48 protein-coding genes and 1 other RNA gene are annotated in these 47,087 nt (G+C 65.9%); 18 read left to right on the top strand and 31 right to left on the bottom strand.

Annotated elements, in window-relative coordinates; all coding sequences use genetic code 11:
• Positions 1 to 384: 384 nt before the first annotated feature.
• From H9654_RS13790 to hrcA, 6 genes are all read right to left on the bottom strand, one after another.
• A complete protein-coding gene (locus tag H9654_RS13790; RefSeq protein ID WP_191771290.1) occupies positions 385 to 1,500 on the bottom strand; it encodes a prephenate dehydrogenase in 1,116 nt (371 codons plus the stop codon).
• The gene (gene pdxY, locus H9654_RS13785; RefSeq protein WP_191771289.1) at positions 1,497 to 2,405 is read right to left on the bottom strand and encodes a pyridoxal kinase; all 909 of its coding nucleotides are present in this window, start codon (positions 2,403 to 2,405) and stop codon (positions 1,497 to 1,499) included. The genes H9654_RS13790 and pdxY overlap by 4 nt, the downstream gene beginning before the upstream one ends.
• A gap of 87 nt (positions 2,406 to 2,492) precedes the next feature.
• Positions 2,493 to 3,620 carry a molecular chaperone DnaJ gene (gene dnaJ / locus H9654_RS13780; RefSeq protein WP_191771288.1) on the bottom strand — a complete coding sequence of 376 codons (1,128 nt, stop codon included), beginning with the start codon at positions 3,618 to 3,620 and terminating at the stop codon, positions 2,493 to 2,495.
• 155 nt (positions 3,621 to 3,775) lie between these two features.
• On the bottom strand, positions 3,776 to 5,698 hold the full coding sequence (gene dnaK / locus H9654_RS13775) for a molecular chaperone DnaK (protein ID WP_042612302.1): 1,923 nt from the start codon (positions 5,696 to 5,698) through the stop codon (positions 3,776 to 3,778).
• 168 nt (positions 5,699 to 5,866) lie between these two features.
• Positions 5,867 to 6,376, bottom strand: coding sequence for a nucleotide exchange factor GrpE (grpE, locus tag H9654_RS13770; RefSeq protein WP_101099729.1), 510 nt, complete (start codon positions 6,374 to 6,376; stop codon positions 5,867 to 5,869).
• A 63-nt stretch (positions 6,377 to 6,439) separates the two neighbouring features.
• A complete protein-coding gene (hrcA, locus tag H9654_RS13765) occupies positions 6,440 to 7,504 on the bottom strand; it encodes a heat-inducible transcriptional repressor HrcA (RefSeq protein ID WP_191771287.1) in 1,065 nt (354 codons plus the stop codon).
• A gap of 115 nt (positions 7,505 to 7,619) precedes the next feature.
• Between hrcA and recN the strand changes: the two genes are divergently transcribed.
• Positions 7,620 to 9,281 carry a DNA repair protein RecN gene (gene recN, locus H9654_RS13760; protein WP_191771286.1) on the top strand — a complete coding sequence of 554 codons (1,662 nt, stop codon included), beginning with the start codon at positions 7,620 to 7,622 and terminating at the stop codon, positions 9,279 to 9,281.
• 240 nt (positions 9,282 to 9,521) lie between these two features.
• Here recN and fur read toward each other — a convergent pair whose 3' ends face one another.
• Positions 9,522 to 9,938, bottom strand: coding sequence for a ferric iron uptake transcriptional regulator (fur, locus tag H9654_RS13755; RefSeq protein WP_042612306.1), 417 nt, complete (start codon positions 9,936 to 9,938; stop codon positions 9,522 to 9,524).
• A 103-nt stretch (positions 9,939 to 10,041) separates the two neighbouring features.
• Between fur and H9654_RS13750 the strand changes: the two genes are divergently transcribed.
• Positions 10,042 to 10,437, top strand: coding sequence for an outer membrane protein assembly factor BamE (locus tag H9654_RS13750; RefSeq protein ID WP_042612307.1), 396 nt, complete (start codon positions 10,042 to 10,044; stop codon positions 10,435 to 10,437).
• Positions 10,438 to 10,565: 128 nt separating this feature from the next.
• Here the strand turns inward: H9654_RS13750 and H9654_RS13745 are convergent, their stop codons facing one another.
• Together H9654_RS13745 and H9654_RS13740 are read right to left on the bottom strand one after the other, a co-directional pair.
• Entirely contained in the window at positions 10,566 to 10,829 is a 264-nt protein-coding gene (locus H9654_RS13745; protein ID WP_101099725.1) for an RnfH family protein, read from the bottom strand.
• Positions 10,830 to 10,833: 4 nt separating this feature from the next.
• On the bottom strand, positions 10,834 to 11,262 hold the full coding sequence (locus tag H9654_RS13740; protein ID WP_191771285.1) for a type II toxin-antitoxin system RatA family toxin: 429 nt from the start codon (positions 11,260 to 11,262) through the stop codon (positions 10,834 to 10,836).
• A 57-nt stretch (positions 11,263 to 11,319) separates the two neighbouring features.
• Between H9654_RS13740 and smpB the strand changes: the two genes are divergently transcribed.
• Complete coding sequence (gene smpB, locus H9654_RS13735) at positions 11,320 to 11,823, top strand: SsrA-binding protein SmpB (RefSeq protein ID WP_042612310.1); 504 nt, start codon at positions 11,320 to 11,322, stop codon at positions 11,821 to 11,823.
• Positions 11,824 to 12,028: 205 nt separating this feature from the next.
• On the opposite strand, the gene H9654_RS13730 is transcribed toward smpB, so the two are convergent.
• On the bottom strand, positions 12,029 to 12,550 hold the full coding sequence (locus H9654_RS13730) for a hypothetical protein (RefSeq protein WP_191771297.1): 522 nt from the start codon (positions 12,548 to 12,550) through the stop codon (positions 12,029 to 12,031).
• A 267-nt stretch (positions 12,551 to 12,817) separates the two neighbouring features.
• Here H9654_RS13730 and ssrA point away from each other — a divergent pair.
• Positions 12,818 to 13,210, top strand: a transfer-messenger RNA (tmRNA) gene (ssrA, locus tag H9654_RS13725).
• A gap of 78 nt (positions 13,211 to 13,288) precedes the next feature.
• Here the strand turns inward: ssrA and H9654_RS13720 are convergent.
• Together H9654_RS13720 and H9654_RS17905 are read right to left on the bottom strand one after the other, a co-directional pair.
• Positions 13,289 to 13,462 (bottom strand): hypothetical protein, encoded by a 174-nt coding sequence (locus tag H9654_RS13720; protein WP_157825016.1) that lies wholly within the window; start codon positions 13,460 to 13,462, stop codon positions 13,289 to 13,291.
• Positions 13,462 to 13,593, bottom strand: a complete 132-nt coding sequence (locus H9654_RS17905; protein ID WP_263615087.1) for a hypothetical protein — start codon at positions 13,591 to 13,593, stop codon at positions 13,462 to 13,464. The genes H9654_RS13720 and H9654_RS17905 overlap by 1 nt, the downstream gene beginning before the upstream one ends.
• 307 nt (positions 13,594 to 13,900) lie before the next feature.
• On the opposite strand from H9654_RS17905, the gene H9654_RS13715 reads away from it, so the two are divergent.
• Positions 13,901 to 14,353: a response regulator gene (locus H9654_RS13715; RefSeq protein ID WP_191771284.1), complete on the top strand. Its 453-nt coding sequence runs from the start codon at positions 13,901 to 13,903 to the stop codon at positions 14,351 to 14,353.
• A gap of 173 nt (positions 14,354 to 14,526) precedes the next feature.
• The gene (locus H9654_RS13710; protein ID WP_191771283.1) at positions 14,527 to 14,910 is read left to right on the top strand and encodes a VOC family protein; all 384 of its coding nucleotides are present in this window, start codon (positions 14,527 to 14,529) and stop codon (positions 14,908 to 14,910) included.
• Positions 14,911 to 14,980: 70 nt separating this feature from the next.
• Here H9654_RS13710 and H9654_RS13705 read toward each other — a convergent pair whose 3' ends face one another.
• Positions 14,981 to 15,154, bottom strand: a complete 174-nt coding sequence (locus H9654_RS13705) for a DUF1328 domain-containing protein (protein ID WP_042612362.1) — start codon at positions 15,152 to 15,154, stop codon at positions 14,981 to 14,983.
• A 365-nt stretch (positions 15,155 to 15,519) separates the two neighbouring features.
• On the opposite strand from H9654_RS13705, the gene H9654_RS13700 reads away from it, so the two are divergent.
• The 10 genes from H9654_RS13700 to H9654_RS13655 all read left to right on the top strand — a co-directional run bounded on the left by H9654_RS13700 (position 15,520) and on the right by H9654_RS13655 (position 23,841).
• Entirely contained in the window at positions 15,520 to 16,371 is an 852-nt protein-coding gene (locus H9654_RS13700) for a ferredoxin--NADP reductase (RefSeq protein ID WP_191771282.1), read from the top strand.
• A 61-nt stretch (positions 16,372 to 16,432) separates the two neighbouring features.
• Complete coding sequence (locus H9654_RS13695; RefSeq protein WP_191771281.1) at positions 16,433 to 17,701, top strand: beta-ketoacyl-[acyl-carrier-protein] synthase family protein; 1,269 nt, start codon at positions 16,433 to 16,435, stop codon at positions 17,699 to 17,701.
• 2 nt (positions 17,702 to 17,703) lie between these two features.
• Positions 17,704 to 18,534, top strand: a complete 831-nt coding sequence (locus H9654_RS13690) for a MaoC family dehydratase (RefSeq protein ID WP_191771280.1) — start codon at positions 17,704 to 17,706, stop codon at positions 18,532 to 18,534.
• The gene (locus H9654_RS13685) at positions 18,521 to 18,787 is read left to right on the top strand and encodes an acyl carrier protein (protein WP_101098427.1); all 267 of its coding nucleotides are present in this window, start codon (positions 18,521 to 18,523) and stop codon (positions 18,785 to 18,787) included. Before H9654_RS13690 ends, H9654_RS13685 begins: the two co-directional genes overlap by 14 nt.
• Positions 18,788 to 18,833: 46 nt before the next feature.
• A complete protein-coding gene (locus H9654_RS13680) occupies positions 18,834 to 19,724 on the top strand; it encodes a diiron oxygenase (protein WP_191771279.1) in 891 nt (296 codons plus the stop codon).
• Complete coding sequence (locus tag H9654_RS13675) at positions 19,724 to 21,259, top strand: phytoene desaturase family protein (protein WP_191771278.1); 1,536 nt, start codon at positions 19,724 to 19,726, stop codon at positions 21,257 to 21,259. The genes H9654_RS13680 and H9654_RS13675 overlap by 1 nt, the downstream gene beginning before the upstream one ends.
• 59 nt (positions 21,260 to 21,318) lie before the next feature.
• Positions 21,319 to 22,074 (top strand): 3-oxoacyl-ACP reductase FabG, encoded by a 756-nt coding sequence (gene fabG / locus H9654_RS13670; protein WP_191771277.1) that lies wholly within the window; start codon positions 21,319 to 21,321, stop codon positions 22,072 to 22,074.
• Positions 22,075 to 22,108: 34 nt separating this feature from the next.
• Entirely contained in the window at positions 22,109 to 22,450 is a 342-nt protein-coding gene (gene fdxA / locus H9654_RS13665; protein ID WP_191771276.1) for a ferredoxin FdxA, read from the top strand.
• 10 nt (positions 22,451 to 22,460) lie between these two features.
• On the top strand, positions 22,461 to 22,898 hold the full coding sequence (locus H9654_RS13660; protein ID WP_225212062.1) for a hypothetical protein: 438 nt from the start codon (positions 22,461 to 22,463) through the stop codon (positions 22,896 to 22,898).
• A gap of 91 nt (positions 22,899 to 22,989) precedes the next feature.
• On the top strand, positions 22,990 to 23,841 hold the full coding sequence (locus H9654_RS13655; protein WP_191771275.1) for an endonuclease/exonuclease/phosphatase family protein: 852 nt from the start codon (positions 22,990 to 22,992) through the stop codon (positions 23,839 to 23,841).
• A gap of 153 nt (positions 23,842 to 23,994) precedes the next feature.
• On the opposite strand, the gene H9654_RS13650 is transcribed toward H9654_RS13655, so the two are convergent.
• The 6 genes from H9654_RS13650 to H9654_RS13625 form a co-directional block, all read right to left on the bottom strand.
• A complete protein-coding gene (locus H9654_RS13650) occupies positions 23,995 to 25,413 on the bottom strand; it encodes an efflux transporter outer membrane subunit (protein ID WP_191771274.1) in 1,419 nt (472 codons plus the stop codon).
• Positions 25,407 to 26,144: an SDR family oxidoreductase gene (locus tag H9654_RS13645; protein ID WP_191771273.1), complete on the bottom strand. Its 738-nt coding sequence runs from the start codon at positions 26,142 to 26,144 to the stop codon at positions 25,407 to 25,409. Before H9654_RS13645 ends, H9654_RS13650 begins: the two co-directional genes overlap by 7 nt.
• A gap of 69 nt (positions 26,145 to 26,213) precedes the next feature.
• Positions 26,214 to 29,384, bottom strand: a complete 3,171-nt coding sequence (locus tag H9654_RS13640; protein ID WP_191771272.1) for an efflux RND transporter permease subunit — start codon at positions 29,382 to 29,384, stop codon at positions 26,214 to 26,216.
• A 98-nt stretch (positions 29,385 to 29,482) separates the two neighbouring features.
• Positions 29,483 to 30,730, bottom strand: a complete 1,248-nt coding sequence (locus tag H9654_RS13635) for an efflux RND transporter periplasmic adaptor subunit (protein WP_191771295.1) — start codon at positions 30,728 to 30,730, stop codon at positions 29,483 to 29,485.
• Positions 30,731 to 30,842: 112 nt separating this feature from the next.
• Positions 30,843 to 31,613 (bottom strand): SDR family NAD(P)-dependent oxidoreductase, encoded by a 771-nt coding sequence (locus tag H9654_RS13630; protein ID WP_191771271.1) that lies wholly within the window; start codon positions 31,611 to 31,613, stop codon positions 30,843 to 30,845.
• Complete coding sequence (locus H9654_RS13625) at positions 31,610 to 31,837, bottom strand: hypothetical protein (protein ID WP_042612373.1); 228 nt, start codon at positions 31,835 to 31,837, stop codon at positions 31,610 to 31,612. Before H9654_RS13625 ends, H9654_RS13630 begins: the two co-directional genes overlap by 4 nt.
• Positions 31,838 to 31,983: 146 nt before the next feature.
• Between H9654_RS13625 and H9654_RS13620 the strand changes: the two genes are divergently transcribed.
• Positions 31,984 to 33,003: a LysR family transcriptional regulator gene (locus tag H9654_RS13620; protein ID WP_101098414.1), complete on the top strand. Its 1,020-nt coding sequence runs from the start codon at positions 31,984 to 31,986 to the stop codon at positions 33,001 to 33,003.
• A gap of 181 nt (positions 33,004 to 33,184) precedes the next feature.
• On the opposite strand, the gene H9654_RS13615 is transcribed toward H9654_RS13620, so the two are convergent.
• From H9654_RS13615 to H9654_RS13590, 6 genes are all read right to left on the bottom strand, one after another.
• Positions 33,185 to 33,880 (bottom strand): YiaD family glycine zipper/OmpA-like lipoprotein, encoded by a 696-nt coding sequence (locus H9654_RS13615; protein ID WP_042612375.1) that lies wholly within the window; start codon positions 33,878 to 33,880, stop codon positions 33,185 to 33,187.
• A 136-nt stretch (positions 33,881 to 34,016) separates the two neighbouring features.
• Complete coding sequence (locus H9654_RS13610; protein ID WP_191771270.1) at positions 34,017 to 35,432, bottom strand: cryptochrome/photolyase family protein; 1,416 nt, start codon at positions 35,430 to 35,432, stop codon at positions 34,017 to 34,019.
• A 33-nt stretch (positions 35,433 to 35,465) separates the two neighbouring features.
• Positions 35,466 to 36,125: an inorganic diphosphatase gene (locus H9654_RS13605; protein WP_191771269.1), complete on the bottom strand. Its 660-nt coding sequence runs from the start codon at positions 36,123 to 36,125 to the stop codon at positions 35,466 to 35,468.
• A complete protein-coding gene (locus tag H9654_RS13600; RefSeq protein ID WP_406833479.1) occupies positions 36,122 to 37,504 on the bottom strand; it encodes a purple acid phosphatase family protein in 1,383 nt (460 codons plus the stop codon). Before H9654_RS13600 ends, H9654_RS13605 begins: the two co-directional genes overlap by 4 nt.
• Positions 37,498 to 38,619, bottom strand: a complete 1,122-nt coding sequence (locus H9654_RS13595) for an NHL repeat-containing protein (RefSeq protein WP_191771268.1) — start codon at positions 38,617 to 38,619, stop codon at positions 37,498 to 37,500. The genes H9654_RS13600 and H9654_RS13595 overlap by 7 nt, the downstream gene beginning before the upstream one ends.
• Positions 38,619 to 41,177 carry a TonB-dependent receptor gene (locus H9654_RS13590; RefSeq protein WP_191771267.1) on the bottom strand — a complete coding sequence of 853 codons (2,559 nt, stop codon included), beginning with the start codon at positions 41,175 to 41,177 and terminating at the stop codon, positions 38,619 to 38,621. The genes H9654_RS13595 and H9654_RS13590 overlap by 1 nt, the downstream gene beginning before the upstream one ends.
• Before the next feature lie 168 nt (positions 41,178 to 41,345).
• On the opposite strand from H9654_RS13590, the gene upp reads away from it, so the two are divergent.
• Positions 41,346 to 41,981 (top strand): uracil phosphoribosyltransferase, encoded by a 636-nt coding sequence (gene upp, locus H9654_RS13585; RefSeq protein WP_191771266.1) that lies wholly within the window; start codon positions 41,346 to 41,348, stop codon positions 41,979 to 41,981.
• An 82-nt stretch (positions 41,982 to 42,063) separates the two neighbouring features.
• Here the strand turns inward: upp and H9654_RS13580 are convergent, their stop codons facing one another.
• The 6 genes from H9654_RS13580 to rsmD form a co-directional block, all read right to left on the bottom strand.
• Positions 42,064 to 42,951, bottom strand: coding sequence for an MBL fold metallo-hydrolase (locus H9654_RS13580; protein WP_191771265.1), 888 nt, complete (start codon positions 42,949 to 42,951; stop codon positions 42,064 to 42,066).
• 80 nt (positions 42,952 to 43,031) lie between these two features.
• Entirely contained in the window at positions 43,032 to 44,753 is a 1,722-nt protein-coding gene (gene ggt, locus H9654_RS13575) for a gamma-glutamyltransferase (protein ID WP_191771264.1), read from the bottom strand.
• Positions 44,750 to 45,031 (bottom strand): YfhL family 4Fe-4S dicluster ferredoxin, encoded by a 282-nt coding sequence (locus H9654_RS13570; protein ID WP_042612382.1) that lies wholly within the window; start codon positions 45,029 to 45,031, stop codon positions 44,750 to 44,752. Before H9654_RS13570 ends, ggt begins: the two co-directional genes overlap by 4 nt.
• 156 nt (positions 45,032 to 45,187) lie before the next feature.
• Positions 45,188 to 45,682, bottom strand: a complete 495-nt coding sequence (locus H9654_RS13565; RefSeq protein ID WP_191771263.1) for a hypothetical protein — start codon at positions 45,680 to 45,682, stop codon at positions 45,188 to 45,190.
• 82 nt (positions 45,683 to 45,764) lie between these two features.
• The gene (gene coaD / locus H9654_RS13560; RefSeq protein WP_042612384.1) at positions 45,765 to 46,274 is read right to left on the bottom strand and encodes a pantetheine-phosphate adenylyltransferase; all 510 of its coding nucleotides are present in this window, start codon (positions 46,272 to 46,274) and stop codon (positions 45,765 to 45,767) included.
• Between the two features lie 16 nt (positions 46,275 to 46,290).
• Positions 46,291 to 46,878 carry a 16S rRNA (guanine(966)-N(2))-methyltransferase RsmD gene (rsmD, locus tag H9654_RS13555; RefSeq protein ID WP_191771262.1) on the bottom strand — a complete coding sequence of 196 codons (588 nt, stop codon included), beginning with the start codon at positions 46,876 to 46,878 and terminating at the stop codon, positions 46,291 to 46,293.
• Positions 46,879 to 47,087: the final 209 nt, after the last annotated feature.

Genomic DNA, 47,087 nt, shown 5'->3' with positions numbered 1-47,087 from the left:
ATCCATGGCGCTCAACGCCCCCACCCAGCCCCACCGCCCGGCCCTTCGACAGGTTCCGGTGGCTGCACGCCGCGTAATGAAAAAAAAGGAAAAGCGGTAGCGCCGAAGGCGGCGGCAGGGGCCGCTGCCAACGTCGCCTGCGACGGCCCGCAGGGTGCCGGTCAGGACGACCGGCATACCCATGGTCGGCGAGCGCAGCGGGCCGTTGGCGGGAACATTCCGCCGACCATGGGTCGGCGCTACCAATGCCCGCCTGTCAGAAAACCTCGACACCTGGTGGCGTAATTTTCGCCACCCATCTTGACAGCGTTTGGCCGCAAGGGCTGCGGCCTGTTATCCACATGTTTGTGTGAGAACCATCCACACCGCCTGTGGATGAAACCGTCAGCGTGTCAGTACCCGACCGATCCCGCTGTCGTCCACTTCGGCCGCCGCTGCGGCGATCGCCATGTCGCTGCTGCCGGGCACGAAACCGATTCGGAAATGGACTTCGCCACCGGGCGTGCGCGAAGAATGGATCGAGGCCAGGCTGACCTGGTGCTGCTCGAACACGTGCAGCAACGCGCGCAGCGATCCGGCACGATCTTCGGGCAGATGCACCGACAACGACTGGCGTTCGGTCAGGTCGGCCAGCAGGTAACCCACGCGCTCAAAGGTGTAGTTGCCATCGGCAAGCACCTGTTCGCCGAACGCATCACGATTGGCCTGCAACATCTGCTGGCGAAACCCCGCGCGTGCCGCGTCGTCGCCCTGCTGCACCTGCACCTGCAACTGCTGCAGCTGGCCGATCAAGCGCTCCAGCATCGGCGCCACGTGCGGATTGCCGAACTGGATATCCTCGTAGATCGCCGGGTTCAACGACAGGATCCGCGAGATGATCGCCGTATCCAGCTCGAAGGACGCCGAGCGATACGGCAGCAGCGCGGAAAGGTCGCCAAGTTCGGCCGCATAGCCGCGCAGCACCCCGGCCTGCGCCAGGTGCCCCGCATGCACCATCGCCTGCACCAGCGCCATCACCTTGTCGTGGTGGGCCGGCGTGGCACGCACGCACTCGGCCTGCAGGGCCGCGCACAGTTCATTGAGCCACGGCTGCCAGCGCTGCACGCGGGCTTCGCAGACCACCATCACCCTGCCCTTCAATGTCGGCGATTTGGGCGGCGCGGTCATCGGATGCAGGCCCACGACGTCCGCCTGCGAAGCCAGCATCGCCTGCACCGGGGCCTCTTTCACCGAGGTGACGTCCAGCCACAATCGACCCGCCTCGCGACCCGCCGATGCCTGCACGTACTCGGCAATCAGCGCGGGCGTATGCCGGATCGGCGCCGAGAACAACAGCACGTCGGCCTGTTCCAGCAACTGCCCTGGCGTGTGCGAGGCGGCGTCGGCAGGATCATGGCCGATCACCTGCAGCTGCATGTGTTCTTCGAAGAACCGGGTCAGCCAGCGGCCGTAGGCGCCCGCACTGCCGACGATACCGATCACCTGCGGCGACGCGCTCATTCCAGCTGCTCCACGGCGAACCGGTGCGGCTGCGCCAGCGCAGCGGGTGCGGCGGCATGCACGTCGAACTCTTCGTGGCCGTTGGCCAGCGTCGCTTCCAGTGCCGCATGGGTGCCCGACACGGCGCGGCCTATCGCCTGCTGCATGTCCTCGCCGCGCAGCAGGAACGCCACGATCAAGGCCATCAGCACATCGCCAGTGCCGGCCACGTCCACCGGCAACAGCGGCGAGGTCCAGCGCCAGATGCCGGATGCGCTCACCGCCAGCGTCACCAGTTCGCCCCCGTCCCCGGAAACACTGTGCGCCAACACCCACGTCGGCCCACGGCCCAGCAGCACGCGGGCGGCAGCAATGGCGTCGTCCTGCGCCAGCGCGGGCATGCCGGTCAGGCGGCCCAGTTCGAACGCATTGGGCGTGACCAGCCAGGCGTGCGGCAGCAGGCGCTCGGCAAACACTTTTTCCAGGCCGGGTTCGACGTAGGGACCGGTGTGGGTATCGCCGATCACCGGATCCAGGCAGTAACGCAGTTGCGGGCACGGCGGCAGGGTCTGATCCAGCCAGTCCGCGAACGCCGCGCCGTTGTCGACGCTGCCGAAGTAGCCGGACACCAGCATCCGCGCCCGCTGCGGCAGGCCGCGTTCGCTGGCACCGCGCAGCAGGTCGGCAAACCAGTCCGCCGGCAGCACGCGCCCGCGGGTGGTGTCATAGAACGGGGCGTTGCTCAGCAGCGTGGTCGGCACTTCTGCCACGCGCAGGCCCAGTGCGCGCAGCGGAGGTGCTGCGGCGCTGTTGCCGGCGTGGCCGTAGACAAGCTGGGACTGGACCGAAATGACATCGACCGGCGAGGGGCCGTCCGGGCGCTGGCGACGGCCGTGGACCAGGTGGTTTTCGAGGGATTCGCTCATCCCTTCATTTTACGCCCGTGACGACCAACGGTCGTCACCCACCGGAAGCGCAAGGGCAGGACGGCCAACGGCCGTCACTACCGGGCGTCAGGACGTCATCCGGTCCCAGAAACCCTTGACGCCATCGATGAACGTCGCCGACTTCGGCGAGTGCTTGCGGGCGTCTTCGCCGACAAAAGTGGCTTCGAACTGTTCCATCAGCTTGCGCTGGTCCGGCGTCAGGTTGACCGGGGTTTCCACCACCACGCGGCAGTACAGGTCGCCTTCGCTGCGGCTGCGCACCGAACGCACGCCCTTGCCGCGCAGGCGGAACAGCTTGCCGGTCTGGGTTTCGGCGGGAATGCGGATCTCCGCCTCACCGCCCAGCGTGGCCACGCGGATGCTGTCGCCCAGCGAGGCCTGCGAAATACGGATCGGCACTTCGCAGTGCAGGTCATCGCCATCGCGCTGGAAGATGGCGTGCTCGCGCACCCGCACTTCCACGTAAAGATCGCCCGGCTGGGTGCCGGCTGGACCGGCTTCGCCTTCACCGGCCAGGCGGATGCGGTCGCCGGTATCCACGCCGGCAGGCACCTTGACCGAGAGCACCTTGTCTTCTTCCACGCGGCCATTGCCGTGGCAGGTCTTGCACGGCTGGGCGATGGTCTGCCCGCGCCCGTTGCAGTGGTGGCACGCCTGCTGCATCGCGAAGATGCCGCGCTGGATGCGCACCTGGCCACGGCCATGGCAGACGCTGCAGGTTTCCACCTTGCCGTCTTCCGAACCGCTGCCATCGCAGTCGCCGCACTCGGCCAGGGTCGGGATCTCGATGCGGCGCTCGATGCCCCGCACCGCTTCTTCCAGGTCCAGCTCCATCACGTAACCGATGTCGGCCCCGCGACGTGCCTGGCGTGGGCCACCGCCACCTCCGAAAATATTGCCGAAGATGTCGCCGAAAATGTCATTCATGTCCGGACCACCCGGACCACCGCCGCCACCGCCCATGCCGTGTTCGAACGCAGCATGCCCGTGGGCGTCGTACATCCGGCGCTTGTTGTCGTCGGACAGGGTTTCGTAGGCTTCCTTGCACTCCTTGAACGCCGCTTCGGCGGCCGCATCACCCGGGTTGCGATCGGGATGGTGCTTCATCGCACAGCGGCGGTAGGCCTTCTTCAGCTCTTCATCAGTGGCAGTGCGGGCAACGCCCAGGACTTCGTAATAATCGCGCTTGCTCATGGAGTGGATCGCTTTCCGGTACGTCGGGATTCGTCAAAGCAGAAAAGCGGACAAGGTCCGCTCCTGCGTCGGGCGCCCCGACTCGCCTTGCGGCGGCCAGGACCCTGATGCGACGACGGGACGCTGCGCAAGGCAACGTCCCGCGTCGGTCTGGATCAGGACTTCTTGTCGTCCTTTACTTCGGTGAACTCGGCATCGACGACGTCGTCGTGCTTGGCACCGGCGCCGGCGTCGGCCCCCGGGGCGCCGCCCTGGTCACCGGCCGAAGCGGCAGCGAACAGTGCCTGACCGGCTTCTTCCAGTGCCTTCGAGCGCGACTCGATCTGCGCCTTGTCATCACCCTTCATCGCCGTTTCCAGGTCCGCCAGTGCGGCCTCGACCTTGCCGATCACATCGCCACCGACCTTGCTGCCGTGTTCGGTGATCGCCGAACGGGTGCCGTGGATCAGCGCGTCGGCCTGGTTGCGGGCCTGCACCAGCTCCTGGAACTTCTTGTCTTCTTCGCGGTTGGCTTCGGCATCGGCCACCATCCGCGCGATCTCGTCCTCGGACAGGCCCGAACCGGCCTTGATCTCGACCTTCTGTTCCTTGTTGGTCTTCTTGTCCTTGGCCGACACGTGCAGGATGCCGTTGGCGTCGATGTCGAAGGACACTTCCACCTGCGGCAGGCCGCGCGGTGCCGGCTCGATGCCGGACAGGTCGAACTTGGCCAGCGACTTGTTGAAGCGGGCCTGCTCGCGCTCACCCTGCAGCACATGCACCGTCACCGCCGACTGGTTGTCCTCGGCGGTGGAGAACACCTGCGAGGCCTTGGTCGGGATGGTGGTGTTCTTTTCGATGATCTTGGTGAACACACCGCCCATGGTTTCGATACCCAGCGACAGCGGGGTCACGTCCAGCAGCAGCACGTCCTTGACGTCACCGCCGAGCACGCCGCCCTGGATCGCCGCACCCAGTGCCACGGCTTCGTCCGGGTTGACGTCCTTGCGCGGTTCCTTGCCGAAGAACTCGGTCACCGCCTGCTGCACCTTCGGCATGCGGGTCTGGCCACCGACCAGGATGACCTCGCTGATGTCGCTCGAACGCAGGCCGGCGTCATTCAACGCAACGCGGCACGGCTCGATCGACTTGCGGATCAGCTCGTCCACCAGCGACTCCAGCTTGGCGCGGGTCAGCTTGATGTTCAGGTGCTTCGGGCCGGACGCATCGGCGGTCACGTACGGCAGATTGACTTCGGTCTGCTGGGCGCTGGACAGCTCGATCTTGGCGCGCTCGGCAGCGTCCTTCAGGCGCTGCAGGGCCAGCGGATCCTTGCGCAGGTCGATGCCCTGGTCCTTGTTGAACTCTTCGACCAGGTATTCGATGACGCGGTTGTCGAAATCTTCGCCGCCCAGGAAGGTATCACCGTTGGTGGCCAGCACTTCGAACTGCTTTTCACCGTCGACGTTGGCGATCTCGATCACCGACACGTCGAAGGTGCCGCCGCCCAGATCGTAGACCACGATTTTGCGGTCCTTGTTGTCACCCTTGTCCAGGCCATAGGCCAGCGCGGCCGCGGTCGGCTCGTTGATGATGCGCTTGACGTCCAGGCCGGCGATGCGACCTGCGTCCTTGGTGGCCTGGCGCTGGCTGTCGTTGAAGTACGCCGGCACGGTGATGACCGCTTCGGTGACCTTCTCACCGAGATAATCCTCGGCGGTCTTCTTCATCTTCTCCAGCACCTTGGCGGAGATTTCCTGCGGCGCCATCTTGCGCGCATCGCTGGTGGACACCCAGGCATCGCCATTGTCGTGGGCCAGGATGCCGTACGGAACGTGGGCGATGTCCTTCTGCACTTCGGCGTCGGTGAACTTGCGGCCGATCAGGCGCTTCACCGCGTAGAAAGTGTTCTTCGGATTGGTGACCGCCTGGCGCTTGGCCGAGGCACCCACCAGGACTTCGCCGTCCTTGGTGTAGGCCACGATCGACGGGGTGGTGCGATCGCCTTCCGAGTTTTCGATGACGCGGGCCTTGCCGCCGTCCATGATCGCCACGCACGAGTTGGTGGTGCCGAGGTCGATACCAATGATCTTGCCCATGGGGGACTCCTGAAGATTATTCGGTTAATCCGGCCGCAGCCGGTGTATGAATGGGATGTGGGGGAGGCTCGTGGAACATTCAAGCCATCCCGGGACGCTGTATTCCACGATTCAGGATCCTGGCAGCGCCGGGCCATGCCCGGCGGTACCGGCTTTCCCGATCCGTGGTCAGTCGCGCGCGACCACCACCAGCGCCGGGCGCAGCAGGCGGTCGTTGAGCAGGTAACCCTTCTGGAACACCTGAACCACGCTGCCCGGGGCGGCGCCGTTGGCGTCGACCTGGCTGATCGCCTGGTGGTGTTCGGGGTTGAAGGGCTGTCCGGTCGGGTCCAGCAGCGCCAGTCCGTTGTCCGCGGCCACCTTCAACAGCTGCCTGTAGGTCATTTCAAGGCCGTCGCGCAGCGGGCTGGCGTCCTCGCCTGCGGCCTTCAGGCCGGCGTCCAGGCTGTCGAACACCGGCAACAGCTCGCCGAGCAGCTTTTCATTGGCGAAACGGCGGGCCTGTTCCACGTCACGGGTCATGCGCTTGCGCTGGTTGTCCAGGTCGGCGCGCTCACGCAGCGCATCGGCCTTGACCTGCTCCAGCTCACCGCGCAGCTGCTCCAGCTGGTCGTGGTGGGCCGTGGCGGCCTCGTCGGCGGCCGGGTTGGATTCGATATCGTGATGATCTTGGTTCATGTGCGTTTCCCTGGCGGTGACTCCCCGCCTCCATCCCACCTAGTGTGGGCGGGAAACTGCGTTTCAAGCGCCGCGGGTCATCGCGTTGCCCGATCCCGGCGAAAAGGCCGCCCCGAGCACCTCGGCGGTGGCCTGTACGAGCGGGATCATCCGGTCGTAGGCCATCCGCTTCGGCCCGATCACCCCCAGCACGCCCAGTACTTGCCCATCGGCGGTATACGGCGCTGTGACCAGCGAGACGCCCTCCAACGGCACCACGCCGGTTTCCTCGCCGATGAAGATGCGCACGCCCGGCGCCTGGATGGTGCGCTCCAGCAGCTGCAGGATCTCGCGCTTGCTCGAAAACAGCTCGAACAGCTCGCGCAGCCGTTCCAGGTCGGACAGGTCCTGCACGCCCATCAGGCGGGTCTGGCCGGCCACCAGCATGTCGTTGGCCGGCGGCTGCAGGGCCTGCTCGGCCAGCTCGATGCTGTGCGCCAGCAGTTGTTCCATCTCGCTGCGGGTATCACGCAGCTCGTGCAGCAGGCGACGGCGGATCTGCGCCACCGGCAGCCCGGCGAAATGGCTGTTCAGGTAGTTGGCGACCTGCTCCAGCTCGCCCGGCTCCCAGGGCCTGCGGGCCTCGATCACCCGGTTCTGCACTTCGCTGTCGGCGAACACCACGATCGCCAGCACGCGATGGGCGTCCAGCGCCACGAAATCGATCTGGCGGAAGGCGAACTGCTCGCGCGTGGGCGCACTGACCACGCCGACGAAACGGCTCATCGCCGACAGCAGCTCGGAGGCACTGCCGAGCAGCGCCTGGGTGCCAGCGCCACTGGCCAGCTCGCTGCGCAGGCGGCTCAGGTCCTGCTCGCCCGGCGGATGCATCTGCACCAGGCTGTCCACGAACACCCGGTAGCCGTGCGCGGTGGGAATGCGCCCGGCCGAGGTATGTGGCGAACTGAGCAACCCCAGGTCTTCCAGGTCGCCCAGGATGTTGCGGATGGTGGCCGCGCTGACATCCAGCCCTGCCGTGCGCGCAAGCGTTGCCGACCCGACCGGCTCGCCATCCTGGATGTGGCGGGCGATCAGGGTACGCAGCAGGTGCCGCGAACGTGGGGCAAGTTGGTCGAAAGACGGCGGCATTGGATCAGCCTGTGAGACTCCCCTCCTAGATAATGCCGGGAAGGACGCTTGGCAAGTCATTGGTGCACGCCACCGTGCGTGCTAGCGTTGCGCGGCTTGAGAGACCTACTGGACCATGCTCAGACACTTATCAATCAAGGATTTCGCCGTTGTCCGCGCCACTGAACTGGAGTTCGGCCCCGGCATGACCGTGGTATCGGGCGAAACCGGCGCGGGCAAATCGCTGATGGTGGACGCGCTGGGCTTCCTGTCCGGCCTGCGCGCCGACAGCGGCGTGGTGCGCCACGGCGCCCCGCGCGCCGAGTTGTCGGCCGAGTTCGCCCTGGAGCAGTTGGCCGGCGCCCGCCGCTGGCTGGCCGACAACGAACTGGACGACGACGAACAATGCCAGCTGCGCCGGGTGATCCGCGCCGACGGTGGCTCGCGGGCCTGGATCAACGGCCGCCCGGTGACCATTTCCCAGCTCACTGAACTGGCCGGCCTGCTGGTGGAAATCCACGGCCAGCACGAACAGCAGGCGCTGCTGACCCGGCCTTCGCAGCTGGCCCTGCTGGATGCCTATGCCAGCAACGCCGAGCAGCGCCGCGCCGTACGCGCGGCTGCGGCCGGCTGGCAGACGCTGGTCGACGAAGCCGCCGCGCTGTCCCAGCAGGGCGATGTCAGCGACCGCATCGGCTTCCTGGAACACCAGCTGCGCGAGCTGGAACGCGAAGATCTGGAACCGGAATCGATCATCGCGCTTGGCGCCAGCCATCGCCGCCAGGCTCACGCCAGCGCCCTGCTGACCACCTGCGATACCACCACCACCCGCATCAACGGGGATGACGACGCCTCCGCGCTGGGGCTGCTGGCGCAGGTGCGCGGCGACCTGGGACGGATGATCGAACACGATGCCCGGCTGGGCGAGGTGGATGCGCTGATCGACAGCGCCAGCATCCAGTTGCAGGAAGCGCTGAGCCTGCTGGACCGCGTGCACGATGACCTGGACGCCGACCCGGAGCAGTTCGAAGACAACGAGCGCCGACTGGGCCGGTTGCATGACCTGGCCCGCAAGCACCGCGTGCCGATGGAAGATCTGGCCGCCCAGCGTGACCGGATGCAGGCCGAAGTCGAGCAGCTGCGGGGGGCTGACGTGCGCCTGCAGAAGCTGGCCGGCGAAATCGAAAAGGCCGCGACCGCCTGGCGCGAACAGGCGGCGGTGCTCAGCGCCGGGCGCCAGCGCGCAGCGGCCGAACTATCCACTACCACCACCGGGCTGATCGCCGAACTGGGCATGGGCGGCGGCCAGTTCCTGATCCAGCTGGAACCGCAGGACCTGGCCAAGCCGGATCCGCAGGGCGCCGAACGGGTGGAGTTCCTGGTGGCCGCCAATGCCGGCCAGCCGCCGCGCCCCCTGCGCAAAGTGGCCTCCGGGGGCGAGCTTTCGCGTATCTCGCTGGCCATCGAAGTGGCCGCGCTGGACCTGGATGCAGTGCCGACCATGGTGTTCGACGAAGTCGATTCGGGCATCGGCGGCGCGGTGGCCGACATTGTCGGGCAGAAGCTGCGCGCGCTTGGAGAGAAGCGCCAGGTGCTGTGCGTCACCCACCTGCCGCAGGTCGCGTCGAAGGGCCACGCGCATTACCGGGTCAGCAAGGCGCCGGTGGAGGGCATGACCCAGAGCGCGGTGGAAAAGCTGGACACCAAGGCGCGCGAAGAAGAACTGGCGCGCATGCTGGGCGGGGTGGAAGTCAGCAAGGAAGCACGCGCGGCGGCCAGGAAGCTGCTGGCGGGCTGACCTGCGGGCGGGCCGCCCGACGGCCGCTGCGCTCGCCCCGCTTCGGTAGCGCCGCGCCATGCTCGGCGGAATGCTGGACGTCCCGGCCCGCGGCGCTCGCCGACCATGGGGCGGCGCTACCGCTCGGTGGATGGCGACCGTTGGTCGTCACGCTCCTGCGCCCGCCGCTGCGGCCGCCCCGGGCCTGAACGAAAAACCCCGGGCGCGCCCGGGGTTTTTCGTCAACGCTCATGCCAGGGTTCAGCGGCGCTTTTTGCGCACATAGAGAACCAGCGAGTGCTCCTCCAGCTCATACCCGTGATCGGCTGCGATCTTGCGCTGCAGCTCTTCGATTTCAGCACTTTCAAACTCGATCACGTTGCCCGAATCCACGTCCACCATGTGGTCGTGGTGGCCGCCGCGGTCCAGCTCATAGACGGCCTGGCCGCCTTCGAAATTGTGCTTCAGCACCAGGCCGGCGGCCTCGAACTGGGTCAGGACACGGTAAACCGTGGCCAGGCCGATCTCATCACCGTGCTCCAGCAACTGGCGGTAGATGTCTTCGGCGGTCATGTGGTGCTGGTGGTTCTGGGCATTGCGCTGTTCCAGCAACGCCAGGATCCGCATCCGCGGATGGGTCACCTTCAGGCCGACTTTGCGCAGGTCGTGGGTTTCCATATGTCTCCGTTCATTGGCGATTTAGCGCCAGCTGCCTCGGATTGGGTCGCGGTGGCACGCCGGGAGTGTATCATCGGATCGATTTCCCCAAACGCGATTCCCGATGCGCAATCTCCTGCTGGTCGCCGCCGTTGCCCTGTCCACCACGGGCTGCGGCATCATCTATAAGCAACCCATCTATCAGGGCAACCTGGTCCGGGAAGATGCCGTGTCCAAGCTGCAGGTCGGGCAGAGCAAGCAGCAGGTCAACGCCCTGCTGGGCACCCCCTCGGTGGCCGACCCGTTCCATGCCCAGCGCTGGGACTACATGGCCAGCCAGCGCATTGATCGCGTGGGCCGTACCGAAACGAAGAACTTCACCGTGTACTTCGAAAACGATGCGGTCACCCGCTGGGAAGGCGATTACTTCCCGGCCCAGGATTCCAAGCTGGCCACCCAGACCGTGCGTCAGTTCGGCCGCAACCTGCCGAAGGAAAAGAAGAAGGGCGGCGGCGGCTGACCCGGTAGTGACGGCCGCTGGCCGTCAAACCGCTCCAGCCTGATTCTGGTGGGTGATGCCCAGCCTGATGGGTGATGCTGAACCCGGTGGGTGACGACCGTTGGTCGTCACAGCCTTGCCGACCCCACCTACCTGGGCTGCGCCTTCGCCCGTCGCCGACGGTTGTCCTTCGGGTCGGCCAGCAGCGGGCGCAGCAGCTCTACCCGGTCGCCGTCCTGCAGCACCTGATCGGCACGCGCCATGACGCCGTGAACCGCCACCGCCGGGCATGCGTGGCCGCCTTCCAGCGCCGCAGCTGCGATGGCTTCGGCCACCGTAGCGCCTTCAGCCAGCTCCAGCGTGCGATCAAGCACCCGCTCCGGCCAGGCCAGCACCACCTGCACCCGGATCACCCGCTCATTCCTGCTCGTCAGCCACGCGCACGAAATCGTTGACCATGCGGTCGGCCAACCCTTGGAACCCCAGCGCCAGCGCCGGCGCCAGCAACCGGGACTTCGGTTCGAATTCAAGTTCCAGGCTGACCTTGCAGGCGTCTTCGGCCAGCGAATGGAAGTCCCAACGCCCATGCAGGCGCTTGAAGGGACCATCGCGCAGCTTCATGTCGATGGATGCAGGTCGTACCAGGGTGTTCTCGGTCATGAACCAGGTCGAGAACGAGCCCAGTCCAAGGTCCAGGCGGGCGACCAGGCGCTGGTCGCCCTCTTCCAGGATCTGCGCGGCCGAACACCAACGGAAGCGACGCGGATAGGCGGCGATATCGTTGACCAGATCAAACATGCGCGCCGCGGAGTGTTCAACCAGGGCGCTTCGACGGATGGTAGGCATTTCAGGTTCGGCTGCAGGTGATCGACCGGGCGGGCCCGAATCGGAGACAATACGGGAATGAGCAAGAACAGCAGCAAGGATAAAGCAAAGAACGCGACGGCCAACAAAACCATCGCGTTGAACAAGCGTGCCCGGCACGAGTACCACATCGAGGAGCGCTTCGAGGCGGGCCTCGCCCTGCAGGGCTGGGAAGTGAAATCGATCCGTGCAGGCCGCGGCAACATCGTGGACGCATATGCCTATGTGAAGCAGGGTGAGATCTTCCTGATCGGCGCGCAGATCACCCCGTTGATCCAGGCGTCCACCCACGTGGTGGCCGAAGACCGCCGCGAGCGCAAGCTGCTGCTGCATCGGAGCGAGATCGACAAGCTGGTCGGCAAGGTGGAGCGCGATGGCTACACCATCGTCCCCACCGCGATGTACTGGAGCAAGAACAAGATCAAGCTGGAAGTGGCGCTGGCAAAGGGCAAGCAGGACCACGACAAGCGTGACGCCGCCAAGGACCGCGAATGGGCGATTGAAAAGTCGCGGGTCATGCGCCGCGGCAACCGAGACGCCTGACCGCCCGTGCTATTGGGGTGGGTGACGACCGTTGGTCGTCACGCTGTTTCTGTCGCCCGTGCCGCTACGCTCGCCGAGCATGGCTCGGCGCTACCACCCGGGTTGGTCCGGTAGTGACTGGTCCGGTAGTGACGGCCGCTGGCCGTCAACGCGTCGCTTCGGTGGGTGACGGACGTTGGTCATCACGCCCTCCCGCCCCTCCCCCTCAGACGTCCACCGCCCCACCCTGCTTGCGCGGCGACAACGCCGCGTGCATCACCGCCAGGTGCATCACCACGGCCAGCTCGTCAGCATGACTGTCATCACCCGCGCGCCAGCGATTGGCCAGCGTCGCCGCTTCGCCCGGCAGCAACGCCAGCAGCCGCGAGTCGTCCATCGCATCGGCCGCCTGCTGGAGACGGCGCGACAACCGACGCGCCTGCAGCACGTGGGTCAGTGCGCTCACCATGGCCAACGCCAGCAGCGCGATCGCCAAGCCATGCTCGAACCATTGGGACAGAACGTCCGGCTCCGGCGCCCACGCCAGCACCGCCAACAACAGCAGGCCCAGCAGCCGCCAATAGCCCAGCGAGGGTCGCTTGCGGCGTGGCCAGTGCACCACCACCGCACTGGCCACCAAGGCCGCAGCCGCCGTCACCGGCAGTTCGATCAGGCACCCGGCCGCCACCAACGCAACCAGCGCCGTCCACACCCACGGCGGCGGCACGGCCCTGCGCAGGTAGCCCATTCCCACCGGGCCGACCAACTGCCGAAGGCTGCGCTTGTTGCTTACGTCCACCTGTAACCTCGCCTGCAGAGCCAGTCCCCATGCTCGCCCGGCGGGCGTCGCAAAGAGGTCGGGAAGACGTTAACAGTTCAAGATGCACGCTTGCTACCGGAAAAACGCGCGTTTGCGTGACTGTTCAGCCGGATTGGCGTAGCATCATTGGCGTTGGGCAGCCCTGCTCCAAGTCATCGGAACCGGGCCAGTACTTGCAGGCACTTGTTTGAAACCGGGGGTGCATTGGTTTCGACGGGGGTTGTGAAGTCGCTTGGCGCATGCCGAGGGGGTAGCTTTCCTCGTAAATCCAGCTGCAAAACTCTAGTTGCCAACGACGACAACTACGCTCCGGTCGCACTCGCAGCCTAAAAGCTGTTGAGTTAGACCTTCTGCCGACTTAGGCGGAGCCTCGAAACTGCTTGTGTCCATGCTCGCAGCGTAGAGTCATTATCATGGAATCGAGCTGGGCGGCTGCCTGTCAGTCCAGCACTAGAACGCAACAGGCTTGTTCCGGGATGTGCTTCGCACACCGTGCTGTTCCGGGACGAGACTCAACGGTGAGCTAAGCATGTAGAGCTGGGGATGGAGTGCCTTCGGACGGCGGTTCAATTCCGCCCACCTCCACCATTGATTGGACCGAGAAGGTCCGCGAGAGCCCGGAAACCCCAGCAATTCAAGGGTTTCCGGGCTTTTTCGTTTATTGCTTCACTCGTCTTCCTGCAGCGAACCACGATGGATGCGCGACAGCCTCCAGCCCGCATGGGAGCGGAAATACCCGGTGTCGCCGGTCAGGGCATAACGGAATGCCGCCCAGGCCGACACCAACGGAGACGCGCGCCATCGGCGGGCTTTTTCATACGCATAACGGACAGCACGCATCAGGCAATCGATCTCCTGATGGCATCGCGCCGCACGCGCAGCTTCTTCCATACCAGGGTGGCCGCCTGCAGCACGACCAGCGTCGAGGCAAAGGCTGCGGCGATGCCGAGCAGCGCAATCATGAGCTCCATGAGTGAGTCCTGTGTGTGGGGGGGGCACGCCTACGCAGGCTTTCGCCTCCGTGCAGAGTCCCCCTGCCGACCCTTCGCGCCCCGTCAATTTGTCGACGCGACGGTTAAACCCGCGTGATTCTGACGCATTTGACTCACCGGGAAGTTCAGGGTGGGAGGCGCATCACAGAACAGCCTGAACGCGCATCCTGAAGCGTTAATATTAACCGTTCATCGGAGTACTGACAGCGAGCCGGCCTCATGCAAATCTATGCGCCCCCCCACGCCAGACCCGTGACGCTGGCGACTCGATCCTGAAGGACGCTGCATGAGAGACCTGCGACCGATACTGCTCGTAGAAGACAGCCTGCAGGACGCAGAGCTGACCATCGCCGCACTGGCACGCTGCCAGTTGCTCAATCCCGTCATCCACGTGCGCGATGGCCAAGATGCGCTGGATTACCTGCGCAGCACCGGACGCTACGCCGGGCAACATCACGGCGGGCCGGTGGTGGTGCTGCTGGACCTGAAGCTGCCGAAGTTGAATGGCCTGGAAGTGCTTGCCGAGATCCGTGGCGATGTGGCGCTACGACATACCCCGGTGGTGATGCTGACCGCCTCCCGCCAGGACCGCGATCTGGTGAAAAGCTACGAGGTGGGCGTGAATGCGTTCGTGGTCAAGCCGCTCGCCTTCGATGAATTCGTATCCGCGGTGCAGGAGCTCGGCATGTTCTGGGGAATGACCAACCAGCCGCCGCCGCCGTTCGTGCCGGCCGCCTGAGGCGGGCCGCCCGCGCAGTCAGGTCCGCAGGTGGCGATAAGCTTTCGCCACCACGCGGCAGACCACATGAAACGGATGAATCTGCAAAACGAGAAGCAGCCAGCGCTGCACCCGTGGCAGCGCCGAAGCCGAGCCACCGCTATGCTCGCTGTCCGATCCCACAGCGATGTCCGATGTTCCACCATCTTTCTCTTGGCGTAGGCGACCTCACCCGCGCCGGCCGCTTCTACGACGCCGCCCTCGGCGCACTGGGTTATCGCCGCGTCTTCGACGGCGAGCAGTCCATCGGGTATGGCCTGGTCGACGACCAGGACCTGTTGCTGCTCAACCTCACTGACGATGCCGCCCTGCCGCGTGACGGCTCCCACATCGCGTTTGCCGCGACATCGCAGGAGGCAGTTGATGCCTTCCATCGTGACGGTGTTACCGCTGGCGGCCAGGACAATGGCGCGCCCGGCCCCCGCCCCGATTACGGCCCCCACTACTACGCGGCCTTCCTCATCGATCCCGACGGGCACCACGTGGAAGCGGTGCTCAACAGGCCCGGCATCGGCTGATCCCCGCCCTATCAAAAAGCCGCATCGTCACCGATGCGGCTTTTTCATTGCACGAACGCCAAAGGACCGATCAGGTCACTTTCTTGGCGATCGTCATGCCGAGCAGGAACAGCACCACGGCGATGATGATGCCCGCCCAGAACAGGAACTTTGCGATGCCGACCGACGCGCCGGCGATGCCGCCGAAGCCGAGGGCACCGGCGATGAGGCCGATGATGGCGAAGATGATGGCCCACTTGATCATGACATTCCTTTCCGACAGGGAGTTACGTGTTGGCCCAAGCGTAGCGGGACACATGTCGTGCGCTGGTGATCCTGTCGATTGCGTCGGGTGAAGAGGCTCGACAGGCATTGCCGACGACGTTGCACGGAAACCACTACCGCCTGCCCCGCACAATGTCGCGTTCGCAACAAACGGGCTCCGGCCATCATAACTTTCCAAACAAAATGCCGATCGCGTTGCGACACTTTATGAAATCAAAAACACAGAGATGACGCCTTTAACATTATGTCTATACGTTGACGATTAACACTGTGACCGACCGCACACCCGCTGCGCTACTCCACAACTAAGGTCGCACTTCCTACATTCACGCGGTCACAGTTTGAATGAATGCCTCCGACGTTGCGCAGCATGCGACCCACGCCCTTCCGGCACTGGAAGATAAGTCGACACCGGCTGCAGGAAAATCAAACAGGGTAGAAAGCGTCCTCGCCGTTCGCCATTGGAATGACAGCCTTTTCAGTTTCACCACGACCCGCTCACCCTCGTTCCGGTTTGAAACTGGCCAGTTCGTGATGGTGGGACTGCAACGGCAAGGGCGCCCGCTGATGCGCGCCTACAGCCTGGCCAGTCCGAGCCATGAAGAGCATCTGGAGTTCTTCAGCATCAAGGTGCCCGGCGGCCCGCTCACCACTGAACTCCAGCATCTGCAGCCTGGCGATGGAGTGCTGGTGGGTAATAAACCGACCGGCACGTTGATTCTTTCCGACCTGCGGCCAGGCCGGGTGCTTTACCTGCTCTGCACTGGCACCGGACTGGCCCCATTCCTTGGCCTGGCAGGCGACCCGGAAACCTACGCCGCATTTGAAAAAGTGGTGCTCGTACACGGCGTGCGAAGAGCGGCCGACCTCGCCTATCGCGAATACATCCAGGAGGAGTTGCCGCGCCATGATTATCTCGGCGAGGCGGTCCGTTCGAAACTGGTGTATTACCCGACTGTCACCCGCGAGCCCTTCCTGCACCAGGGGCGCATTACCGACCTGATCGCCAACAACCGGCTTTGCGATGACATTGGCCTGCCTGCGCTTTCGCCCGGCAGCGACCGGGTAATGATCTGCGGCGGGCCGGCAATGCTGGCAGAAACACGCGCCCTGCTCGATGCCCGTGGCTTCGCCGTTTCGCCAGGACGCGGTCGCCCCGGCGACTACGTCGTGGAACGCGCCTTTGCAGATGCCTGATACCCGATTGCCGCCATCACGCGGCGACCTCCCATGCCCCTTGCTGCAGGAGACCAGCACCATGGATATGCCCGTTACCCCGCCCCCGCGCCGCGTCGCCATCACCGGATACGGCGCCATCAGTTCGATGGGCGCCAACGCCGATGCGATATGGCAAGCGATCATGGCCTACCGCGTGGGCTACAAGCGATACACCCACGATGATCCAGCCATTACTGCGCGCTATTTCGGCTTCATCGATGACTTCGGACGCGAGCAGATGCGGCCGTTCCCGAAGAAGACCTCCAAGATGCTGCCGCTGTTCGCCAAGTACTGCCTGGTCGCGGCCGAGGAGGCGATCGGCATGGCATTCGGCGACACCGGTCTCGACGACATCTGCACGGCGTTCGACCGTGGCGTGATGCTCGGCACCGGCTGGGGAGGCCTGGATACCGCCAACGCCAACAACAATGACTACCGCCAGACCGGCGTGGCGACGTCGTTCGCTACGGTCATGTCGATGTGCAACGCGGCAACCGCCGGTGTCACCATGAACTGGAACTTCCGCGGCGTGCAGAACAGCCCGGTGGCCGCCTGCGCGACGGGCACCATCGCCATCGGCGAAGCCTACGAGGCCATCCGTAGCGGGCGCGCCAAGGTCATGCTGGCCGGCGGCAGCGAGTCGTTGAAAGAACAGTTCAACGTCTGGTCGGTCGATGTGATCCAGGCCCTGAGCAAGGAGCAGGACGACATCCGTCGCGCCTGCTGTCCGTTCAGCCAGGACCGCAGCGGCTTCGTGCTTTCCGAAGGCGCAGCCGTGCTGTGCCTGGAGGACTACGAACTGGCACGGCAGCGTGGCGCCCGCATCCTCGGCGAGATCACCGGCTACGCGAATTTCTCCGACGCCTACGACATGACCGCACCGGCCGAGGACATGCAGGCGCGTGTGCAGGTGATCCGCCAGGTGTGCGTGCAGGCTGGCGTGGCACCCGAAGACATCGGCTACGTGAACCTGCATGGCACCTCCACGCCGCTCAATGATGTCAACGAAACCAAGGCGGTGAAGGAGGCATTGGGCCAGGCCGCGCATGCGATCCCGATGTCCAGCACCAAGTCCTATACCGGCCACCTGATCGGTGCGGCCGGCGCGCTGGAGGCGGTGCTGTGCCTGAAGGCCATCGAGCATCGCACCATCCCCGCGACGATCCACCTGGACCGCCCCGACCCCGAGTGCGACCTGAATTACGTGGCCAACCAGCACCTGCACGACCAGGACATCCACAACGCCTTGAACCTGAGCTTCGGCTTCGGCGGCGCCAACGCGGGCGTGATGATCGCCCGGGCGGAGTAAGCATGGACCTTCGTTTCGACAGCCAGGACATCGAAGCCTGGGCGCGGCTCTCGGGCGATCGCAACCCCATCCATTTCGACCGTGAAGCCGCCCTGCGCATGAATGCCGCCGACGTGGTGGTCCACGGCATGCTGGCGATGCTGCCGATCAAGCAAGCGCTGGGCCGGGCGGCGGCGGCGGAGCCAGGGCAGGACGCCGCCCCCTGGATCCATTTCAAGACACTGTTGAAGGCGCCTGTCCTGCGTGACCGCGACGTCAGCCTGGCGCTGCTCCATCGCGTGGACCGGACCGGATTCAAGCTGCGCCCCTGCACGGGCGCTGCGGAGCATTTCATCGGCAGTGCACGCCGTATCGAACCGCCTGCCTGGGAGTCCGACGCGCGCCGCATCACCCTTCCGGTCGGCGAAACCGAAGCCTGGCTGCGCCACTTCGAAGACGGCCTCGGCAAGCAGCTGGATCAATGGGTCGCATTGGATGCGCTGGTATTCGGTGACTTCATCCGGTACCGCCTGTGCACCGCATTCGATCGGCTTGGACCGGCCTTGCGCCTGGACGAACAGCTCGAGCACATCCAGGACCTGAGCTCGCACCTGCTGGTGCAGACCACGCACCAGACCGTATTTGCCGGCGAACTCTGCTGCGCCGGCGCGCTTCCCCCCGTCGTCGATTACCAGATCGACAACATCGACCTGGTCGAAAGTGACGATGAAGCAGTGGGCACGCTGGATCTCGGCGTACACCTGCAGCAGCGCCACGTCATGACCATCACCTTGGGCCTGATGATCCGGAAACTGGCCCACCCACAGGAGAAAGATACCCATGAACACCACTGAATCCGTATTCAACGTCATCCGCGAGCTGATCCTGGAACTGAAGGATGACGAGATCGAGAACATCACCTTGGAGAGCACCATCGAAGGCCTGGACCTGGACAGCCTGGACTTCGTGGAAATGCAGGTGGTGGTGAGAAAGAAGCTTGGCGTGGCGATGGATCCCAAGGCATTCGCCAGCCGCAACATCGGCACGCTCCAGGCGCTTTGCGACTACATCGTGGAACTTACCCAGGCAGCGCAGGCACCGGCTTGACCGGGTGTTGTTTCCTGCCTGACCAAAGCGCCTCAAAGGAACCACCATGCAGACAGAAACCACGCTCACCATCGCCCCGTCCCGGATCGGGAAAGTGCTCCGCCTCAGCGAAGCCTCGCACCTGGATACGATGGACCACGCCACGGTACTGCCGTGGAATGAGCCGATCGACAAAGGCATCGCGCCGAAGAACCTGGACCACCTGTGGATCGCCGGCACGCCCTTCGCCGGGGCATTGACCGAGGCCAACCGGCTCGAACTGGCCTGGCTGGAAACAGCGCGCGACATCTCCATGTTCATCTGGCTGGAACAGACCCTGCCACCGTTGTACATGGGTTACATCACCCGCGACCACGCACGCATCGCGCCGGAGCTGCAGGAATACCTGATGGTGTTCTCCAAGGAGGAAATCGTCCATACGCTGACCTTCAAGCGCTTCATGGCCAAGGCCGGCCTGCCGCTTTTCCAGCCGCCGCAGGGACTGTATTCGCTGCTCACCGACACGCTGCCGGCCATGGCACCACCGGTGGGCGTGCTGTTCACCCTGCTGCTGGAATGGGTGGCGGAGATGGGCGCGATGCATACGACCCAGGGTCCGGACGTGGAGCCGATGACCCGCACCCTGTTCCGCGCACACCATCACGACGAAGCACGGCATATCGCCTTCGGTCGCTGGATCGCCGAATCCTACTTCGAAACCGCCAGCGCGGAGGAGGTCGAACAGGTGCGTGCGATGTCCCGGCAGATCTTCCCGCGGCTGATCGACATGTACACCTACAATCCGGAGATCGCGCTGCACACCTCGTTCGAATTCCCGGTCCAGCCAGACAATCCCGCGGCGATCGAAGCGGTGTGGCGCTCCGAGCACAACGCCCGCTTGAACCTCGAACGTTTCTCCGCGCTTTATGCGTGGATGGACAAACTGGGCCTGCGCTGATGACACAGCAGCGCTGGGACGCCATCTTCGTGGGCACCGGAATCACCAGCCTGGCCTGTGCGGCCCTGCTGGTGAAGCAGGATCCCTCCGCGCGGCTGCTGCTGATCGACAAGCACATTGTCGCCGGCGGCTATGCGTCCACGTTCTCACGCCCGCGCCTGGAGGCGACGTTCGACTGCAGCCTGCACAAGCTCAGCGGCATGGACGAGGAAGGCAACCTGCTGCGGATCCTGCGAAGCCTGGGCCTGGAGGCAGAGCTTGGGCTGGTGCGGCCGGCTGACTATTTCTGCGCCCGCCGTGCCGAGCAGAGCCTGGTACTGCCCAATGATGCGGCCGGCGTTCAAGCCTTGCTGACCGCACGCTTCCCTGGCCAGGAGGCGGGCATCGCTGCCTTCTTCGAGCATGTGCTGACACATGGCCGCAATGGCTATTATCAGTTCCAGATGCAGGACGGCAGCTTCGAACCGGACATGGCACAGCTGCGACATGCCCACCGCCACCTGAAATCCAGAACCGTCTACGAAGGCTTGGCCGAGCTGGTCGACGATCCCTTCCTGGTCGAACTGCTGGCCGCCCCGGGCATCTATGTGGGCGGCTATCCAGAGGATCTCGGCTACCTGTACTACCTGCACGTGGTGTATGCCACCTTGTGTCGGGGCAATGCCTACGTCACCGGCTCCTCGCAGCACCTGTCCAACCTGCTGGCGCAGCAGGTGATCGATGCCGGTGGTCAACTGCTGCTCGGCACGGCAGTCGAGCAGGTGCTCACCGATGGGAGCGGACATGTCACCGGGGTGCGCACCCGGCGTGGCGTGTTTCATGCCGACCAGGTCTACATCAACGCATCCCCCCACTACGCTGCGGGCAACCTGTTCGGCGAGGAGGTGGCGTTGGAGGACACGGTCGGCAGGCTGGCCGCGCTCAAGCCTGCGCGTTCGACCACCACGGTCTACCTGGTCACCGACGTGGACCCATCCACGCTGGGACTTCCCCACACCGAATCGATGCTGTTCGCCGACGACCCGTCTGCGGCATTCAGCGCGCGCAGGACCGCGACGCAGGTGGGTGCCGGCGAGGCTGCCAGCGAACATGCGTATTGGCAGTGCTCGCCCATGGAGGTCACCAATTACCGGGCGCTGGATGCGCGGGGCGGCAACGTGTTGTGCCTGAACGTGCTTGACTCGGCCGCGCACTGGCCGCAGCGGCGCACGCCCGCCTATCGGGAGAAGAAGGTCCGCGCTGCGGCGACGCTGAAGGAGCGGTTGCTACGCCAGGCGCCCGCGCTGTGCGGGCACGTGCTCCACACCGAAGTGGCGACGCCGCATACCTATGCCCGGTTCACCAACAACACCGAGGGTTCGGGCTACGGCGCCATGGTCGGCACCAGCCTGAAGGGCCACACGTTCCACCACGGGTTCCCCGTACGCGGTGTCCATTTCCTCAGCGCGTGGGTTGCCGGACCCAGCTACGAAGCGGCATTCGGCTATGCCGAAATGACGGCCAGGCAGTGGACCAGGCCGGCCGCCCGCGCATGACCGCCGCAGCATCCAGCAACGCGCAACGCACTTTACAACGAGTCGAACGGGAGACCGACATGCAGACACTCACTTCATCCACCAGCGCCTGGGTGCTGGTTACCGGCGGCAGCCGCGGCATCGGCAAGGGCCTGGTGAGAGCGCTCGCCACCGAAGGCTATACCGTGGCCTTCACCTACCAGTCCTCCGCCGAAGCGGCCAGACTGCTTGAACAGGAGGTCGCCGCTGCGGGCGGGAACGCGCACGGCATCCAGTGCGATGGCCGCGACGCTGCCGCGGTGGAGCAGGCCTGCGAACGGCTCATCGAACGCTTCGGCGAGCCGTATGGCCTGATCAACAACATGGGCATCACCGGCGACCAGTTGATGTTCAACCTGGACGTCGAACGCTACCGCGACGTGGTGGCCACCAACCTGGATTCGGCGATCTATTTCAGCCGGTTCATGTCGTCGGCGATGGTGTCGGCGGGCCGGGGCCGGATCATCCAGATGTCCTCGGTGACCGGCCTGAGAGGCAACAAGGGCCAGGTCGGCTATGCCGCCACCAAGGCGGCGATGATCGGCATCACGCGGACCCTTGCAGTGGAACTGGCGCGCTTCAGGATCACCGTCAACGCCATCGCCCCCGGCTTCATCGCCACGGAAATGGTCGAGCAGATCGATCCTGCCATCCGCAGATCGATCACCGCCGACATCCCGCTCAAACGCCTGGGTGAGGTCACCGAAGTCGCTGCATTGGCCAACTTCCTGCTGTCGTCCAGCGCCGGCTACCTGACCGGCCAGACCTTCGTGATCGACGGTGGCCTGACCGCTTGAGCTTCATCATCCCCTCAACTGCAGGAGGTTTTCCATGACCTATGTCGTGACCGAGAACTGCATCCAGTGCCGGCACACCCTTTGCGTGGACATCTGTCCGACCGACGCCTTCCACGTGGGCCCCAACTTCATCGCCATCAACCCGCAGGAATGCGTGGACTGTGGCCTCTGCGTCCCGGAATGCCCGGAAGATGCCATCCTCGCTGACAACGCGCTGGATGCAGGCAACCAGCACTTCCTGGCCCTGAATGCCCGGCTGGCGCAGCGCTGGCCGGTGTTGCTGGAGCGCATGCAACCGCTGCCGGACCACGCTCTGTGGAGCGGACGCAGTGACCGCCTGGCGCTGCTTGAAGAAGACGCCGAGGCCCGTGCATGAGGCAGGCCCGGTGATGCCCTCTTCCGGTGCGCCGCTGCTGGTCACCGCAGCAGCACTGACCGCACTGGCCGCGCTGCTGCACCTGGTGGTGATCCTGCAGGGCCCACGTGGCTACCAGTGGTGTGGTGCAGGCGACCGTATCGTCGCGGCAGCCCGCAACGGCAGCCGCGTTCCGGCGGCGCTGACCAGCATGATCTGCGTCGTGCTGCTGGCGTGGGCGGCCTATGCGCTGTCCGGGGCGGGGCTGATCGGTCCCCTGCCCCTGTTGCGGCCGGTGCTGGTTGGCATTTCCAGCGTCTTCCTGCTGCGCGCGCTGCTGGGCCCATTCGTACTGGTTGGCAACGGGCGCAGCGCGCGCTTCGTCTGGGTCAGCTCGGCCATCTGCCTGCTGTATGGGCTGGTGTACCTGGTCGGGCTGGTACAGCAATGGGACGCGCTGGCCGGTTGATCCGGCCAACCAGCCGGAACGGCACATCCCATCCCTTCCCTTCCATGCGACCCTTGCCACGACCGTGTTCGCCTGGAATGGAGGGATTCTCATGTTGCATCGTCTGCGGCGCCCTGCCGCTTTGCTTCTGCTTGCGCTTGCGCTGCCTGCTGCGGCGGCCACCCCGCCCGCACCGCTGAAGGTGATGTCCTTCAACGTACGCACGCCTGCCGATACCGCGCCGCAGAAACGCTGGCCTGATCGTCGTGAGGCGCTGGTGGCCACCATCCGCACTGCGCACCCGGACGTCATGGGTACGCAGGAACTGGTCAAGGAGCAGGCCGACTACCTTGCCGCGCAGTTGCCGGACTACCAGTGGTTCGGCGAAGGGCGGCGTGGCGGTGATGGTGATGAGCACATGGGCGTGTTCTACGACGGCAAGGCGCTGGCGCTGGAGCAGTCCGGCAACTTCTGGCTGTCCGATACGCCGGATGTGCCAGGCAGCATCAGCTGGGGCAACCTGTTCCCGCGCATGGTGACCTGGGGCTTGTTCCGTCGTGTGTCGGACGGGCGGCGCTTCTACCTGTTCAACACCCACCTGCCCTACCGCGAAGAAGACGAGCCGCAGCGCGTACGTGGTGCAAAGGCGATCGTGGCGCACCTGAAGACGCTGTCGCCGGATATCCCGGTGGTGGTGACCGGCGACTTCAACAGCGAACCTGGTGGGCCGACCTACGCGGCCTTGACCACCGCCTTGCAGGATGCACGCACGCAGGTGGCTGCGCCGCGTGGACCGAAGAAGACCTTCCATGATTTCACCGGCAAGGCGACCACCGAACTGGACTGGGTACTGGTGCGCGGCTTCAAGGCGCGCAGCTTCGCCACCCTTGACGGACGGGTGGACGGCATCCTGCCGTCCGATCATTTCCCGTTGCTGGTGGAGCTGGAGTGGGAGGCGCGGTAACACAACGGCGTGCCGGGCAGCGGCCGCCCCCACTACCGGGGGCCTGCGCTGGGTAGCGCCGAGCCATGCTCGGCGAGCGCAGCGGCAAGAGCAGGAGCGTGACGACCAACGGTCGTCACCCACCGGCCAGCGGCCGTCACTACCGATGCTGCGTCAGTTGGCCAGCGCGACGGTTGGCTGGGCGGCCTGGCCCCAGCCGCCGAGTGCCTTGTACACACCGACCACGCTGACGTTGACCTCCGCTTCGGCGGCGGCCAGTGCATCGTCGGCCGACAGCTGCGTGCGCTGCGCATCGAGCAGGGTCAGGAAGTCTTCGGACCCTTCGCGATAGCGGATCTGCGCCAGTGTTTCCGCACGCCGTGCGGCCTGCGCCTGCTCAGCGACGATCGCCAGCCTCGCCTGCTGCTTGGCGTAGCGGGTCAGCGCGTTCTCCGTGTCTTCCAGCGCCAGCAGCACGGCCTGTTCGTACTGCGCCGCCACGCCATCGGCTTCGGCCTTGCTGGCCTTCAGGCGCGCGCGCACGGTGCCGAAATCAAACGCGGCCCAGCTCAACGACGGGGTCAGCGACCACGCTTTGTTGTTGCCGTTGACCAGCCCGCTGGCATCGCCACCAAGGAAGCCGACGAAGCCGCTCAGCGACAACCGCGGGAACAGATCCGCCGTGGCAACGCCAACCCGTGCGGTGGCCGCGGCAAGCCGCCGTTCCGCCACGCGTACGTCCGCCCGCTGGCGCAGCAGTTCCCGGGTGTCGCCCAGCGGCAATGCCTTGGCGAAGGCCGGTACATCGCGCGGGGCGAGCAGGCCGTCCAACGCATCCGGACGCAGGCCCAGCAGCACTGCCAAACGATGCCGCGACTGGGTCTGGGCCACTTCCAGCAGCGGGATGTCCGCTTCGATGGCCTTCAACCGGGCACGACTGCTCTGCACGTCCAGCTCGCTGCCAGCGCCCAGGTCCCAGCGCGTTTCGGTCAGCTTCTGGGTGTCACGCAGGTTGCCCAGGGTCTGTTCGGCTACCGCGATGCGCTTCTGCGTGCCGCGCAGCTCGAAGTAGTTGCGGGCCACTTCGGCGGCGACCAGCACCTGGGCGTCGGCGAGGTTGGCCCACTCCGCATCCAGGTCCGCGCGCGCGGCTTCGGCGGCGCGGCGCTGGCGACCGAACAGATCCAGCTCCCAGCCGGCGTCGAAGCCGAGCTGGTAGGTCTCACTGAACACCCGGTCGCCACCGGCCAACGCATCAGGCTGCTTGCGGCGGTCGTACGAACCGCCCGCGGTGACGTGCGGGGCCTGGTCCAGGCGGCTTTCAACGAACACCGCACGCGCCTGCTGCACGCGCGACACCGACACACGCAGGTCCAGGTTGTCGGCCAGCGCGCGGTGCACCAGTTCCTCCAGCACCGGATCATCGAACTGTGCCCACCAGGTCGCCACCGGCGACTCGGTGCTGTACACCGGCGCCGCCGATCCCTGCAGGGTCACCGGTGCTTCCACCGGCGCCTTGTAGTTGGGTCCGACGGTCACGCAGCCGGCCAGCAGCACGCTGGCCAGGGCAACCACCAGGGTTTTGATCACCACGGCAGCACCTCACCCAGGTAGGTGAAGCTTCCGTTCGGGCCATCGGCATCCAGCAGCGCCATCTGCACGCTGGACTGCGCACCCACGGACACTTCCACTTCGCCCTCACCACCGTTCATGTCGGTCTTCACGTAGCCCGGATGCACGGTATTGACCTTGTGCGCGGTGTCGCGCAGTTCGTAGGCCAGCTGTGCGGTCCAGGCATTGACCGCGCTCTTGGACACGTTGTAGGCCGGCACCTTGAAGTCGTAGATCGGCGAACCCGGCTGGCTGTGCAGGGTGACCGAACCGAGCAGGCTGGACACATTGACGATGCGCGCAGCGGCCGACTCGCGCAGCAGCGGCAGGAACGCCTGGGTCACCGCCACCAGCGCGAACACGTTGGTGTCGAAGGTGCGTCGCCAGGCATCCAGCGACTGCTGCGACGGCGCCAGGCTGATGTCATCGACCAGGATGCCGGCGTTGTTGACCAGGATGTCCAGGTGGCCATGGCGCTGGCGCACCTGCTCGACGGCAGCGGCAATGCTCGCCTCATCGGTGACGTCCAGTTCGATCGCTTCCACCGGCAGCCCTTCGGCCTGCAGCTTCAGGGCGACTTCCACGGCGGTGTCGCGCTTGCGGCCGGCCAGCAGGGTATGCACGCCGGCCTGCGCCAGCTGGCGCACGGTCTCGGTGCCGATGCCACGGGTGGCGCCGGTGACCAGCGCAATCTTGTTGGTATTCGCGTTCATTGTGGGGTTCCAGGTTGGGTCAGGGGGTAGCGCCGGGCGATGCTCGGCGGCTACCGGGGGAGGAACGGATCAGTGATGCAGCGTGGATTGGCCGTGGGTCACCAGTTGGCCACCGCCATTGCGGGTGACGAACTTGCGCAGGGCCACGTAGAACACCGGGGTCAGGAACAGCCCGAACAACGTTACGCCCAGCATGCCGGCGAACACCGTGATGCCGGTGACCGAGCGGACCTCGGCGCCTGCGCCATGCGACAGCACCAGCGGCACGGTGCCGGCGATGAAGGCGATGGAGGTCATCACGATCGGGCGCAGACGCAGGCGGCAGGCTTCCAGCGCCGCTTCGACGATGCCCTTGCCACCCATTTCCAGCTCCCGGGCGAACTCGACGATCAGGATCGCGTTCTTGCACGCCAGGCCCATCAGCACCACCAGGCCGACCTGCACGAACACGTTGTTGTCACCGCCGGTCAGCCACACGCCGAACAGCGCGGACAGCAGGGTCATCGGCACGATCAGGATCACCGCCAGCGGCAGCGACCAGCTTTCATACAGCGCGGCCAGCACCAGGAAGGCCAGCATCACCGCCACCGGGAACACGATCAGCGCGGCGTTGCCCTGGGTGGCCTGCTGGTAGCTCAGGTCGGTCCATTCGGTGACCATGCCGGGCGGCAGCACCTGGGCGGCGATCTCGCTCAGCTTGGCCATGCCTTCGGTGGAGGACAGCAGGCGCGGATCGGTTTCACCGGCCAGGTCGGCGGCCGGGTAGCCATTGAAGCGCAGCACCGGGTCCGGGCCGAACGTCTGCTTGACGGTGACCATCGAACCGATCGGCACCATCTCGCCACGGTCGTTGCGGGTACGCAGGCGACCGATGTCTTCCACGCTGTCACGGAACTGTCCGTCAGCCTGCGCGATCACCTGCCAGGTACGACCGAACTGGTTGAAGTCGTTGACGTAGGCCGAGCCCAGATAGGTCTGCAGCGTGTCGAACAGCTCGGTCAACTGAACGCCCTGTGCCTTGGCCTTGACACGGTCCACCTCGGCATCCAGCTGCGGCACGTTGGCCTGGTAGCTGGTGATCGGGAAGGCCATGCCCGGGGTCTGCGAGACAGCACCCTGCATGGTCTGCACGGCCGTCTGCAACGCACCGTAGCCCAGGTTGCCGCGATCTTCGATGAACATCTGGTAGCCGTTGCCGTTGCCCAGGCCGAGGATCGGCGGCGGCATCATCGAGAACGCAAAGCCCTCCTGCAGCGCGGCGATCTTCTGGTTGATCTCCGCATTGATCTGCGCTGCGGTACGCCCATTGCGTTCGCTGAAGGGCTTGAGCGGTACGAAGGCCACGCCGGTGTTGGGCGTGTTGGTGAACTGCAGTGCATTGAGCCCGGGGAAGGAAATGGTGTGCGCCACGCCATCGGTTTCCATGGCGATCTGCGCGACCTTCTTCAGCATCGCGTCGGTCCGGGCGATGGAAGAGCCTTCCGGCAGCTTCACGCCGGCGATCAGGTACAGCTTGTCCTGGGTGGGGATGAAGCCCGGCGGGACCAGCTTGAACATCACACCGGTGCCGACCAGCAGCAGGGCGTACACCACGAACACCGCGCCACGCTTGCCGAGGATGTTCGACACGCTGCGCTCGTACTTCTCCGAGCTGGACTTGAAGAAGCGGTTGAACGGACGGAAGATCCAGCCGAACAGTCGGTCGATGATGCGCGTGGGCGCATCCTTGGCGGCGTCATGCGGCTTGAGCAGGCGCGCGGCCAGGGCCGGCGACAGGGTCAGCGAGTTGATCGCCGAAATCACCGTGGAAATGGCGATGGTGACCGCGAACTGCTTGTAGAACTGGCCGGTGACACCGGACAGGAAGGCCATCGGCACGAACACTGCGCACAGCACCAGCGCGATGGCGACGATCGGGCCGGACACTTCCTTCATCGCCTGGTGGGCGGCCGCGGTGGGTGACAAGCCTTCTTCGATGTTGCGCTCGACGTTCTCCACCACCACGATCGCATCATCGACCACGATGCCGATCGCCAGCACCAGGCCGAACAGGCTCAGCGTGTTGATCGAGAAGCCCAGCAGGTACAGCGCGGCAAAGGTACCCACGATGGACACCGGCACGGCGATCAGCGGAATGATCGAGGCACGCCAGGTCTGCAGGAACAGGATCACCACCAGCACCACCAGTGCGATGGCTTCCAGCAGGGTGGACACCACGGCCTTGATGGAGTCACGCACGAAGATGGTGGTGTCATACACCGCTTCGTACTTGACGTCGGCCGGGAAGGTCTTCTGCATCTCGTCCATGGTGTTCATGACGGCGTCGCGGATTTCCAGCGCGTTGGCGCCCGGCGCCTGGAAGATGCCGATACCCACTGCGTTCTTGCCATCCAGCTGCGAGCGCAGGGTGTAGTCACCGGCGCCCAGTTCCAGCCGGGCAACATCGGACAGACGCACCACTTCACCGTCAACGCCGCTCTTGAGCACGATGTCGTTGAATTCCTGCTCGCTCTTCAGCCGGCCCTGCGCATTGATCAGGGTCAGGAACTGGCTGTTGGGCATCGGTTCGGCACCCAGCTGGCCGGCCGAGACCTGCACGTTCTGCTCGCGCATCGCCCCGACCACGTCGCTGGCGGTCAGGCCGCGCGCGGCGATCTTGTCCGGGTCCAGCCAGGCACGCATGGCGTAGTCACCGCCACCGAAGATCTGTGCATCACCCACGCCCTGGATGCGCGACAGCGCGTCCTTGACGTGCAGGCGGGCGTAGTTGCGCAGGTACAGCGTGTCGTACTTGCCGTTCGGCGAGGTCAGGTGCACCACCATCAGGAAGGTCGGCGACTGCTTCTGGGTGGTAACGCCCTGCCGCCGCACGTCTTCGGGAAGACGGGCCTGGGCCTGCGCCACGCGGTTCTGCACCTTCACCGCCGCCGCGTCCGGGTCGGTGCCCGGGCGGAAGGTGATGGTCATCTGCAGCACGCCATCGGAGCCGGCGACGGACTTCATGTACATCATGTCCTCCACGCCGTTGATCGCTTCTTCCAGCGGCGTGGCCACCGTTTCGGCGATCACTTTCGGGTTGGCGCCCGGGTACACGGTGCGCACCACCACCGAAGGCGGGACGACGTCGGGGTATTCACCGGTCGGCAGCAGCGGGATGCTGATCAGGCCGGCGGCGAAGATGATGATCGACAACACCGCCGCGAAGATCGGCCTGTCGATGAAAAAGCGGGAGAAATCCATGGGAATGTCCTTGGGTTTGGCCGGCGCGGGGGTGCAGCCACCCTGCCCCTGCCGTGCTGGCAGGGGATCGGGGTTCGCGGTGACGCTGGCCGGATGGATCAGTTCAGTGCGGCGGTTTCACTACCAACCCGTGCCGGTGCGGGTGCCGGAACGGGGGCCTTTGCAGGGGCAGCGGCAGGCGCGGTGCCTGACTGCATGGCCACCGGCTTGGCCTGTACCGGCATGCCCGGCATGAAGACCTTCTGCACGCCGTCGACGATCACCTTGTCGCCGGCCGCCAGTCCGTTCTCCACGATGCGCAGGCCTTCGGCACTGCGACCCAGCGCGATGTCGCGGCGCTGCGCCTTGCCGTCCTTGTCGACCACGTAGACGTACTTGCGGTCCTGGTCGGTCAACACCGCGCGGTCATCGATCAGCATGGCCTGGAACTGGCCGCTGCCGAGCAGCTGCACGCGGGCGAACAGGCCCGGGGTGAACTGGCGGTCGGCATTGTCCAGCAGCGCGCGAACGCGGATGGTGCCGGTGCTGCGGGTCACCTGGTTGTCCAGGAAGTCGACCTTGCCTTCGTGCGGGAAGCCCTGCTCGCCGCTCAGGCCGATGCGCACCGGCAGCGATTCGTCGCGCTCGCTGGGGCGCTCACCCTTGCGTGCCATCTGCGCATAGCGCAGGAAGGTCGCTTCGTCGGCATCGAAGTACACGTGCACCTTGTCCAGCGACACCAGCGTGGTCAACACGCTGGCCGCATCGCCGGCGCTGACCAGGTTGCCGGCGGTGACCATCGCGCGGCCCGCGCGGCCGTTGATCGGCGCGCGCACTTTGGTGAACTCCAGGTTCAGTGCGGCCGCATCCAGGGCCGCCTGCGCCGCCTGCAGCTGGGCGCCAGCCTGGTCGGACGCCGCACGGCGCTGTTCCCAGGTTTCGGTGGAGATGGCCTGCTGTTCGGACAGGCGCTTGGCGCGCTCGGATTCGCCGCGGGCCAGCGTGGACTGGGTGCGGGCGCGGGCGACTTCGGCCCGGGCGCGGTCGTACTCGGCCTGGTAGCTGCGGGCATCGATGGTGAACAGCACATCGCCCTTCTTCACTTCCTGGCCTTCGATGTAGTTGACCTTGTCGATATAGCCGGAGACGCGTGGGCGCAGGTCGACATTCTCGACCGCTTCGACGCGCCCACTGAACTCATCCCACTGGCTGACCTGCTTGACCAGCACCGGCGCGGCGCTGACTTCCGGGGCAGGCGGTGCGCCGGCTTCTTCGGCATGGCTGCCACTGCAGGCAGTAAGGATGGCCAGGGCCAACGCCGAAACCGTGGCAAAGGCCACGCGGCGGGTGGTGCGGTGGAGGGGCATCATGGTGTTCATGGCATGTATCCGTAGGGGGTGGTGATACGGGTGTTCTGTCGTTCGTGGTGCCGGTCGGGCCGGCGGCCGGGGGATGGTGCGACCTCAACAAAGGTTGAGGTCAAGCACTCCCGGCCGATTCGCGCCAGCGCGGCGGCGCGTCCAGCTGCAGCAGCCCGCGAGGCAGCTGCGCATCGCGCGTATCGCAGCGCACGATCGCGCGGTTGTCGTGACACTGGTCCAGCAGCGAGACCAGGCGACGGCCGACCAGCAACGCGCTCGGCCACTCGATGCAGGCGTTGGCGGCGTTGCTGGGCGTGCACACCGGCGCACCGACTTCCAGCAGCTGCGCACGCACGCCGATCGCCTGCGCTTCCTGGTGCACCACCTGCGCGTACATGCGCAGTGCCGCAGCAGTGATCGAGGAATCACCATGCGCGGCCCATGGCTTGAGGCCGGCGGGGCTGCCGATCATCACGAAGCGGCGCGGGTGGTGGTGGTCCTGCAGCAGGGGCAGCAGGTGGCGGACGGCGTGTACGTGCGGCATCAGGTCCAGCTGCAGGGTCTGCATCAGCGCATCGCCGGGACGGTCGATGACCCGGCCACGCGCATAAGGCCCACCGAGCGCTGCGACCACCGCGCCCAATGGGCGCTGGCGTGCGGCGACGCGGTCGGCGACCACCTTGGCCGATTCGTCATCGGCCAGCGAGCCGAGCATGGTCTCCAGGCCCGGCTCGTCGTCGAACTGCAGCCGCAGTGCGGCCAGCCGGCCCGGATCGCGGCCGACCACCAGTACCGGGCTGCCGGCTTCCAGCAGAGCACCGACCACGCCCTGGCCCACGGCACCGGTGCCGCCGAGGACAAGGACCTCCGGGGCCAGCGTCCCGTTCACGGGATATTTCCTCCCATCTGCGGGACAATACCGATGCGACCCAGGCGATCCATGCCACGCGGGCGAATACGCAGGGCACCGCCACGCTGCTGCCGCGGGACGGCGGTGAACTCCCGAAAATCCTTGTTAACCAAGGAACTGGGACGATTTTCGACCGTCATCGCCTGGTCCAGGTCGTGCTGGTCGGCGGAGCGGAAAAGGTTGAGAATGTTGCGCAGGCTCATGGCTGATGGCCTCCGATTCGGGAATGGCGCCATGGTGCGCTTCTAACTCCTACTTGATTAGTCCTCTTTTAGGGGAATAATCATCCCGCACCCGGTCCAATCTTTTTGTCACGATAGTCCCGTCCCCGACGTCCAGGAATTCGACCATGTCCCACGATCTCAACGAAACGCTGATCTTCGTCAAAGTGGTCGAGCAAGGCAGTTTCATTGCTGCAGCCAAATCGCTCGGCCTTCCCAAGACCACCGTCAGCCGCAAGGTGCAGGAACTGGAAACGCGCCTCGGCGCACGCCTGCTGCACCGGACCACGCGTCGGCTGGGCCTTACCGAGGCCGGCTCGATCTACCACGAGCACTGCCAGCGCATCGCACGCGAACTGGAAGAAGCGGAGAGTGCGGTGAGCCAGCTGCAGTCCGGCCCGCGTGGCTGGTTGCGCTTCACCGTGCCCTATTCGCTGGGCATCACCTGGATCGCGCCGCTGATGGGTCAGTTCCATGCGATGTATCCGGAAATCCGCCTGGACATGCACCTGGGCAACGAGAAGCTGGACCTGATCGCCGGCGAGGCCGACCTGGCCCTGCGCGTGGGCTCGCTGCCCGATTCCAACCTGGTGGCGCGCAAGCTCGGCACGCTGCGCACGCAGGTGTTCGCCAGCCCGGCGTACATCGAGCGGCACGGTGAGCCGCTGCACCCGGACGAACTGCAGTTCCATCGGATCCTGGCGATGCGCAAGGCGTACCACAGCCATCCCAACCGGATCACCTGGCAGCTCGGTGAGAACGGCGGCGAACTGCGCGATTTCCCGGTCACGCCACTGATGGTGGCCAACGATGTGTCCGCGCTCAATGGCGCGCTGGTATGCGGCGAAGGCCTGCTTCTGACCGGTGACGTGATGGCCAAGCCGTTCATCGAGACCGGTATGGTGCGCCGCGTGCTGGCCGGCTGGACCGGGCCGGAAGTGGACTTCAACGCGGTGTTCGCCGGCGGCAAGCTGGTGTCGCCGAAGGTGCGCGCGTTCGTTGATTTCCTGGTGGAAAAGCTGAACTTCGATGCCAACTACATGATGGCGCAGTGCCCGGCAGCGAAGTACGCGCAGCAGCAGACCGAGAAAGCCGAAGCAGAAGCGGCCGCCGAAGGAAAGCGGATCCTGGAAGTGGTCGCCGCCTGATCGGGTAGTGACGGCCGCTGGCCGTCATGAACTTAGGTGGGTGACGAGCGTTGGTCGTCACGCTGTCTCTGTCGGCGTGACGACCAACGCTCGTCACCCACAAAAAATGCCGCCTGCAAGGGCGGCATTTTTGCTGCGCTCGCCATCGCGAACGCAGCGGTTGCAGCGATAACGCTGCGCGTTATTGCTGCAACGGAATCACGCGGATCTCGACGCGGCGGTTCTGCGCGCGGCCCGCATCGGTGCTGTTGTCGGCAATGGGATAGGCCTTGCCCGCGCCCAGCGTTTCGATACGCGCACGCTGCACGCCCTGCGCGGTCAGGTAGGACGCAACGGCATCGGCGCGTTCCTTGGACAGGCGGTTGTTGACCGCATCGCTGCCGATGCTGTCGGTATGGCCGACCACTTCGATCATCGTCTGGTTGTATTCGGACAACGTGCTGGCCACACCGTTGAGCGAGCCGTAGAACTGCGGCTTCAGCGCTGACTTGCCGAAATCGAAGGTGATCCCGTCCGGCAGGTTCAGGCTGATGTTGTCGCCCTGGCGCACCACGTCGATACCGGTATTGGCGGTACGTTCGCGCAGCGCGCGTTCCTGGCGGTCCTGGTACTGGCCAACGGCCGCGCCACTGAGCGCACCGATGCCAGCGCCGATCATGGCGTGCTGGCGGCGCTCGGTCGCGCTGCCACCGGTCAACAGGCCAGCTGCGACGCCTACTGCGGTGCCGATCAGCGCGTTGCGGCCGGTGCGGTTCTGCTGCTGGGTTTCATTGCCGTATTGGTCACTCTGCACGTAGGAACCGCCAGTGGCGCAGGCGCTGAGCGCTGCGGCGGTCATCAGGGCAAGGGCCACATTGCGGGGAGCGGAACGGATCATGGGAGTTCTCCTTGGAAGCCGGCTGGTCCGGCGTGCGTCGGGGTGAGCATATACAGCCTGATGCGATGCGGGGATGAGGGCGCCGCGTGGCGACAGCGCCCCGTTCAGCTTGTTCGCCACGGCGTACAAAATCGCCCTACTCCGCCCGGGTGCGGCGATACGCTGCCAACGCCGCCTCGCGGCCTTCCATCAGGTCGACCAACGGCGCGCGCGGATAGTCTGGCGCCTTGGCCGCCAGCAGCGCAGCGTGCTGCCAGGGTGCAAAACGGGCCTTGACCGGCAGAGCGGCCAATTCAGGCACCCAGCGGGTGATGTAACGCGCCTGCGGATCGAATTTCTCGGCCCGGGTCACCGGGTTGAACACCCGGAAATACGGCGCGGCATCGGCCCCGGTGCCACCGACCCACTGCCAGCCCATGGAATTGTTGGCCAGGTCCGCATCGACCAGGGTGTCCCAGAACCAGCGCGCGCCGACGATCCAATGCGCCCGCATGTGCTTGCACAGGTAACTGGCCACGATCATCCGCACCCGGTTGTGCATCGCCCCGGTGTGCCAGAGCTGGCGCAGGCCGGCGTCGACGATGGGCACGCCGGTGCGGCCCTTCTGCCACGCCTGCAGGTCGGCGCTGCTGGGCGTGGCCCAGGCAAATCCATCGAAACGCGGGTTGAGGCTCTCGTCGCTGGTTTTCGGGAAATGGTGCAGCAGGTGATGGGCGAAATCGCGCCAGCCCAACTGGCGGATGTAGGCGTCGATGTCGGCGCTGCGGCCGGCGCTGCGCTCTGCCTCCAGCGCATGCACGATGCGCCACGGCGCGATTTCGCCGAAATGCAGGTGCGGTGACAGCAGCGAGGTACCGACGCGGTCCGGCAGGTCGCGTTGCTCGCGATAGCCGTGCAGCGCACCATCGACAAACACCGTCAGCGCCTCGCGCGCACCGGCCTCGCCGGGCTGCCAGTGTTCCCAGAAGCCGGCATCCCAGTCCAGCGGCGGGGCCAGCCCCAGCGCGTCCAGCGCGAGCCCCTGCACGCCGTGCGCGGGCAAGCTCGCCGGCGCCCGGCTGCCCGGCTGCAGCCTCCAGTTGCTCAGGGCGTTGCGCCAGAACGGAGTGAACACCTTGTACGGACCGCCCTGCTTGGTTTCCAGCTCCCACGGTTCAAACAGCAGGCTGCCGTTGCAGCTGTCTGCCTGCAGGCCCTGCCCGCGCAGCGTGCGCTTGATCTTCGCATCACGCGGTTGCGTCGCCGGTTCGTATCTGCGGTTCCAGAACACCGCTTCCGCGCCGGTCTCGCTGATCAGCTGCTGCAGTACGTCCAGGCTGTCGCCTTGCCGCAGGACCAGGTGCGAGCCGCGTGCGCGCAGGTCCGCATCCAGCGCAGCCAGCGAACGGTGCCGCCAGGCATTGGATGCAGCGCCAGGTGCCCAGTGGCCCTCTTCGTGCGGGGCGTGGATGTAAACCGGGACCACCTCATGCCCGGCCTCCAGCGCAGCCTGCAGGGCCGGGTTGTCGGCAAGGCGGAGATCACGGCGAAACCACACCAGGGCTGATGACACGCGCTGCATCCAGGACAAAAACAGGAAGCGCCATCATAACGATGGCGCGTGACCTGGCTGTAGAGCGCCGCGCTGGGCGCTGTCGAAACGCTGCATCGACTGCTGGATCAGCACCTTCGCTCCGGCGGCGTTGCCCCAGCCGCTCAACTGCACTGGATTGCGGCCTTCGGGCAGGTCCTTGTACACGCGGAAGAACGCTTCGATGCGCTGGCGCTCGATCGGTGCCAGGTCGTCCAGATCCCGGATGTGGGCATAGCTGGGATCGACCTTGTCGGTCGGGACGCCGATCACCTTTTCGTCCTGCTCGCCATCATCGACCATCTTCAGGTAGCCAATCGGCCGGAAGCGCACGATCACCCCCGGATGCAGCGGCTCGCGGGTCAGCACCAGCGCATCCAGGGGGTCGTTGTCACCGGCCAGCGTCCGCGGCATCGACCCATAGTTCGCCGGGTAGGCCACGGGCATCGACTGGAAACGGTCCACGTGCACCAGTCCGTCATCCTTGATCTCGTACTTGGTGAAGCTTCCGGCCGGGATTTCCACCGCCAGGTTCACTTCCTCCGGGGCCTGCTTCGGCTGTGCGGCCAGGAACGGATGCAGCACCGTGTCGGCGGCGATCGCCGCGCCGGTCATCAGGACCAGGCCGGCGGCCAGTGCCAGCATCGGCAACGCGTTGCGCACGGAGGTCTTCATTCCCAGCACCGGTCCTTGCGCCCGGTCGGGGCATGCGGGCGCAGGCAGCGACGCGGTTCGATGCGGCCCTCTTCCAGCTCCACTTTCTTCGTGCTGCCATCGGCCTGGCGGACCAGTTCGAAGGCATCGTAGAGCTTGCCGGTGACCGTGCGCGCCTCGTAATGCAGGCGTTGCGGGTCGATGCGCAGCACCTGGAACAGCTGGGTGTCCTCGGCCACCGGCGACATCGTCTGCAAGGCTTCCTTCGACAGCCGGTATTGCTTCGGGCTGGCGTTGCTGACCACGAACTGCGGGGTCGCCATGCCGTCTTCGCCACGGCGTCCGTAGGTGTGGTCATGGCCCTGCAGCACCAGGTCCACGTCGTGGCGGCGCACCACCGGCAGCAGCGCTTCCTGCAGCACCGGGTTGTGTCGGCCACGCGCCGGCGAGTAGAACGGCTGGTGCACCACCACGATCGTCCACGGCTGGGTGTTGGCCGCCAGCACGCCGTCCAGCCACTGCGCCTGCGCCTGCGCGGTGCCCAGGTCCATCGCCGAGGTACCATCGAGCACGGCGAAGCGGACGCCCTGGTAATCGAACCAGTACGTACTCTTTTCCGCGCCCTTCGCCCCGTTGCCGGGCAGCGCGAACGTGGCGGGCCAGTGCCGCGCCATCACCCGGCGCTCCTGCGGGGTGTCTTCGAACTCTTCGAAATACTCGTGGTTGCCGATCGCCGGGGCCAGCATCGTCTCCTGTGCCAGCCAGCCGGTGGCGGCGAACCACTCGCCCCACTCGCTGTCATCGGCGTCGTAGCCGCCACTGACCAGGTCGCCGGCGAACAGGCTCAGGTTGGCGTCCGGCGCGGCTTTCTGCGCGGCGCGCACCACCCGGGTGACATGGCTGAGGTTCTTGTTCTGGGTATCCCCGAAGTACAGCAGGGTCATCGGCTGGTCGGCACGGCCAGCGGTTCGCAGCTGGTTCCAGGCGCTCCAGGTGTCCTTGCCCTGCACCCGGTAGACGTACAGCGTGCCGGGCTCCAGGCCGCTGACATCGGCACGATGGTGGTGCGACAGGCCGTTCTCGGTCTGCAACGGCTCGCTGCTGGCGGCGATGCGGGTGATCGGTCCGAAGCCGGGCGTATCGTCGGCCGGGGCGATCTCCAGCAGCGGCGCCTGCACGCTCCCATCGGTGCGCCAGCGCACGGCGAAGCCATGCGCAGCATCGACCGCTGGCGAAGCGACGATGCGGTCCGGGAAGCCGGTGGCGGCATAGTGCCGGTTACCCGCCGGCACCTGGCTGTTGGGCTCCACGCGCGAGGCCAGCTCATCGGCCAGCGCCGGCACGGCAGACAGCCCCAGTGCGACACCGAAGGCAAGGGACGCCAGGCGCGCGATCACGATGCACACTCCAGCGGCAGCGCCAGCGCCTTGGCGATCTGCTCCCAGTCGAAAGCGACCACGCCCTGGTCGTCATGCACGGCGTACAGCGCCCCATGCGGGAAGCGCGGGCTGCCCTGCTGCATCATCCAGATGCCATCGGTATTGGCCACCTTGTTGCCCTGGAAGGATCCCACCGGCTTCAGGCTGTGGCGGTCGAACAGGTGGAACACGCTGCGCTCCTTGCCCTGTTCAGTGGTGATCCACCAGCCGTCCTTGCCGCAGGTACGCAGCATCACGCCTTCGGCCTGTGCCTTGAACACATCACGGCCGAAGGTGGTGCCGGTGAAGCGGCCCGCCAGCGTGTACACCTTGAACTCGCTGGCGTAGGTCTCGTCTTCCTCTGCCACCAGCAGGCGATCGTTGGCCGGGTCGCCCCAGATCGATTCCACCACGCGCAGCGCGCCGGCTTCGCTGGTGTCGCCAATGCTGGCGGCCAGCGTTGCGGTCACGTCCGCGCCATCGCGGCGCACGTGGTACTGGCGCACGCGTTTGTCCAGCTCGGCCAGTGGCGGCAGGATGTCATTGCCCTGCGCGTCCTCGCCGTTGTCCCAGGAATCGGTCACGTACACGGCGTAGCCATCGGCACGTTTGTCCACCCACAGCCCGTACGGCTTGCGCAGATCGTCCGCACCGAACACCGCCAGCGGAGTGAAATCCGGCAACGAGAAGACCTGCACGCGGTGGTTGTCACGCTCGACGATCCACAGCAGGTCATCGGTCACCGATATGCCGTTGGGGCGGTCGAACTGGCCGAGCGCGGCGCCCGTGCTGCCGACCTCACGCAGCGGCGAACCGGTGCTGCCGTCGTACACCACCAGCTTGTCGGTGGCCTTGGCCGTTGCGATCAGCCAGGTCTTGCCGTCCGGTGCCTTCCAGGCCGCGGGGGAATCGATGTTGTCGTCCGGGGTCATCGGGGTCAGGAAGGCTTCGGCCAGCGTGGCGACCTGGCGCGCGGCGCTGGCGTCCGCGGCGGCAGGCGCCTTGGTGGCGGTATCGTTCGCCGGCGGCGCGGCGGGCGTGCAAGCGGTCGCCAGCACCAGCGTCATCGCGCTGGCCAGCAACATGCGGCGCGCCATCACAGCGACACCTTCAGGCCAACGGCATAGGTGCGGCCGTATTCTTCCAGCTGCAGGGTGCGCGAGCGCGTGCCCTGGTAAAGCTCAAGCGGCTTGTCCAACAGATTCTGTGCCTCCAAGTACATGCTGACGCGGGGGCTGAACTTGTAGTCCAGCGAGAAATCGAGCTGGGTATGCGGGGCGACGAACACATCGAACGCGCGGCCAGCGCCGATGCTGTCCAGGTATTCACTGCGGTACACCGCGGCAATGCGCGTGCTCAGGCCATCTTTTTCGTAGCCGACATGCGCGCTGTACACATGCTTGGATGCACGCGGCAACATGAAGTCATCACCCGCGCGGTCGGCCAGGCCGGGGTCGAAATCGGTATCCAGCCAGGTGCCGCTGGCCCCCACCAGCAGGCCATCCAGCCCCGGCGGCAGGAAGGCGAGCTGCTGCTGGTAGTTGAACTCGGCGCCGCGCACCTTGGCCTTGTCGCCGTTGATCGCCTGGGTCACATCGAAGCCCTCGTAGGCCGGATCGTTCTGGCGCACGGTCTCCACGATGTAGCCGTCGATGGACTTGTGGAACAGGCCCAGCGAGACGATGCCGGTGCTGCCGAGGTACTTCTCCAGCGACAGGTCAACGTTGGTCGATTCGTACGGATCCAGTTCCGGGTTGCCCAGCCGCACTTCCTCATCGCCGCGGCTGTAGCCCACGCGCGGGGAGATGTCGCCAAAGGAAGGGCGCGAAACGGTTTTGTTGGCCGACGCACGCAGCACCCAGTCGTCCGCCGCGTCGTAGCGCAGGTGCAGGCCCGGCAGCACGTTGGTGTAGCTGTTGTTGGCCACGCGCGGAGTGACGGTGAAGCTGCGCTCGTCTTCGGCCACGTCGACCTGGTTGCCCACCGCACTGAACTGGGTATTCTCCACGCGCACGCCGCCGATGATGCGCAGCGCGCCGATGTCCCAGGTGCCCATCGCGTAGGTGGCGAAGATGTCTTCGCTGGCGGTGTAGTCCTCTTCCAGCGAGGTCACCGCATTGGCCCCGGTTTCCTGCGGGCGCGCACTGTACAGGCCGCTGTTGGCCGCCCAGTAACGGCGCATCAGGGCCGAGCTCATGCCCTGCCCCAGCGACCCATGCCGGTGCTCGGGCGCGCTGGTGGTCCAGCTGTCCAGGTCGATCGCCGGCCCGCGGCGCAGCTCCACTTCGTTGACGTCCACGTCGCGCTCGCGCCAGCGCCCGAGCAGGCCGATCTTGTAGCTGGCGTTGTCCGCATCGAAACGCACGTTGACCTGCGCGCTGTGTTCATTGTCGTCCACCCGCTTGGGCGACAGGATCATGCGGTCGTAGGCGAAGTTGGCGTTGTCCATCCACTCGGTGTTGGACAAGGTGTAGCGCGGCAACCGGCTGCGCTGGTCCAGGGTGCCGGACAGGTCGTCGGCATCCAGTTCGAAGCGCGCTTCCATCTCATCGTCCACGCGTTCTTCGGTCTTGGTATAGCCCACCTTGTAGTCCACCACGGCCGAGCTCAAGCGGTTCTCGCCGCCCAGGCTGGCCGCGAAGGTGTTCTCTTCCTTGGTGCGGTAGCGCATGCGCTTCTGGATCGCATCGGATGGCAGGTCGTTCAGCCGGAACTGGTCGGCACCGGTGGCCACCATGTCGGCGTCTTCGAAGTTGAAGATGGTGCGCTGGCGTGTCTCCGCATCGTCGAAACGGCTGTACAGCGTGCGCAGGTAGTAGCTGCTGTCTTCGCTGGGACGCCAGTCCAGGTTGAGATTTGCGCCGATGCGCTTGCGCTCGATTTCGTACTTGCGGTGCTGCAGGTTGATCGCAGTGACATCCCCCGGCACGGCATCGTCCTCGCCGTCGTACTCCACTTCGGTGTTGTCAGATTCGAATCTGCGGTTCTGGTAGTTCACGCCCAGCGCCACGCCGAAGGTATCGGCGAACACTTCGCTGTAGTTGATCGCCGCCTTCGGGCTGGTGTGCCCGGACAGTTGCTGGTGGCTGCCCTCGATCTTGCCGCGCAGGCTGCGGCCTTCGCGGTCGAAGGCCGAAGCGGACTCGACCAGGATCGCGCCGCCGATGGCATCGCCGGGCATGTCCGGGGTCGGCGACTTGACCACGCGCAGGCGCTCGGTGGAGTCGGACGGAATCACGTCCAGCGGAGCGGCGCGGCTGGAATCCTCCGGAGTGCCCACCGCGATGCCGTCGATGCTGACGCTGTTGAGGTTGGCATCCAGGCCGCGCACCACCACGAAGCGCCCTTCGCCCTGATCACGGGTGACGCTGACGCCGGGCAGGCGCTGCAGCGATTCGGCCACGTTCTTGTCCGGATACTGGCCCAGCGCATCGGACGACACGGCGTCTTCGATGGCATCGCTGCTGCGCTTGAGGTCCACCGCGCGGAGCTGCGATTCCAGCTGGGCGCGCACTTCGATGCGGTCCAGGTCGGTGGCATCGGCGCCGAGGGCACTGGTGGCGGCCACGTCCTGCCCGGCGGCGTGCAGCGGCGCTGCAGCCCCCATCGCCAGGGTCAGGGTGATGGCAATCGCCAACGGCGTCTTGGTCTGCACGGGTGTCCCCATTCGGTGTGAAGAATGGGAGGGCAAGGTATGTCGGCGAGGTTTCACCGGCATGACACCGGGGGCACCGGATTGGTCATGGATGCGTCCCCGCGCTGGCCGGGGCCCGCAGGCTGCGGCAGAATACAGCCTCTGCCTTTCCCCTTTCCCGCCCCCCCCATGAACATCGTCGAAGTGCGCCATCCGCTGGTGCAGCACAAGATCGGCCTGATGCGCAACGCTGCGCTCAGCACCAAGGATTTCCGCGAACTGGCCAACGAGCTCGGCACGCTGCTGGCCTACGAGGCCACCGCCGACCTGGATACTGAATCGCACACCATGGACGGCTGGTCCGGCCCGGTGACGGTGCAGCGCATCGCCGGTGCCAAGATCACCGTGGTGCCGATCCTGCGCGCCGGCCTGGGCATGCTCAGCGGCGTGCTGTCGCTGATCCCGGCGGCCCGCGTCAGCGTGGTCGGCCTGCAGCGTGACGAAGAGACGCTGCTACCGGTGCCCTACTTCGAGCGCCTCACTGGCCGCCTGGAAGAGCGCGATGCGCTGATCCTGGACCCGATGCTGGCCACCGGCGGCACCCTGATCGCCACCATCGACATGCTCAAGCGCGCTGGCGCCCGCCGCATCAAGGGCATCTTCCTGGTTGCCGCGCCGGAAGGCATCGCCGCCGTGCAGGCCGCGCATCCGGACGTGCAGATCTACACGGCCGCCATCGACGACCATCTCAATGAAAAGGGCTACATCCTGCCGGGCCTCGGCGATGCCGGTGATCGCATCTTCGGCACCCGCGTGATCGGCTGACAAAAAAAGGGGACGGAGGGAATTAAGTCGCAATCGGCGGTGATCCGGCCGATTGCGACTTAATTCCCTCCGTCCCCTTTTTTCAGGCGAGGGCGCGGGCCTTGAGTTCGCTGTGCTCGTGCACGGTCACGAAACGGCCCTTTTCGTCGCGCTGCAGCTGCGCCAGCGCTACCTGCGGATCGTGGGTGAAAAACAGATGGACGTTGCGCGCCAGCTTGTCTTCGAGGAACTGTTTCTTCTCGTCGATCAGCAGTTCGGCATTGCGGTCGTAGCCCATGGTGATCGGCACGTGCACCCAGGAGCGACCGGGCACCAGGTCGGCGCAGAACACCACCCCGCCATGTGCCAGCCCGTCCCTGCCCGGCTGGCCGACGATCTCCGCCAGCATCAGCCCCGGGGTATGGCCGTCGCTGAAGCTGAAACGCACGCTGCGGCCCAGCACCCTGGAATATTCGCCCTGCACCACCTCCAGCCGGCCGCTCTGCTCGAGCAGTGCAGGCAGTTCGGGGATGAAGCTGGCACGGTCGCGCGGATGCGGCTGAAGTGCGCGCTGCCAGTGTTCGGCGCCCACCACGAAGGTGGCATTGGGGAACAGCAGTTCCGGCGCACGCCCTTCCACCCACGGCGCCAACAGGCCGCCGGCGTGGTCGAAATGCAGATGGCTCAGGACCACCACGTCGATGTCTTCGTGCTCGAAGCCGGCTTCGCGCAGCGAATCGATCAGCACGTGCTGGTTTTCCTGCACGCCATAACGTTCGCGCAGGCGCGGTTCGAAGAACGCACCGATGCCGGTTTCGAACAGCACTGTCTTGCCTTCCAGCGGGCTGGCCAGCAGCGCACGGCAAGCCAGTTCGATACGGTTGAGCTCGTCAGGCACTGCCCATTTTTCCCACACCGCGCGCGGTGCGTTGCCGAACATCGCACCGCCGTCCAGGCGCTGCGTGTTGCCGCGGATCGACCATAGTTTCATGCGGCAAGTATCGGTCAGCCAGCGTTAAATAATCGCTAGCCGCGCCCGGCCGGGCAGGGCTCGGCACGACCGTGACCGGATCACTTCACCTCGGCGCTGCCGACCGGGTTGCGCGGGTCACTGCCGCCATACAACGTGTTGCTGCGGCGATCCCATTCGACGGTCTGCAGGTTGCCCCAGACGTGGCTGGATCCGCGACCGCCGGCGGCGCTGTCACCCGGCAGGTCGATCTTGTGGCCCATCGCCTGCAACTGCCTGATGGTGCCGGCATCGAACGCGTCGTTTTCCGCTTCGATCGCATCGGGCAGCCACTGGTGGTGGTAGCGCGGCAGCGCGGCGACCTGCTGGGCGGTCAATCCCTGGTCGTACCCCAGGATGCCCAGCAGCACCATGGTGATGATGCGGCTGCCGCCGGGCGTGCCCAGCACCACCACCTTGTCGGCGTTTTCCATGAAGGTCGGGGTCATCGAGCTGAGCATGCGCTTGCCCGCCTTCGGTGCGTTGGCGGCGTAACCCATCACGCCGAACGCGTTGGGCGTGCCCGGCTTCAGCGCGAAGTCGTCCATCTCGTTGTTCAACAGCACCCCGGTGCCCTTGGGAATCAGGCCCGAGCCGTACAGCAGGTTCACCGTCTGGGTCGCGCCGACCCGGTTGCCATCGCGGTCGATGATCGAGAAATGCGTCGTTTCGTCGTCTTCCAGCGGGGTCGGATTGCCTGACAGCAGGTCGCTGGGGGTGGCCTTCTCCGGATGGATGGTGGCACGCAGGCCCTGTGCGTAATCCTTGCTGGTCAGCACCTTCTGCGGGATGTCGACGAAATCCGGATCGCCGAGGAAGAAGGTGCGGTCGCGGTAAGCGCGGCGCATCGCTTCCACCACCAGGTGGGCACGGTGCGCCTCATCCATCGACTTGATGTCCCAGCCTTCCAGGATCTGCAGCATGCTCGCCAGCGCGATGCCACCGGAGGACGGCGGCGGTGCGGTGGTGATCTTCCAGCCGTTGTAATCGAACACGATCGGCTCACGCGACTTCACCGTGTAACCGGCCAGTTCTTCGGCGGTCCAGCGGCCGCCGGCCTGCTTCACACCGGCCAGCAGCAGCGTGCCGGTCTGGCCGCGGTAGAACCCATCAAAGCCCCCTTCCGCCAGGCGCTCCAGGGTGCGCGCCAGTTCCGGCTGCTGGAAGGTGTCTCCCTCGGCGATCGGCTTGCCGTTGCGCAGGTACACCTCGCGCGTGCCGGCATAACGCTCCATCACTTCACGCCGCGACTGGTAGCCCTTGGCCATCCGCGCATACACCGGGAAGCCTTCGCGGGCGATGCGGATGGCCGGCTGCAGCGAAGTCTTCAGCGGCAGCCTGCCATGCTTGGAGGACAACTCCACCAGCGCTGCGGGAAGGCCGGGGATGCCGGCCGACCAGGCGCCATTGACCGAGCGGTCACGATCCAGCTTGCCGTCCTTGTCCAGGAACGCCGCCTCGGTAGCCGCGGCCGGCGCGGTCTCGCGCGCGTCCAGCATCAGGTCCTTGCCGGAGTCCGCATCGTGCAGCAGGAAGAACCCACCACCGCCCAGCCCGGAGCTGATCGGCTCGACCACGGCCAGCGTGGACGACACCGCCACGGCCGCATCGAACGCGTTGCCGCCCTGCGCCAGGATCTGCATGCCGGCCTGGGTCGCAAGCTGGTGGCCACTGGCGATGGCGGCGCCATCGGGGTGGGCGGCACGTGCCGGGCCGTCGGCATGGGCCAGCGGGGCGGACAGCAACAGGCCCAGCAGCAACAGGGGACGCAGGATCGGGTTCATTCGGATGGGGGCTCCGCGTAAAGTTCGGGGTGATCGTGCTGCAGGCCACGCAGCTTGGCCATCAGCTGGTCATGTGTCTCGACGATGTCCGGATCCGGGTCGATGCATTCGACCGGACAGACGACCACGCACTGGGCTTCGTCGAAATGGCCCACGCACTCGGTGCAGCGCGCAGGGTCGATCACATAGATGGTTTCACCCATCGAGATGGCCTGGTTGGGGCAGGCCGGCTCACAGACGTCACAGTTGACGCAGAGCTCGTTGATTTTCAGCGACACGGCGATGACTCCTCGCCCGCGCACCGCATCCCGCCGCAGGGGACCGGGATGCTGGACTGGCACCGGCCTGCGCGGGCGCGCGGGCCGGTCAGGGGCGCTGCCACGAAGGCGCCGCCCACGACCACACCGGCTGGCGTGGCCGCTACCGCACGGGGATTACTTGGCTTCGACGAAAACGTAGTCGGCACCGGTGGGCTGCACGACCGACTGGACGCGGGCGTTGTCAGCGGCGTCGCCGATGAACAGCACGCGCACGTTCTTCATCGAATCCGGCGACACGTCCTTGAACACGACCTGGATCATGTCGGCCATCTTGCCCGAAGCCGACGAACCGAAGGCCAGCATGTTGCCCGGCTGCACGCCACGGGCGACGGCCTGGGTGGCGCTCTCGGTCTGGCGCTCGAACTTGGCAGCGAACTCCGAATCCGATTCCGGTGCGAGGTAATACAGGAACGGGCTGTTGGTCACGGTGCCCATGTTCTGCACGGCGACGGTCTGCAGGTACTTCTTCCAGCCGGCATCGTCGTCCTTGGCCGGGGCGACCAGCGCCTGCTGTGCATCGGCAGCGGCGGCCGGGGCTTCTTCCTTCTTGCAGGCAGTGAAGGCCAGGGCCAGCGAGGCCAGCAGCATCGCGCGCATGGTGGTGTTCATGGGTGATCTCCCGTGGTGGTTCTGTGGATTGCAGTGGATACAAAAAGGTGCCGACGGCGGTCATCCGCCACGGGCGGGTGGATCAGGCCTGCGCCGCCTTGGCTTCGCGGGCCTTGCGCAGCGCATCGAGCACCGACGCCGGCACGAAGCCGGACACGTCGCCACCCAGGCGTGCGATTTCACGTACCAGCGAGGACGAAATGAAGCTGTGCTGCTCGGCTGGTGTCAGGAACAGGGTTTCGACTTCCGGGATCAGGTGGCGGTTCATGCTGGCCATCTGGAACTCGTACTCGAAATCGGAGACCGCGCGCAGGCCGCGCAGCAGGATGCCGCCCTGGACCGAGCGCACGAAGTGCGCCAGCAGGGTGTCAAAGCCGATCACTTCCACGTTGTCATGGTGCGACAGCGCCCCGCGAGCCAGCTGCACGCGCAGCTCCAGCGGCAGCGTCGGGCCCTTGGACGGACTCTGTGCGACGCCCACCACCACCTTTTCGAACAGCGGCGCTGCCCGGTTCACCAGGTCGATGTGACCGTTGGTGATGGGGTCGAAGGTGCCCGGATAGACAGCGATGCGACGATTGGCGACGGTCATGTGCGGTCGTGAACGTTCAGATTGGGTCAAGTGTAGCAGCGGCGCGCCGGTACAGCGCAAAGCGCACCTCGCGGGTGCCGCCTTCGCGGTGCAGCAGCCACTCCGCCGGCAAGGCCGGGGCCTGCCCGTCCGGCGATTCCAGGTACAGCCAGGCATCGGCGCTCAGGTGCCGTGGCAGCAGCGCCAGCGTGCTGTCCCACAGCCCGGCGGCGAACGGCGGATCGACGAAGGCGATGCTGGCCTGGGCCGATGCGGCGGTCTGCAGCCAGCGCAGCGCATCGGCCTGCACCACCTGCACGCGGGCCTCGGCCTTCAGCTTGGTGACCACGGCAGTCAGGTTGGCGACCAGCTGCGGATCCCGTTCGACCAAGGTGGCGTGGGCCGCGCCACGCGACACCGCCTCCAGCCCCAGCGCGCCACTGCCGGCGAACACATCCAGCACGCGCGCGCCGCCCAGGCGGGGCATCAGCCAGTTGAACAGTGTTTCGCGCACGCGGTCGCTGCTGGGTCGCAGGCCCGGCAGGGTCGGCACCGGCAGCCGGGTGTTGCGCCACTGCCCGCCAATGATGCGGACCTGGCCGTCATTGCCACCGCGAGCGCTCATGGCGCGCGGCCGGGATTGACCCGTGCACGGGTCTGGTTCATGGAATTCAGCATGGTGGGATTGTAGCGGCAGCGCCGTCTGCAGCGAACGGCGGAGCCCCTCGTGGTGGTCGCTCAGTGCGATTTCTTTGGTTTGGGCCGGGGGGTGGGGCTGGTCGGGGGACGGCAAGAGCCGCTCCTGCGGGCCTCGTTTCGTGCCATCCATGGCAC

Origin of the sequence: Stenotrophomonas lacuserhaii, from assembly GCF_014836545.1 — a bacterium.
Taxonomy (GTDB): Bacteria; Pseudomonadota; Gammaproteobacteria; order Xanthomonadales; family Xanthomonadaceae; genus Stenotrophomonas; species Stenotrophomonas lacuserhaii.
Note: the sequence above shows the minus strand (reverse complement) of the source record. Positions and strands in the feature narration are given on the sequence as shown.

What these genes read in the sequence shown, in the direction of transcription:
- H9654_RS13790 (WP_191771290.1), bottom strand. Translation starts at nt 1,500, where the DNA reads ATGAGCGCGTCGCCGCAGGTGATCGGTATCGTCGGCAGTGCGGGCGCC.
- pdxY (WP_191771289.1), bottom strand. Translation starts at nt 2,405, where the DNA reads ATGAGCGAATCCCTCGAAAACCACCTGGTCCACGGCCGTCGCCAGCGC.
- dnaJ (WP_191771288.1), bottom strand. Translation starts at nt 3,620, where the DNA reads ATGAGCAAGCGCGATTATTACGAAGTCCTGGGCGTTGCCCGCACTGCC.
- dnaK (WP_042612302.1), bottom strand. Translation starts at nt 5,698, where the DNA reads ATGGGCAAGATCATTGGTATCGACCTCGGCACCACCAACTCGTGCGTG.
- grpE (WP_101099729.1), bottom strand. Translation starts at nt 6,376, where the DNA reads ATGAACCAAGATCATCACGATATCGAATCCAACCCGGCCGCCGACGAG.
- hrcA (WP_191771287.1), bottom strand. Translation starts at nt 7,504, where the DNA reads ATGCCGCCGTCTTTCGACCAACTTGCCCCACGTTCGCGGCACCTGCTG.
- recN (WP_191771286.1), top strand. Translation starts at nt 7,620, where the DNA reads ATGCTCAGACACTTATCAATCAAGGATTTCGCCGTTGTCCGCGCCACT.
- fur (WP_042612306.1), bottom strand. Translation starts at nt 9,938, where the DNA reads ATGGAAACCCACGACCTGCGCAAAGTCGGCCTGAAGGTGACCCATCCG.
- H9654_RS13750 (WP_042612307.1), top strand. Translation starts at nt 10,042, where the DNA reads ATGCGCAATCTCCTGCTGGTCGCCGCCGTTGCCCTGTCCACCACGGGC.
- H9654_RS13740 (WP_191771285.1), bottom strand. Translation starts at nt 11,262, where the DNA reads ATGCCTACCATCCGTCGAAGCGCCCTGGTTGAACACTCCGCGGCGCGC.
- smpB (WP_042612310.1), top strand. Translation starts at nt 11,320, where the DNA reads ATGAGCAAGAACAGCAGCAAGGATAAAGCAAAGAACGCGACGGCCAAC.
- H9654_RS13730 (WP_191771297.1), bottom strand. Translation starts at nt 12,550, where the DNA reads ATGGGCTACCTGCGCAGGGCCGTGCCGCCGCCGTGGGTGTGGACGGCG.
- H9654_RS13720 (WP_157825016.1), bottom strand. Translation starts at nt 13,462, where the DNA reads ATGCGTGCTGTCCGTTATGCGTATGAAAAAGCCCGCCGATGGCGCGCG.
- H9654_RS17905 (WP_263615087.1), bottom strand. Translation starts at nt 13,593, where the DNA reads ATGGAGCTCATGATTGCGCTGCTCGGCATCGCCGCAGCCTTTGCCTCG.
- H9654_RS13715 (WP_191771284.1), top strand. Translation starts at nt 13,901, where the DNA reads ATGAGAGACCTGCGACCGATACTGCTCGTAGAAGACAGCCTGCAGGAC.
- H9654_RS13710 (WP_191771283.1), top strand. Translation starts at nt 14,527, where the DNA reads ATGTTCCACCATCTTTCTCTTGGCGTAGGCGACCTCACCCGCGCCGGC.
- H9654_RS13705 (WP_042612362.1), bottom strand. Translation starts at nt 15,154, where the DNA reads ATGATCAAGTGGGCCATCATCTTCGCCATCATCGGCCTCATCGCCGGT.
- H9654_RS13700 (WP_191771282.1), top strand. Translation starts at nt 15,520, where the DNA reads ATGAATGCCTCCGACGTTGCGCAGCATGCGACCCACGCCCTTCCGGCA.
- H9654_RS13695 (WP_191771281.1), top strand. Translation starts at nt 16,433, where the DNA reads ATGGATATGCCCGTTACCCCGCCCCCGCGCCGCGTCGCCATCACCGGA.
- H9654_RS13690 (WP_191771280.1), top strand. Translation starts at nt 17,704, where the DNA reads ATGGACCTTCGTTTCGACAGCCAGGACATCGAAGCCTGGGCGCGGCTC.
- H9654_RS13685 (WP_101098427.1), top strand. Translation starts at nt 18,521, where the DNA reads ATGAACACCACTGAATCCGTATTCAACGTCATCCGCGAGCTGATCCTG.
- H9654_RS13680 (WP_191771279.1), top strand. Translation starts at nt 18,834, where the DNA reads ATGCAGACAGAAACCACGCTCACCATCGCCCCGTCCCGGATCGGGAAA.
- H9654_RS13675 (WP_191771278.1), top strand. Translation starts at nt 19,724, where the DNA reads ATGACACAGCAGCGCTGGGACGCCATCTTCGTGGGCACCGGAATCACC.
- fabG (WP_191771277.1), top strand. Translation starts at nt 21,319, where the DNA reads ATGCAGACACTCACTTCATCCACCAGCGCCTGGGTGCTGGTTACCGGC.
- fdxA (WP_191771276.1), top strand. Translation starts at nt 22,109, where the DNA reads ATGACCTATGTCGTGACCGAGAACTGCATCCAGTGCCGGCACACCCTT.
- H9654_RS13655 (WP_191771275.1), top strand. Translation starts at nt 22,990, where the DNA reads ATGTTGCATCGTCTGCGGCGCCCTGCCGCTTTGCTTCTGCTTGCGCTT.
- H9654_RS13645 (WP_191771273.1), bottom strand. Translation starts at nt 26,144, where the DNA reads ATGAACGCGAATACCAACAAGATTGCGCTGGTCACCGGCGCCACCCGT.
- H9654_RS13640 (WP_191771272.1), bottom strand. Translation starts at nt 29,384, where the DNA reads ATGGATTTCTCCCGCTTTTTCATCGACAGGCCGATCTTCGCGGCGGTG.
- H9654_RS13635 (WP_191771295.1), bottom strand. Translation starts at nt 30,730, where the DNA reads ATGCCCCTCCACCGCACCACCCGCCGCGTGGCCTTTGCCACGGTTTCG.
- H9654_RS13625 (WP_042612373.1), bottom strand. Translation starts at nt 31,837, where the DNA reads ATGAGCCTGCGCAACATTCTCAACCTTTTCCGCTCCGCCGACCAGCAC.
- H9654_RS13620 (WP_101098414.1), top strand. Translation starts at nt 31,984, where the DNA reads ATGTCCCACGATCTCAACGAAACGCTGATCTTCGTCAAAGTGGTCGAG.
- H9654_RS13615 (WP_042612375.1), bottom strand. Translation starts at nt 33,880, where the DNA reads ATGATCCGTTCCGCTCCCCGCAATGTGGCCCTTGCCCTGATGACCGCC.
- H9654_RS13605 (WP_191771269.1), bottom strand. Translation starts at nt 36,125, where the DNA reads ATGAAGACCTCCGTGCGCAACGCGTTGCCGATGCTGGCACTGGCCGCC.
- H9654_RS13595 (WP_191771268.1), bottom strand. Translation starts at nt 38,619, where the DNA reads ATGGCGCGCCGCATGTTGCTGGCCAGCGCGATGACGCTGGTGCTGGCG.
- upp (WP_191771266.1), top strand. Translation starts at nt 41,346, where the DNA reads ATGAACATCGTCGAAGTGCGCCATCCGCTGGTGCAGCACAAGATCGGC.
- H9654_RS13580 (WP_191771265.1), bottom strand. Translation starts at nt 42,951, where the DNA reads ATGAAACTATGGTCGATCCGCGGCAACACGCAGCGCCTGGACGGCGGT.
- ggt (WP_191771264.1), bottom strand. Translation starts at nt 44,753, where the DNA reads ATGAACCCGATCCTGCGTCCCCTGTTGCTGCTGGGCCTGTTGCTGTCC.
- H9654_RS13565 (WP_191771263.1), bottom strand. Translation starts at nt 45,682, where the DNA reads ATGAACACCACCATGCGCGCGATGCTGCTGGCCTCGCTGGCCCTGGCC.
- coaD (WP_042612384.1), bottom strand. Translation starts at nt 46,274, where the DNA reads ATGACCGTCGCCAATCGTCGCATCGCTGTCTATCCGGGCACCTTCGAC.
- rsmD (WP_191771262.1), bottom strand. Translation starts at nt 46,878, where the DNA reads ATGAGCGCTCGCGGTGGCAATGACGGCCAGGTCCGCATCATTGGCGGG.